Below are 56,113 nucleotides of genomic sequence, written 5' to 3' on the forward strand. Positions count from 1 at the left end.
GCTCGCTCATCCGTCCGCCCCATTCATGGCATGTCCATGCCGGAATCCGTCCCGCCGAGAGTTGGCGGTTATTCCAGGCAGAATACCCGGCTACCTGTTAGTAGCCAGTGTGCGACGCGATTCTGAGGCCCCGCCAGAGGATCGGAAGCGCTGTGCGGCTCGCTGGCGGCCTCCCGAGGCCGCCCGGACCCGATCACTCCGGCCCTCCGGCGAACGGCCGCCCACGGGCCCGTTCTGCGAGTCGCTTTTCTGGCGGCCCGGCGTGAATTTACTCTTTAGGCGTATTGTCGGAGCCCGGTGGTAGCTCACGCAGCACCAGGGTGCGTGACATCGCCGGGGCGGCGCGCCGTGCGAGTTCGCGCCCTTTGCCTGGCGCGTACTCCGCCCGCAGCGCCACTCCGAGCAGCTCCAGCCACCGCGCCTCGGCGGCCCGGGCGGCCAGCACCCCGGCGACCGCCTCCTCCACGGTCGGCGGGTGGTCTACGCCTAGACCACCCGCCGGCGGCACTGCCTCTGACGGGTCCTGGTCCATGCGTGGACCACCTGCCTCGGCGGCGGCCCCTGACGGCCCCTGGTCCACGCGTGGACCATCCTCGCCTTCCTCCGGGGCGCCCCGGCCGGGCGGATCGTAGTCCTTCGACGAGCCGTAGCGGAACGGCCGCTCTCCGGTGAGGAGCTCTTCGTGTGAGTCGACCGCCTTGCGCAGCCGGGTCTCGTACCAGTCCGTGAACTGGTCTTCGACCTCCCAGTCCCGCGCCCGCGGCCACTCCCCCTCCTCCAGGACGGCCATCATCGCCTCGTAGAGCCGGTGCCCCCACTGCCGCGGGCGACTGCCGCAGTCCTGCTCGCACACCGCGCACATCACCGGCCATGGGTCCTTGAAGACCCCTTGCGGGAAGTCGTCCGAGTGGATCGACACGGCCAGCACCCCCGCCTCGGGGCGCGCGGTGTCCACCAGGACGTGCATCGACGGGCCGGGCAGCCACGTCTGCACCAGCGTCGACCCGCACTTCGAGCAGTACGGCACCGAGGTGTCCAGCCCCCGCCGGCGGCGCACCGTGGTGCCCTCGCTCGCCTTCCGCGCCGCCGGCTTCCTCTTCCTCCGAGCGCGCCCGCGCCCAACTGCCTTAGCCACCCCAGTCATTCAACACCACCACCGCACCCCCCGCCGGCGTCCGTGAGACCCGTCCGGCGTGCACGCCAGCGCCTGTGTCAGTGACGGCACGTAGGTTTCCCGTTTATGGACACCAGTACGACCCGTCTCACTGCTGGCGAGATCCGCGAGCGCTTTCCGGAACTCGCCAGGAGCCTTGAACGCCACGAGGAACCTTTGGAGGAGGCCTTCGACAGACTCTTCGGCCCGCCGAGTGACTGGCCCGAACTGCCCGACCAGCCGCATAGAACACAGGAGCTGTTCCCGACGGATCACGGCTACCCGCAGTCCGGGCACATACGCACCGAGAGGGAAGACGACCAGCTGAGGAAGGCACGGCTGGCCCGGCCGCGCCGGCACGTCAGAGACGTGTTCCAGGACGAGGCCAGGAGCTTCACACCCTGGATCGCCCGGAACTTGTGGCGGGTCGAGCGGGCTGCCACAGGCATCGACGAACTGGACAGCCTGTCCCTGGTAGAGACGGAGCATGTCGTCGGCAGGAGCCGCATTGACGTCCTCGCCCGGGTCGAGCGCCCCGGAAGACGCCGCAGCCACGTGGTGATCGAGAACCAGCTCACCCCCTCGGACGCCTCGCACCTCGGCCGTCTCGTCAAGTACGCCCAGCTCGTCGATGCCTACGCGGCGATCTGGATCTGTCCCTCCTTCACCAGCGAGGACCTGGACGCCATCGACGCCCTCCACCGCCACATGCCCGCGCGCTTCGCGGCCGTCCGGTGCGTCGCGACCCAGGCCGAGGACCCGGACACGGCGTACGTCGACCTCCTTCCCGCACGGGAGGACCGCCCGCGCCGGGACATCGACGACTTCCCCTACGACTATCCCGCTTGATCCCTCCACCGCCCGGCGCAGTACGTCAGGTGCCGAAAGCGGCTTCCTCTTGCGCGCGCAGGATCAGCCGGAACTCCGCGTCGTCGACGACGCGGAGGACCTGCCCGAGCTGGACTCCGCAGCGACTCACCAGGGAAGCGGCGACTTCGAGCATGGCCAGCTCGCTGGCGGAGGCCTTGAAGGCCCCGGGGCGTGACAGCATCAGCAGCCCGATGGTGTCCCAGTTCACCGAGGGGTGCACGCCGTCGCGGTCGATGATGGGCTGGTCGGCGGCCGCGCTGATCTCGGCCTCCTCCTCAAGGAAGCGGCGCAGCCAGAATCCGTTGCGGTGCGCGCCCAGCAGACGCGTCGCCGCCCGCATCCACTCGTTGCCCACGCTGTGCAGCAGGCTCTTGGCGAGCTCCGTGCCGGTCATGCCGTCGCTGGTCACTGTCACCGCTGGTCTCCGTCCGTGGTGGGGGCCGGGGGCGGCGGCCCCCGCCCCCTACTGTGCGCGGCGGACGATGCGGGATCTGTCGTACACGCCGGGCCAGTCGCCCACAGGGCGGCTCCGAGCCTATGTGGCGCGACCGCTCGCACTTGACGCCGCAGGTGCCCCTTCCCCTCGTTCGTCACCCGGCGCTGGGCTGGTTGCCCTGCCCGAAGGGCGGGGTGTCGGCGGGGGAGAGGTCAGCACGCAGGCGGACCCACCTCACGGGGTGGCGCCACTTTCCTCGGTCGACCGCGGCGTCGGCGCTGACCTCGGCGACCAGCTCGGGCGCTGCCAGGGCGACGACCAGTGACTCCCGGCTGCCCCACGAGGCGGTGAAGCGGCGGCCTGTCCAGGGGTGTCCGGGTGGTGCCGGCGCGAGAACCTCGGCGAGGGCGCGCACCTGCGGGGCGCTCAGCACGGTCGTACGGCCGACGTAGTGCAGCCGGTCATCGGCATCGAGGCGGCCGAGCAGGACGGTCTGCGGGCGGGCGAGGGACGGCGAGACGCCGCCCACGATCGCCTCGGTCGTCGACCGCACCCGCAGTTTTCTCCACCCCCTCTGCCCCGCCAAGTACGGCTGCTCCACCTTCTTGAGCAACAGGCCCTCGAGCCCGGCGGTGGCCCACTGCTTCCCGAGCCACTGCCGCGCCTGGGCTTCCTCGAGCGTCGACGGGCACAGCGTCCACGGCGGGGCGAGCCCGGCACACAGCCGCTCGAGGGCCGCGCGCCTCTCGCGATAGGGCAGCGGCATCAGGTCGTCATCGCCCAGGCGCAGCAGGTCGAAGGCCACGAAGTGCGCCGGCGCGGTCGCCGCGAGCCGTGTGGCCGTGGCCGCGCCGCTGCGCAGGCGCTGCTGCAGCAGGTCGAAGTCCAGGCGGCCGGCGTTCCACACCACGAGCTCACCGTCCAGCAGGCAGTCGCCAGGCAGGTCCCGCTCGGCGGCCGCCGCAACGTCCGGGAACGCCCGGGCCAGGGGCGTGCCCCGACGGGAGACAATCTCGACCCGGCCGTCCCGCGGCCGCCAGACGAGCGCCCGGAAGCCGTCCCATTTCGGCTCAGCTGCTACCTGTCCGTCGAAGGCGGGCAGCCGGTCCACGGGCGTGGCGAGCATCGGCTCCGGCAACCGCACACCCCACTCAACGAGCCGCTGCCGGTGACGGCACGGTCGCCTCCGTCCCGGGAGCGGGGGGGGTCAGGAGTCGTGTTCTTCGGCGACGGCGAGCGGGGCGAGGGCGGTGTAACAGGCGCGGCAGACCGGCAGGGGTTCGCTCGACTCCCCGGGCGTCTCCACGCGGATCAGGAGGCTCGGTTCGCCGGCCGCGGTGCAACCGCTGGCTGCGGCCGGGCCGGGCGTTTCGCGGTGGTAGAGGCCGCACAGGCACCGGCAGCCGCCGGGCTGGTGCTGCTCCCACTGGAACAGCGCGGCCAGACGCAGCACGAGCACGGGGTCACTCACCGGCCGCCTCCCGCACCAGGACAGACGGCGGCGCCTGCGGGATGGACGGGGGCGCTGTGGTCACGTGGGCAGTCTGCCGTATCCCAGCCGCGCCCGGGCCCTGAGGACGGAACTACATTCGAGGCATGCACGGCATTCCCCGGGACCAGCTTCCCCGCGCGCTCGTCTGCCTCGAGGGCGACCAGATCCTCGAGGTACGGGTTACGGCACGCCGGCATTTCCGGGGAACCTGGTGGTACGACCTCGTCTTGTCCCTTCCGACCAGGCGCGATACCCCTCGTGGCCCCGTCCCGGACGTCATGGAGGTGGAGTTCTCCGCCCCGTACCCCGCTGTCCAGCCGATCGCAGGCGAGGATTACGCGGTCTTGGACCCGCCTCCGGCCGACGAGCGCCGCCGGTGGCGGATCTCCGAAGCCCCGCCGGGGAGCGCCTACGAGGTGGTCGTGCACCGGCTCGACTGCGCCCAGGGCGCCCTGTCGCAGCAGCTCGCCACCGACCGCGAGGCCCTGCGCATGCTGGCCGACCCGGAGGAGGCCGTCACCTGCTCGATCTTCCCTGTTGAATCAGCGTGTTGAAGGCCATCGGGGAAGGGAACGCCATGGTCGGCTGGCGCGTGTTTTGGGTGTCGAAGCGTAGGGCGGCGGACGGAGTCCGTACGTCGCTGCTGGCGGGTTGGGAGGACCTGGCGAGCTCGGAAGAGCGTGTCGGGATCAAAGAAGGTGACCCGATCCTCCTCGCCCCTGATTACCGGGTCGATGAACTGCTTTCGTTGTATTTACGGAGTCGCAGATTTCGGAGATACACGACAGAGACCAAGCGCAACTACGTTACTGACATCTGCCTGTTCCTGAATTTTCTATGGGCGCGTGGATATGCCTGGAACCAGGCACTCGAAGGCGACCTAGAAGACTTCGAAGACTGGAGACGGTGGTCCACTGATAACCCTGAACGGATCGGTGGAGCGAAATGGGACCGAGAACTAGCCGCCCTCACTGGCCTTTACGCCTGGGCTGAGGGGCAGGAATTGATGCCTCGCAGTCCAATCGCGATGAAGCAGGTCATGGGCCGAAATGGCGACGTGTTGATGGTGCCCGTGGCAAAGGCGAAGGACGCGAAGAAGAGCGACGTGAGGTGGCTGACCCCACGAGCCTTTCGACGCTGGGTGGACGTGGGGCTACGCGGCCACACCGTCGCCGGGATACCGGCGGATGGGTGGGTCGGACGGCTGGAGGACCGCAATGCGGCCTTCGCGGATCTGCTGTATTCAACTGGCATGCGGCTGAGTGAGGGCGGATCACTTCTCAACTTTGAAGTTCCGTCCATTCGGCTGGCCGGAGGCCGGTATTACGTGGGCAGGATTGCTGCCGCCGTGACGCGGTCGAAGAAGCCGCGCACCTTCTATGTCGCCATGAATGTGCTGGGTGGAGTGGAAGCCTATCAGCAGGGTTTGCGGGCGGAGGGAGTTCGCAAGGCCAGGGCTGCCGGTCGATACGACACTCTTCCTGAAATGCGTTTGGTAACGCGGGTCACCAGTGGCACGAGGCGAGAAGTGCACTGGCGCGATCGAGACGGGGTACCTGGAAAGGAGAAATTGACAGATCTGACGGTTGAGCGACGCATGACGCTCTACACCGAGGGCCCGGATGGGCCTGAACCGCTGTGGTTGTGGCTGAACGAGCAGGGCCTGCCGTTCGCGCCTTCGTCCTGGGAGGGCGTCTTCCGCACGGCCAACAGACGCTGCCGCGATGTACTGGAGCCCCAGCCCGGCACCCCGGGCTTTGACCCCTACCGCAGCACCGCGCCGCAGGCCACGCCACATTCGGCCCGGCATTCGTTTGCACTCCGCATGCTGGTGATCTTGCACTACCTGATGGACCAGCGCCTGGGGCTGACACCCGAGGAACGGCGGGACTACCGCCTGCTCTACGGCGATCCATGGCGGATGGTGCAGGACTTGCTGGGGCATTCGTCGATTGAGACAACCCGGCAGATCTACTTGGCTCCGGTCGCTGACCTGCAATTGCGGTCGTTGCTGGACACGGCTCCTCTCCTGGGAGGCACGGGCGGAGCGGCTGAAGGGGCGATGGACGATCTCTTCGCACGCGTGGCCCGTGAGACCGAGGGTATTCAGGACCTCGACGAGCGAATGCAGGTGGCCACATGAGCCGCCGGGGACGCAGAGCCTCACTGCCGGAGGTCGTGCACCGCCGTCCCGAAGCGGTGACCGGTGACGGCCTGGTGGTGGAACACCGGGACCGCAACGGGCGTGCCCTCTCCTTCGACTTCTCCACCTTGCCGGCTGCCGAACCGATGCAGCGGTCCTTGGCCAAGTTGTTCGCCGCCCGTTGCCATCCCAACATCTGGGGGACTCACGACAGCAGTCAACAGGTCTGGATGCTCCTCAGGCAATTCACGACCTGGCTTTCGTCACTGCCAGAGCCACCCCGGGACATCGACAGCATCACGGTGGCCGTTTGGGATTCCTGGAGAATCAGCCGTGACACGACCACGGTCAGCGGCTACACGCAGATCCGCCGCGTCGCCGGGATCCTTCAGGACGACCCGCGCGTGGCGGGGCCAGTGGCAGAGGCGATGGCCAGGCGCCTGCCCAAGCCCCAGGTGAAGGAGAGTGCCTACTCGACAGGGGACTTCGACCAGATCAAGGTGGCGGCCCGCCGGACCTTCCGCAGCGCGCATTTGCGCATTCAGGAGAACATGAAGCATCTGGAACGATGGAAGGATGGAGAATTCGAGAAGGGGAGCCGGGACTGGCTGATCGGAGAGGCTCTGGAATGTCTGGCCCGCACGGGGCATGTCCCGTGCTATTCCCGCCCCGGCAACCAGATCCGCGTCGTTCGCGAGTACGCCCAGGCCCTGGGCGGGGAGAGGTCCGAGCTCACCTGGAAGCGGCTGTTCTTGACGCGGCTGGAGGCGGCGGCCCTCGGGGTTCTGCTGATGGCCGAGTTCGGGCTGAACCTGTCGGTCATCGACACCCTGGCCGTCCCTCGCGCGACGCCGGACAGCGGGCCGGACGGTCACCCTACCTACCGCCTCGAGCTGGTGAAGTTCCGGCGGGGGCCTGGACGCCAGCACGAGACGAGAAACGTCACCGACTTCGGTGCCGGGTCCTCGGGCCGGCTGATCACACAGGCACTGGAGGCCACCCAAGCCGCCCGCATGGCGGTGGCGACCTCGGACTCGGGCACCGACCGTTTGATCATCTGGCGGGCCGTCATGACCAACCGCGGTATCGGGGCGGACGAGCTGTTCCGCTTCGGCGTGACCAGGGGGGCGGGGAGGCAATGGGCTGCCGAGCAGGGCATCAAAGGGGCGGTGTTTCGGCGGGGGCGCCGCACCGTCAACGTGGTCGAGCGGCGTGAGCCCGGCCAGAACAGCCAGGACACCCACGACAGCGTCTATGTTCTTCCTGACCAACGGGCGAGGGAGGCCGCGGTCCCGGTCGTCGCGGCAGCGGCAGAGTCCGCCCGGCGGCAGGCAGAACAGGCCGTGCTGGTGGCTGAGCTGCGGGAGGAGCCGACGTCGGGCGATGTTGCGACTGCGACCGCCGACTGCCGGGACTTCGGCAACGGCCCCGTCACCGCCGCCGACGGGGTCTGCGGGGCATCGTTCCTGGCCTGCCTGGGATGCACCAACGCCCGCGTCCATCCCGGCCACCACCCCCGCCTGGCTCACCTGCACCAGGCCCTGACAAACCTTCGCAGTGTCATGCACCCGACGCTCTGGCAGTCAGACTGGGGCGACTCCCACGGACGCCTCGAAGAACTGCGCAGACGCCTCGGACAGTCAGCCTGGGACAAGGCTCTGCACGCGGTCAGCGAGGACGACCAAGAGCTGATCGACGACCTGCTGACGGGAGTGCTCGACTCGTGACCACCGCAACCGGCCTCACCGCCGGGGTTCTACCCGGACCGGCCACTCCCCTGTTCGGCCCACACCTGAACACCGCTGACTGCGACGGCCCGGTCGTTCGCTACGGCGATGACGTCTGGCCCCTGGCGCCGCTGATCGAGAACCCGAGCACGAAGAAGGTCACTGTCTACTTGCGAGCCTTCCCGGAGACCCTGCGGGAGGAGTTCCGGTTGATCGGCTGGACCTTGATCAATGGCGAGCTTCCGGCGAGTTTCTGCCGCGAACGCGCCCGCGCATGGCGGTCCCGCATCAGCCCGGAGGCGATGGGGCAGACGATCTGGCACTGGAGCAGATTCGCCTGGTGGCTGGACCAGCGGGGCATCACCACGCTGAGCTCGTGCGACGACGGGGTGTGGGAGGACTACGGCAGCAATCTGCGCGACGGCGGCTGGGCCCACAACAGTGTCTTGAAGATCCTCATCTCCTTGACTCGCCTTTGGGCCTTCGACGGCCTGACCGCCCGTCCTCTGGCCATCGCGCGCACGCCATGGGACCGGGACGGCTATGACGACTACCTGCCGCCGGCCACCTCGCACGGAGGGGAGAACCTCACCGAGGAGATCGCAGCGGCGACGATGGGACCGCTGCTGGTCTGGGCAGTCCGCATGGTCGAGGACTTCGCCGACGGCATCCTCGGCGCGATGGAGGAACGAGACCGCATCATCGCCGCGGCGCACAGCACTCCGCAGACCCCCGCCGGCCTTGCGGCCATCGATGCCTTCTTCGCCTCCGGCCAGCCGATCCCGACGTTCCTGCACGCCGGCCAGAGGCGGGTGTGTGCGCAATACCTCGCGGGAAGCCTGGGCGTCTCCGTCGACCAGGTTCATGGGAGGACCGTGACACCGGCCTGGGCTCAAGCGGCACGCGAGCGTCCGGGGCCCTGCCCGATGCGGTCCCCGGTTACCGGCGTGATCGGGAGCCGGCCCTGGCGCGAGGTGATGGATTTTGCCGAGGTCGTTCAGTTGTTCAGGCACCTGGGCACCGCGTGCTTCATTGTCATTGCCTACTTGACGGGCATGCGGCCGGGCGAGGTGCTGGGCTTGCGGACCGACTGCTGCCCGGACACTGAGCGGAGCGAGGACGGCAGCATGCCGCAGCACATGATCTACGGACGGGTCTATAAGACCGCGCGGGACGAAGACGGCAACCACCTGTCGGCTGGGGTCCAGCGAGAGGCGCCCTGGGTGGCGATCGCACCCGTCGTCAGGGCCGTTCGGGTCCTCGAACGTATGGTTCCCGAGGACTGTCTGCTGTTTGACAGTGCCAGCCACGACCCCCAGTCACGGTCGCGAGCAGGATCGCTGGGGATGACAACCATCCGGACGCGCGTCGAGGACTTCGTCACCTGGGCCAGCGAGGAAGCCGTCCGCCAGGGACGGTCATACGAGGTCGTCCCTCCCGACCCACAGGGCAAGATCGGTACGGAGCGTTTCCGCAGGACCTTGGCCTGGCACATCGCACGCCGCCCGGGAGGTCTAGTGGCTCTGGCGATTCAGTACGGCCATTTGCGGACCACCGTCTCGGTCGGTTACGCCGCCCGCAGCCGTGACGGCATCCACCATCTGCTGGACGTCGAGACCGCGCGGGCCACCGTCGACACCGTCACCGAGCTGCACGAGGACCTCGAGGACGGCGTTGGCATCTCCGGCCCGGCCGCACGGCGGGCCATCCACGCTTCCACCAAGGCGCCGCAGTTCGAGGGCACCGTCATCACTGAGCGCACGGCCCGCAGGATCCTGAACAACTCCGACTTGGCGGTCTATGACAACCCGAACACGCTGCTGATGTGTGTCTACAACCGCGACCGGGCCCTTTGCCACCGCGGCGACACCAAGGAGACGCCGAGCCTGGACCGCTGCGTGAGTTCCTGCGGGAACATCGCCCGGACCGACCGTCACGCTGACCAGCTCCGCCAGCGCGCGACCGCGCTGGAGATGCGGGCTGGGCGACTGCCGGGGCCGCTCGGCGAGCGTCTGCGGGGCAACGCGGCCCGGCTCCGCGAGATCGCCGACGAACACGAGAAGACCCGCATCACCCTCAAGGAGAGTGCACAGTGACGCCCGCAGCGGACGAGCGCGAACGCATCCGCGCCGCGATGGACCGCATCCTGACCGGCACCCCGCAGCACTCCAACGGCGCCTTGACCATCGTCGCCCTCGCCCAGGAAGCCGGGGTTCCCCGCAACGCGCTCACCCAGCGCCACCTGGATCTGAAGAACGAGTTCTACGACCAGGTCCGGGCCCGCGGGCAGATGCCGGACAGCGAGAAGCGGCTGCGGCAGCAGATCGTCAAGCTCAAGGAACTACGGGCCAAGGACGCCGAGGAACTCGCCCAGCTCCGGGCGGACGTCGAGGGCCTGGTCCGGGTCGTCCACCAGCTGACGGTGGAGAACCGGCAGCTGCGGACGGAACTGACCGCCCCCGACGCCCGAGTGCGGGTCCTGCCCACCCAGCCCCGGCCCCGGTGAGCGACTAGGCGGCGATCTGGAGGTCCTTGCGGGTCCGGTGGAGGAACTCGCGGACCGCCGGCTCGCGCCGCCAGGGGGCCAGGGCGGCGTTGAACTCGCGCACATAGTCCAGCGCGCGGGTGGACTTCACGCGGGCGAGGATGTCGACGGAGCGGTTGCCCAGCTCCAGGCCGTGGTCGAGGTCGCGGGCCTGGAGGTGGGCGGTCCCCACGATCGCCAGCCGCATGCCGACGGAGCGGGTGAAGACCCCGGGCTGCATGGCGGCTGCCTGCTGGTTCCAGGCCAGGGCGGCCTTGGGGTTCTTCAGGTCCCTAAAGACCTCGGCGGCGTCGGCGGACAGCCGCGCGTGGTGATAGAAGTCGATCCATCCCGGCTCGTCGCCGCTGTCCTCGCGGGTCCGCTCGAGGAGGTTTTCGGAGGCGGCCAGGGCCCGGGAGGCGGCCCGCTCGTTGCCGGTCCGCGCGTGAGCGCGGGCCTCGATGAGCTTGGTGAAGGCCAGCACCCGGGGCACCGCATGCTGTTTGGCGCGTTCGAAGGCGCCCTGGGCCATGTCGATGGCTTCCTCGGCGAACCCGCGCATGAGGGCCTGCATGGCCATGGTCGTCAGGACATAGCAGCCGAGCTGGACGTCCCCGCCGGCCCGGGCGAGGCGGAGAGCCTGGATGAAGTGCCGCTGGGCGACCTCGTGCTGCCCGACGTCAAAGGCCGTCCAGCCGGCGAGGCGGGAGAGCTCGGCGGTGACGGAGAACAGCTCGCGGCCGACCTCGTCGGAGAACGAGCCCTGCAGCAGCGGGACGGCCTGTTGCTCCAGGCAGGTGGTGACCGAGTTCGCCCGCCAGTTCCCGCCCCCGTATTTGGAGTCCCAGCGGCGGGCTTCGTCGGCCGCGTCCCGGAGCTCGTCCAGGTCCAGGCGGCCGACCTGCGTCCCGCCACGGTGATGGGCGGTGTCGTCGGCGGGGGTGACGAGCCAGCGGGTGACGGGGGTGGTGAACGCGGAGAGCGCGAAGCTCGATCCGGTCAGGAAGTCGCGGCGGTTCACACTGCTCCAGAACGAAGTGGCGACGCGGACGGCATCGGCGGGTTCCCTGGGGAAATCCAACCCCAGGTCCGCATCCGGTGTCTCGGCCTCGCCCATCCCGATCTCCGCCAACGTGACTGGGCGGCCGAGCCGTTCACCGACAGCCTGGGCCAGGAGCCGGGGGACGGGCCACTTCGGGGTCATGCCCCGGCGGCACCAGTTCGCGATGGAGGTATGCGAGTAGTCGGTCTGGATCCCGGCGGCCTGAGCGAGCTGGTTGACGCGGTGGGCGAGGGCTTTGTGACTCGCGCCGCTGGCTTCGATGAGCCGGGCCAGGTCCGCGTTGGGCGGACGGGTCCGGCGGACGGTCGACGCCACGGGCGTCCCCCTCTGCCGATTCCGGTGACCTTGCCGCGGATTCGCACACCTGGCTGAGCACAGAAAGCCGTACGCGAATCCCGCGCGTCGGGTCACCGAGGGTATTGCCTCCCCGGCCCGGGGTGAACCCGGTCTGCGAGTTGTGAGCCCCCCTGCGAGCCCTCCCCGCGATCTTTCCCGACCGGTGTGATGACGGTCCGGGTCGCGGCCGGGATCCGAGGACAGCTCTTCCGGCCGCGACCGCCGCCAAGGCATCCCAACACTCTCGGGGGTGAACCAGATGTGCGGAATCGCAGGACTGGCCGGACCGGACGCGGCCCGGCACCAGACGACGGTCTGGGCGATGGGCGTGTCCCAGTCGCACCGCGGACCCGACGGCACCTTGCACGCCGCTGCGGCGGACGGGCGGGCGGTGCTGGCCATGAACACCCTGCTGATCGTCGACCCGGCCGCCGAGCCCGGCCCCTATCTCGACGCCGACAGCGGGCTGCTGCTGGCCTTCAACGGCGAGATCTACAACTTCCGGCAGCAGGCCGCCGCCTGGGGCATCCCGCTCGCCGACCGCGAGACCGACGCCCACCTGGTTCTGCGGGCCTGGGCCAAGCTCGGGGCGGCCTGCCTGGACGGGCTGGACGGCATGTTCGCGCTCGCCCTCTACGACCCGCACGCCGGGGAGGCCGGACGGCTCTTCCTGGCCCGGGACCGGCTGGGCGAGAAGCCGCTCTACTGGCGGCTCGACGGCAGCCGGCTCGCGTTCGCCTCCGAGGTCACCACCCTGACCGGCTACGGCATGGCCCCGCTCGTCGTCCGCCCCGAGATGCTGGCCATCGAAACCCCCGTCGGCGTCGAGACCCCCTTCCAGGGCGTCCAGCTAATGGCCCCGGCGAGCCTGCTGTCCTTCGACCTCGCCTCCGGGTCGCTGGAGCACACTATCTGGTGGCGCCTGGAGGACCGCGAGCCCTGGCAGAGCGACTACGAGCCGGCGCTTGCCCGCTTCTCCGTCGTCCTGGCCGAGCAGGTCCCGCTGCGAGCCCCCTCGGGAGACTTCGCGCTGCTGCTGTCCGGCGGCCTGGACTCCTCCGTCCTGGCCTACCTGATGCGGCCGCCGGTCTGCGTCACCGTCCGCTACCGGGGCCAGGACCGGCTGGACGAGTCCCGGATCGCCACCGCCATCGCCCAGGACATCGGCGCCGAGCTGGTGGTCGTCGAGCCGGACACGGCCGACTTCACCACCGTCCTGCCCCACATGATCAACGCGCTGGACTACCCGATGGGCAACGCGGCCACCTTCTCCGAATACATGGCCTACCGGGCCGTCGCCGACCAGGGCGTCAAGGTCGTGGTCGGCGGGCTGGGTCCGGACGAGTTCCTGATGGGCTACGTCCGTCACGCCCTGGTCCTCTTCGGACCCGACGCCGTCCTGGACGCCGGGCTGGAGGCTTACCGGCCGCTCGCGGGCAAGCTCCTGCACCCCGCCGGGGAGCCCCTGGCCCCGGCGGAGGCCGCCGCCCGGCTGATCCTTCGCGGCCCCGATCCTGACGGCAGGGTCCGCGAGCTGGTGACCGACGCCTTCACCCGGTCGGGCGGCGACACCGCCCGCGCGCTGACGCTCGCCGAGCTGGCGACGGCCTGGCGGCCGCTGGTGATGACCAGCGACAAACTCGCCTCCGCTTTCGCCCTGGAGCGACGCTCGCCCTTCCTCGCCCGCGACCTCGTCGAACTGTCCTACCGGCTCCCGGCCGAACACAAGATCACCGCCCCGGCGGCGGGGAAGCGCATCCTGCGGGACGCCGCCAAGGCTCTGGGCCTGCCGCGCGAGGTCTGGGCCAGCAGGGACAAGCTCGGCTTCGCCTCCCCGGTCCCCGCCTGGCTGACCGGCCCGCTCGCCCAGTGGGCCGATGCCCAGATCCGCACCGCCCTCGACGACGCCCCGGCGACGCTGCGGCCGCTGCTGGAGCGCGGGCTGGAGCCGGGCGGGCGGTTCGACCGCTCCCGCATGCAGGCCCTGATGGCAGCGGCCTGGTTTTCTGACCAGACGGTGAAGGCTGCCGCATGACGAACCCTCACGTCACTACGGTGTCGGGATGCACTCCGACACCACCACCGCCAAGGGCCCGTCCACCGCCCGCGGGGCCGTCGCGATCATCACCAACCGCAGGGGCGACGTCCTGATGCACCTCCGCGACGACATCGACGGCATCGCCTGGCCCGCCCACTGGAGCCTCCTCGGAGGGGGCACCGACCCCGGCGAGACCCAGGCCGAGGCGATCGTCCGCGAACTCGACGAAGAAGCCGGCCTCACGGCCCGGGACCTGACCGAGTTGTTCGAGGTCCGCGATGAGGACGGCTCCGGCCAGCTCATCACCTTCTTCGCCGCCACCTGGGACGGCGACGAGAAGACCCTCCCCCTGGCCGAGGGCGTCAAGCTCCAGTTCTTCGCCCCCGAACACCTGCCGGTCCTGACGATCCCGCCGTTCATCCGGGACGGGATCACCCGCTATCTGGCCGCCCGGCCCGCCTGACACCCCGCCCTTCCGGACGGGGCAAGGGGGTGGGGCCGGGCGGCCCCACCCCTCCCTTTCGGAAGGACGAGCTCATGAAGCTCACCGTCATTGGCTGCGGCTACCTCGGCGCCACCCATGCCGCCTGCATGGCCGAACTCGGGCACGAAGTCCTCGGCATGGACACCGACCGCGACAAGATCCTCGCCCTCGGCGCCGGGAAGGCCCCGTTCTTCGAGCGCGGCCTGGACGAGCTGCTGGCCAAGCACACCGCCAGCGGACGGCTGAAGTTCACCGCCTCCTACGCCGAGGCCGCCTCCTACGCCGACCTGCACTTCCTCGGCGTCGGCACCCCCCAGCGAAGCGGGGACAATGCCTACGACCTCAGCGACCTCTTCGCCGCCGTCCGCCGCCTCGCCCCCCACATCCACCGCCCCGCCGTCGTGGTCGGCAAGTCCACCGTCCCCGTCGGCACCGCCCCGCGCGTCGCCGACATCCTTCGCGACAAGGCCCCGGCGGGCGAGCAGGTCGAGGTCGCCTGGAACCCCGAGTTCCTGCGCGAGTCCTTCGCCGTCGAGGACACCCTCCACCCCGACCGCCTCGTCCTCGGCTTCGCCGGCGAGAACACCCACGCCGAGACCGTGCTGCGGCAGTGCTTCGGCAAGATCATCGAGGCCGGGACGCCGACGATCACGACCAGCCTGGCCACCGCCGAACTGGTCAAGGGCTCGGCGAACGCCTTCCTCGCCACGAAGATCTCCTTCATCAACGCCATCGCCGAGGTCTGCGAAGCCGCCGGCGCCGACGTCCACCAGCTCGCCGAAGCCCTCGGCCACGACGCCCGCATCGGCCCGAGGGGCCTGCGTCCCGGGCTCGGCTTCGGAGGCGGATGCCTGCCCAAGGACCTCCGCGGCTTCATGGCCCGCGCCGACGAACTCGGCGCCGACCAGGCCCTCGGCATCCTCCGCGAAGTCGACGCGATCAACAACCGCCGCCGCGAACGCATGGTCGACCTCGCCCGCGAACAGCTCGGAGGCACCTTCAAAGGCAAGCGCATCGCCGTCTGGGGAGCGGCCTTCAAACCCGACACCGACGACATCCGCGACTCACCCGCCCTCGCCGTCGCCGCGAAGCTGCACCGGCTCGACGCCGAGGTCACCGTCTATGACCCCAAGGCCCTCGACAACGCCCGCAAGGCCCACCCCGAGCTCGACTACGCGGACAACTCCTTCGACGCCGCCGAACGCGCCGACCTCCTGCTGCACCTGACCGAATGGCCCGAGTTCACCGGCATCAGCCCCGAGCGACTCGCCGCCCGCGTCGCCCAGCCCAAGGTCATCGACGGACGCGGCACCCTCGACCCCACCCGCTGGCGCCAAGCCGGGTGGACCCACCGAGCCCTCGGCCGCCCCTGAACGCCCTAATGCACAACCTCGGCCCTGGTCACACTGACCGGGGCCGAGCCCGTCTTCCGAAGGGCGAGTAGATGCCATTTCGATAAGGTTCGCCGTCGCCCACCGCCCAGCCGCTCGGGAGACCCCGCCGCGTCCAGTCGAACCTCAACACGCAGGACTTGACAGGGAATCGATCTGCCGCCCCGAGGCGGTCCTCGGGCACCTCTTCGACTGACCAGGGTCCGGTTCGAGGTGTGGATCAGCCGCTGCAGGGTGCCCCCGCAGGCGGAGAGCCCTGCGGGGGCACGTGTGGTGCTGAACCGGTCAGGCGGTGGACAGCCCGGGAACGCCCTCGTCGATAGACCCGGGGGCGAGATACTCCGCCAGGGCCCGGCGCATGTACGCCTGCGCCCCGGCCGAGAAATGCGCATCCGGGTCGGTGGCCAGGTAGGCGTCGACGATGTCGATGACCCCCTCGGCAACCTCGTTACGGCGCTCCAGGGCATCCAGGGCCTCACGCAGCCGCAACCGCCCCTCCCCTTCGGCCGCACGGCGCGCAGTGTTCAGGGCGCGGGCGATGCAGGCGGAACCCGTCTCAAGGAATCCCCGGTACTCCTCGCCGCCGGCCCGGAGCCGCTCGGCCGCCTGCTCGACGGTCAGCGCTCCCCGGCTGCGCGCGGCGAGCGAGGCGACGAGGTGGTCCTCCTTCTCCTGGCGGCGGGCGTCGAACCAGGCGTCCCGTTCCGCATACGGCATGTCCGGGTGGTGATCAGTCAGCACGCGGCCTTCCTGCGTCCAATCGTGCGCCCAGGCATCCGGGTGCCGCGGGCCCCAGGTCTCGGCGAACGCGTACGGGCCGCCCGTGCCGACCCGCAGCCGCGCCGCTGCGAGGCTCGCGCCCGAGCGGCCCCCGGTGACCCAGGCGAATGACACCCATCCGGTGTCCTCGCGCCATACCTTCAGCTCGTAGGTCGGCGGGTGCTTCTCCCCGGGGTACCACGAGGGCTCGGGCGTAGGCGTGGCGGACTTCGGCCGCCCAGCCGGCCATGTGTCGAACGGAAGCTGCGGCGCCACCGGGCGGTCCGGTGCGGCGTCAGCACGGTGAACCCGGGCCGGCAAGGTGACGAGATTGGTGGTGGAGTGCCTCCACACCTCGGCCCGCAGGCACCCGAAGTCGCCGCCGGCGGGGCGTTCGCTCGCGCCGAGCCGGTAGGCGGTGAAGGCGTCGGCCAGCTCCCGGGCCTTGTCGAGGTCGGTGCACCAGGCCCGGGTCCACCAGCCGGGGGCACCACCCGAGTGGTCCTCTCCCAGGACGCCGTCCGGGACGTCGTATGTGCGCACCTCGTACGGCAGGTCGCGGCTCGGGCACATGGGGTCGAGCCCCGCCGGGAAGTCCCCCGGCCGCTCGACATCCCAGCCGTTGTGCACGAACCGCCAGAACGGCTCACTGTTGGACTGCCACACCACCGGCCACACCGCGGCCACCGCTACGCGTCCATCGGGTAGCCGGTGCGGCACCGGCACCCGCGTGCCCTTCTCCACCGCCATGTGGCAGTCGGGCACCTCCCGGATGACGTAGCCGTCGACGGCGGGCTCAGCCACACCCCACCGAACGCCGCTGTCCCGCTGGACCATCGTCCGGCGCGCCTCCTCGTCCCAGATCACCGTCACGGGGACGACACCGTGCTCGGCGACGATCTCGGACAGGGCGTCCACGGTGACTTCCGCCCACCCGTAGCGGGCCGCCTCCGTCGGTGCGGTGGCCGGCGCGGCCGCGTTCCGCAGGCGCCAGCAGGCATCGGTGTAGGAGATGCCCTCTCGGGCGGCGAGTTCGCGGGCGTCCTTCTTGAACTGCTTGTTACTGGTCACGGAATTCCCCTTCGGCCGGCGGAGATCCCACGCATCCCCACCGTGGGCGTCGTGACCACGGACAGACGAATGCGGTGCAGCACGTGAGTCGGAGCCCCTTCGTCCTCTGTCGCTTGGTCCCCCGCGTGGGTGGGGATCAGGCTCGGAGTCAGGCCGACGTGTGGCGGCCAACTGTCAACGGTAGCGGGAGCCACCGACAACGGTCGGGGTAAAACCCGAGTCCTCTACTTCGCGTGCCTGTCGCATCCTGGCAATTTCGTGACGTCTGTGACTCCGGTGTCGACGTGAGGACGGTGTCGGTGGAGGCCGCTACGCTGTACCGCAGCGGCAGGACGCGCGCGCCGCACGCCAGATCCGCCCGGTGCCCACGCCGCCCGGGGCGGAGGCCAAGGGCCCCCGGGAACACGAACTTTCCGGCGCGGCACCCGCGGAGTCACACACGACCGCCTTGACCGCCGTCATGCTGACGCACCCCGGCGGGATGCGTGGGGTCCTGCCCGGAGGACGACATGACGAAGAACGGCCCGAGCGGCCCGAAGAAGCGCGCCCGCGCCCGCCAGGAGCGCGACGGCAGCAAGTACACCCAGGCCCGCCGCGGAGAAGCCGCCGCAGAGCAGCCCACGCTGACGGTCTACCGGATCGAGTTCAACAACGGTGAGCCGGTCCCGTGGGAGGCGCCGCGCTCCTGGAGCTGCCACCACTGCGGCGCCACCGGCACGGACCTGGCCGGCACCGACGACGCGAAGTTCGTCCGCGCCGACGGCGTCACCTACCTGCGGCCCCACTGCCCCCAGTGCCTGCCCGAGCCGGAGACCAAGCGCTTCCCCGACGGCTACAAGTACGGCGACCCCAAGCCGGAGGAGTGGAAGATCTACGACGCCGAGGAGTGGCAGCGCTCCCGGACCCTGATCGATGCCGTACGCGCGGGCACCGTCACCGCCCAGTGGCTCGACATGTACCGCTGTTCGGTGCACGGCGGAATCTGGAACATCGGCCCCCGGGTGCAGCTCCCCTGCGGAGTGCTCTACGACTCCAGCACCGACCTGTACGAGCACCCGTGCTCGACATGCTGGGACAGCAAGGGCCGTGAAGAACTCGGCCGTGCCCACTACGAGCGATCACGCCAGATCTAGGACAGCACCGGGCGGCCCCTCGGCCCGCGCCCAGGGGCCCGCTTCCGACCACCGTGCCGGTCGTTGGGCACGTGTGACGATCTTGCCCGTACGCGACGCCGAACTGCTGCTGGACGAGTACCACGTCGGCGCCTGGACGCCCACCGACGCCGAGCGCGAGCTCGCCGAGTCCCTGGCCTTCAGCAGCCTGTCCCCCTCCAGCCTCCGGGCCGGACTACGCCACGCCCCGCCCGGCCGCCTATCGGACGTCCTGGCCCCGGTGACCACCGTCATGGAGACAACCGCCGAGATCCCCTCCGCGGAGCTGCTCCCCCTGCGGAAGCTCCTGGACGCCCTAGCGCCGCTGCCGTGAACGGCCACTGCCCGGGTACGTGACTTCGTGCCCCGTGGCCTTCACGGTGGTGGGCATGACGCCAAGGAGGACTAGTCCCACTTCGCGCATCACCTGGGAAAACGTGATGCGGCTCGCCCGCCACATCGTGGGCGAATACCCCCCGAGAAGCGTCACCCTTCGACAGGTCCACTATCGCTGTGCAACGGCCGGAGCGATCCCCAACACGACGTCCGCCTACAAACGGCTGTCGTCACTGATCGCCCAGGCACGCCGGGACGGCACCTTCCCGGACCTGATCGACTCCACCCGCGAAGTGCACCGCCCGCAGGCCTTCGCCGACGTCGGCGACATGCTGCGCTGCATGCCGGACTTCTTCCGTCTCGACCGCCGGCGCGGGCAGCGGGTGAACCTGTACGTGGCGGCGGAGAAGGACACGCTGCGGGTGCAGTTCACCGGCTGGCTGGAGGACTACGGCATCCCGGTGGTCATCGCCCGCGGCTTCTCCTCCCAGAGCTACGTCCAGGACGTCGCCGACGCCGTCCGGGCCGACGGCCGCGATTCCGTGCTCCTCTATGTCGGGGACCTGGACGCCTCCGGCGAGGACATTGAGCGGGACTGGCTGGAGCGGACCGCGTGCTGGGACCGCGTCGAGCGCGTTGCCCTGAACATGGCCCAGGTCCGCGAACGCGATATCCCGGCCGCGGTGGGCAAGCGCACGGATTCCCGATGGCCGGCCTTCGCCGCCCGGCACGGGCTCGACGTCAGGTATCCGGTGCAGTGGGAGGTCGAGGCGCTGCCGCCGGAAGAGCTGAAGCAGCTGGTGATGGCCGCGGTGCACCGGTACTTCGACCGGGCCGTGTGGGAGTCCGTCCTGGCGGACGAGGAGGAACAGCGCGAGCAGCTGCGCCGCTTCGTCGGCCGCTGGCGCCCCGCCGGGTGACCCCGGCGTCCTCGTTGCTGCCCACGCGTAGCGTGGGTACGGGCAGGCCGCTGGCGCAAGGCGCGAGCGGGCAAGGTCCCTCGAACGGGCTACCAGTCGTCCCCGGCAGGGGGCTTAGGCCTGAGCACCTTGCCAGCCGGGCCCGAGCCGGCGCCGCTCTCGCCGTACACCGCCGCCCGCTGGTGGAGGTGGCGGTTGCTCTCCCCGCTGCTGCTGGGTCTCCTCGAGGTTCTTCAGCAGGATCGCGGTCGCGGTCGGGACGTCGGCGAGGATCCGGGCGGTGCGGGGGCCCAGGGCGGAGAGCGCCTCGACGAGGTAGTCGATCGCGTCGACGGCATCCTCCACCGCGGTGACGCTCCAGCCTCCGTCGCGCGTGGAGTCGGCGAGGCGGCACGCGGCCTCGGCAGCAGCGTCAGCGTGCTCTTCCACGCCGGGGGCCGCGCTGGTGGTGAGGTCCATGGTCGGTTCGCCGGCGGCCGGTTCGGGGCCGGGCGATATGAGGGTGTGGAGGCCTCGGCCGAGGGCGCGGCCGCGCGGGTGCGCTGTGGTCACCCGGGCAGTCTGCCGTACCGTCCGCCCGCTGGTAGAGGCAGTTCCAGCGGCGGCGTCCTCAGCACAGAATGTGCCGACCCGCCTTCGCCAGCTCCGGCGCCAAGGCCCGCCCGCACACCGCGCACCGCAGTCCGCCCGCCGGCACCGGGGCAGGCGGCGGCGCTGGGCGGCGAGCGGCTTGTGCCCGCCGCTGCTCCGCGGCGCGCACCTGACGGGCGTACCGGGCCTCGCTCTCCCGCCACGTGGCCGCCTCCTCCCGGGCCTGCCGCTGTGACGCCTGCAGCTTGCTGTGCAGGGCCTCGGGGAGCTCCGCGCCGCGCGGGCCCAGGCCGAGCTCACCGAGCGGGATCGCCTGCCGCGCCAGATCATCGAGCGGGCACGGCGGATGGTGCAGCCCGAACACCGCCAGGTCCTGCGTCTCCCACCACCGGCGCCTGCGCGGGTGCGGCCGGCCGAAGGCGGTCCACACGCTGCTCTTCGAGGCGACGTAGAACCACACGGGCAGACGCTCGTCGAGGACCACGTGCGGGAAGTGCACGCCCGGCCGCCAGAACCACACGTCGACGATCCCCTCCCGGGCGTAGTCGCGGTGCCGGGCCCGCCAGGCGTCATCGGTCATCAGCATCCGCTGCGCCTCGAGGGCCAGGCGCGTGCCGTCTTCCAGCCGTACTGCGACGTCCGCGCGCCGGTCATGGTCCGGCGTCCACTGCTCCAGCCGTACCGCGGCCACGCCGGGCCGGGTGCGCGCCCAGTGGGCGAGGGCGTGCTTGGTGGTGATGTGCCAGACCGTTTCGGGGTGGTGGCCGCCGTCGGGGGCTGTCCCGGAAGGGTGTGCGAAGTGTCGGCGGACCTTGCCGCCGAGTCGGCCGCGGGTGACCAGCGGGACGCGTGTGCCGGGGGCGGCCTCGAATCCGTGGAAGCAGTAGAAGCACACCAGCTGTTCGGTGCCGCCGTATCCGCGCTGTTTCCAGTGCTCCGGCGGTTGTTCGGCGACGTGCACTTCACGTCGGGTCTCGAGGTCGAACCCGACCACCAGTAAGTCGTCCTGCACTTGCTGCGCCCTCCCCGTTGCTGCCCCCGGTGACCGTCTCGAGTCTGCCGCAGGTGCGCGTCGCGCTACAGGGTGGTGGCGGTGCCGGTGGGGGAGGTGCCGTGGTTGCGGGCGCTGTTGGCGATGGCGTCGGGGAGGAGGGTGGGGGCGAAGTCGGCGAGGAGGGGGTGCTGGCCGGCGACCGTGCGGAGGACGGTGCGGGGGGTGACGTGGGCGTCGAGGCGGCCGCCGGTGCGGGTGGTGAGGAGGGGGCCGGGGGTGGGGCCGAGGCGGTGGGGGAGGTAGGCGTCGATGGCGAGGACGAGGAGCGGGGGCAGGACCATCAGGCGGGTGCCGCCGCCTTTCTGCCAGACCTTGGCGGTGGTGTCGGTGCCACGGGGGCGGAGGTCGTCGGTGTCGAGGCGGACGATGGCGCCCGGGCGGAGGCCGGCGAGCATGGCGTAGATGAGGGCCCTGTTGCGGGGGGTGACGGGGGCGTAGAGGCCGTCGGCGGCTTGCATGAGGGCGGTCATGTGGGTGGCGTCGACGACGGGGAGCCCGGGTTCGTCGCGGACGCTCGGGCGGAGGCGCTCGTCGAACGGGTTGTTCCGGCACAAGCCGGTCTGGACGGCCCAGATGTAGAAGGTATGCAGGGCGTTGAAGTAGCGGTTGCGGGATCGTGCGGCGCCGCCGCGGTGGTCGAGCCAGGCCGTGGCGTGGGTGTGGTCGGCCTGCCAGGGGTTGACGCCGGCGGTGTGGATCCAGCGGAGCCAGTCGGCGATGTCCTCGCCGTAGTGCTCCGGCGTCGTTCCCTGGAGGGCGCGGGCGGTGCCGTCGCGGAGGGGGCGGCCGTATCCGCGGGCGAGCCAGTGGTGGAGTTCGTCGAGGCCGGGGACGGTGGTCACAGCACAACCCTTGATCTTTAGATAACAGCCCTACCCGAGCCACCCTAGTCGGCGCGGGTTGCGGTGGTACCGGAATGTGAGGGAGGGGGAGGGGCGCGCGCGTGCGGGTTGGAGGGTGGCGGGCTGGGGCTGTTATCTAAAGATCGCGGGTTGCCGGAAGGGGCCGGCTGTCAGTGGCGGGTGCGATCCTGTGCAAACCCGCGAACCCGCAGCTCAGCGGGGACACCCCCAACACCAGGAGAACGATCATGCGGACCAACTACAAAGTCCACTGGACCCCCGCCGACAGCACAGAACGCCGCACCTCCGTGGTCTCCTACGACCTCCCCTCCGCACAGCATCGCCAGACAGAGCTCGAGCACCAGGGCGCCCTCGACGTGGAGATCGAGAAGATCACACTCAGATGACCGACCCGCACGACCAGGCACCCCTCCCCGACGCCGAGCAGTACCACCTCGTCATCCGCTTCCACGGCCCCGACGGGCCAGCCGTCACCGGCACGTGGACCAGCGGCACCACCGCGCTCGAGAAATACCGCCGGTGGATCGGCACCCACGGAAGCACCCCCGGCGTGACCATCACCCTCGAGGCCGAAACCGCCGGCGTACGGACAACCGTCAAACAGTGGACCGTCGAGCACCCGCAGCACTGACCGCCACCGCCCCTCCCAGCCAGGACGTCAGGCCGACGGGTTCTTGGCGGCGCTAGCACGACGGTCCTCTCGCACCAAGGGTGAGCGAGTTGGCGAGTCACCTCTTAAGAGGTGAACTCTAGAAGCGAAGTGACGGCAGTGCTGAAACGGCCGTTTTGGCACTGCGGGCAGGAAAAACGGCCGGGCATCACCCGGCCGCCGCTCTCGTCTACCTGTGGTCGTCTGCGCGTCGGACAGGCAGGTGGCTGACCGTCGCCAGTGGCTGGTGGTCCGGCTCCATCAGCTCTTCGGCGATCTGGAATACCTTCGGGCCGGCCTTGTAGAAGTTCACGATGCCGATGGAGAAGGCCGTGGCCAGCCAGCCGTCGGCGGAGAGCTTCTTGACCCCCTTGGAGACGGTGCCCTCGGCGATGCCGATGGCCGCCGCGATGTCGCGGGCGGTCTCACGCAGGGTGTTCCCCAGCGGGACGGAGGTCAGGACGTACTGGAGGATCCGGTAGTGAGAGCCCGCATACCCGGCTGTCCTCAGAAGGATCTCCTTGCCGAGGTCGGACGTGTACGGCAGGGCGGCCGCTTCTTCTGCTGGAACCGTCATGATGCCCTGGCCTCCTTGTATGCCGTCACTGCCTGCTTCCTCGTCCGGGCCGGTGCCTTCTGGGGGGCGGGCACCACGGGGAAGCGTGCGTCCTTCACCGCTTCAACTTGCGCTACCGCAGGCCCGTCGAATGCGGCCCGGGGGTTGAGGCGGAAGAACTTGATCCTGGCGACCTGCTCGGCCATCAGGAGCAGGCCCCCGCCGTTCAGCCGTCCCACGCTCTTGCTGACCTTCGGTTGGCTCACCCCGAGCTTGGTGGCGATCTCCTTGAAGGTCATCCGCAGCGGCTCAGTCCCCTCGGGGGAGTGTGCAATGTAGAAACCCAGGATGTCACGATCGTTCTGGTCGTAACCGGAGTCCTTGTCCCATACCTTCTGCATCAGCACTTTTGCCAGGTTGGTGTGCCGACCGGGGTTGGGGTTCCAGTCATAGCGGACGACGACCTGCTTCTTCTTGGACCCGTCACCCTCGAACGTATCGTCCTCGCTGAAGATCTCCAGCTGCACGATCTCGCCCGTCGCCATGTCTGCGGCTCTCCGGGATCGGCGTTGCGGCGGCATACCCCTCCTCACCTCGCCGTTTTCCTATAGGCAAGTCGAATGCGGCACAGACTATCGCCACCTTGCCTATAGGCAAGCACCCGGACCAACCGGCGCGCCGAAAGCGGGGCATGCGAACAGGAGACCTTTCCTGTAGGAAAGGTCAATGCGGCTGAGGCGCATTGGAATGTCGCCGGAGACACCTGCAAAAGCCTCTGACCTGCGAAAACGCCAAGCCCTTCTATATACGTCATAGACGCACGTCCCGGCCCAGCAGCACGACTCACTCGGGGACCACGGCAGTCCCCCCGGGGTATCGCCCGCTTCCCCCTCCTCAGCTCTCTCAGTTCCTCTGCGACACATCAGCCACAGAACGGAAGCCCCGGCTTGGGGATGCCGGGGTTCCGGCGTGCGGAGGTACGGGAGCCGTCCGGCCGGCGTCAGCCCCCACCGGCATCAGCCACAAGTCCGGCCAGGCGAACCACCCACCGGCACCAGCCACGCCTTACCGGTTCCGCGTCACGGCCGGTCCCACCACTCCTCAGCACCGGTGCCAGCCTGCTCAGCTCGCGCGAGGGTAGCCGCAGCTGGACTAAGCGCTGAGGCTGAGAAACTGTCGGACGGCCCGCACGTGACGGTGCGGCATGAGCTGCGAGCGAATGCCGTCCAGGGCGTCGGAGGGACGGGAAGAGTCCACGCCGTCGGTCTGGGTGAGCGCCTTGGTGGCGGTGGCACAGGCGGCGTCGAGATCGCCGAGGTCGAGGTGGGCCTGGGCGGCGCGGGTGAGGTAGAGGGCGTGGTCGCGGACGTAGCCGTCGGTGGCGTAGGCGGCCTTGTACGCGGCCTCGAAGTAGTGGAGAGCGGTCCGAGGGTCGCCGAGGTCGAGGGCAGAGGAGCCGGAGAGCATTTCGATCTCGCCCGCGTCCAGCCAGTACGACCAGGGGGGATCGTCGTCGTGGGTGCCGTGGGCGTAGGCGTCGCGGGCGGCATCGAGCTCGCGCGCGCAGGCTTTGCGGTCACCGGTCTTCGACAGGGCCCGAGCGGCACGGGCGTGGAGCATGGCGCGTACGCGGGGTGTGCTGTGGCCTGCGGCCTGTTCCTGGGCGGTGCGGACGAGGTTGACAGCGTCCTGGGGGTTGCCGGTGGAGTAGGTCTGGATGGCCATGAAGGCCAGGATGTTGGCGCCGGTGGCGCGGTCGCCGGCGGTGGCGGAGGCGCGCAGGGCGGTGATGTAGAAGCTCTGGGCGCCTGCGTGGCGGCCGGCGTCGAAGTGGAGCCAGCCGCACATGCGGCTGGCCTCGGCGAGAGCGGCCAGGAGTCGGCGGCCGACGTCCTCGGTGTAGGTGGCGTCGTTGGCCAAGGCGCTGAGGAGCTGGAACTCGGCGGCGGCCGCGGGCCGGAGCTCGCCGCCGCCGAGGACGTCGTCGAGGCGGCGTAGGTCGTCGAGGCGCTGTTCGAGTCGGGTGATGGTGTCGGCGGTCAGCCGTCGGCGGCCGCGGGTGGCGGCGACGGCGTGGGTGGTGCTGAGCGCGTCGGTCCAGCCGGCGGTGACGGCGGTGAGGGTCGTCCCGCTGGCTATCAGGAATCCTCGTCGGTCCACGGAGCCTCCCCTGGCGGCGGCCGCTACTGACCTGACCGTACCCATGGGGGTCCAGGGGCTATCCAGGATCGGCCGGTCGTCGGGGAAGGCGATCAGTAGCCAGTGGGGCCAGCCCATGTCGTCGACGGCTTCGCGCGGAACGTTGTGGAAGGCGGCCATGGCGTACTGGGTGACCGTCTCCGGTGCGTGGATACCCGACTCCCACCGGGTGACCTTCTCCCGGCGCGTGGAGAGGTGGCCGTAGCCGAGGGCGGCGTGGACCGGGGAGAGCCGGTCCAGGTACTCCTCGGCGGTCAGGTCCAGCTCGTGCCGCAGGGCGGCCAGCGGGTGCCGGAAGGGCTTGTCGCGCACCGGGCTCTCCTCTCGCGCAACGGCCTGATGCCGCGTCACCGTAGCGCCCCCCTCACGCACCGTGCAGGCGCTCGCGGAAAGGTCCGCAACAGGTCCGCAACAGCCCGGCTCTATCCCCGGCGGTGCCGGTGGCGGTGACATGTGCGGCGTCCCGCTCGTACCGCCCGAGGAGGAGCCGATGCAGGACCCTGCCCCGCTGGTGTCGGTGGTGGTCAGCGCCCGCGGCAACACCGCATCGCTGCTGATGTTGCTGGAGGCCCTGGGCCAGCAGACGCTGACCGATTTCGAGGCCGTGATCGTCGACAACGACCCGCCGGGGCCGGTGCGCCCGATCGGCCGGGCGCTGGACGGCAGCGGCCCGTGGCCGTTCCCGCTGCGGGTGCTCTACGAGCCGTTGCCCGGGTTGAGCGCCGGCCGCAACAGGGGGATCTGTGCCGCCCGTGGCCGCTTCGTCGCCATCACGGACCCCGACATCGTCCCGGCCCCCGGCTGGCTTCAGGCCCTGGTGGCGTGCGCCGAGCAGGAGGGCGTGTTCGCCGTCGGCGGCCGCACCATCGTGGAGTACCCCCAGGGGGAGGTCGTGCCGCTGACGACGGCACTGCGGGAGTGCCACGGCGCCGTCGACTGGCCCGCCGACCGCACGTCGGCCGCGTGGCCGTACTGGGTCACCGGCTGCAACCTGCTCTTCGACCGCAAGGCCGCCATGGAGCTGGGGCTCTTCCGCACCGACCTGGGGCGTACGGGCCGGTGGCGGCTGGACTGCGAGGACCTGGAATTCGTGGACCGGGCCCGTCAGCACGGCCTGGAGACCCTCATCGAGCCCGCCGCGGTGGTCACCCACCCGATCTACCGGCGCGAGACCACCGCCCGGTACTACGTCGCCCAAGGCATCGGTCACGGCATCTGCGTGGCCCGGATGCACCTGAGCGTGCGCGTGGAGCCCGCCGCGATCCGCGCCGGCCGCGCCGCCGTGAAGGACGCCGTCACCGGCCTCGTGCAGGCGTGGACATTCCTGGACCGCGCCCGCGCCGTCGAGTCGGTCCGCGATCTGACCCGCATCGGCGCGTACCACGCCGAGCGCGGCCGCCTGCGCCTACTGGGCCGCCGTCCCATCGCCCTGGCCGACCTGTCCGAAGTCACCAAGAAGGAGAAGGAGCGCACCGTCTGATGGACATCATCACCACCACCGGCCTGTCATCAGCCCCCGTGGAGCTGGTCGAGCGCAAGGGCGCCGGCCACCCCGACACCCTGGCCGACGGCGTCGCGGAGGCCATCTCCCGCGCCTACAGCCACTACTGCCGCGACTACTTCGGCGCGATCTTGCACCACAACACCGATAAGACCGCGTTGCTCGGCGGCAGCGCGAACGTGCGGTTCGGGCACGGCGAGATGACCACCCCCATCATCGTGATGGTCAACGGCCGCATGACGCCCCGCCTCGGGGACGAGCGCATTCCCGTCGAGGACATCGTCACCCGGGCCGCCCGCGAATACCTCGCCGACGCGCTGCCGCTGCTGGACGCCGGGATGTGGGTGGACGTCCGGCCCCGGCTCACCCAGGCGTCCAGCCCGGGAGCCGTGGACGGCACGTCCGCCCAGGCAGACGCCGCCCGGCAACGCTGGTTCGCCCCGCGCAGCCTCGACGACCTGGCCGAGCGGCACCGCGCGTTCGCCAACGACACCTCCGCCGGGGTCGGATACGCACCGCTCGGAGTCGCCGAGGAACTCGCCCTCGGGATCGAGAACCACCTGTGCGGTGAAGCGTTCCGCAGCGACCACCGGTACTACGGCACGGACATCAAGCTCATGGTGGCCCGCAACGGCCGCCGCGTGCACCTGACCGCGTGCGTGCCGCAGATCGCCCGGCACACCCCGGACCTGGACACCTACGTCGCCCGCCGCACGCAGGTGCGGCAGATCATCGAGGAGCAGGCCGCCCGGATCGCGCCCAACCACCAGATCACGGTCTCGGTCAACACACGGGACGTCGACGAGCGGCCGGAGCTCTACCTGACGGCCACCGGGTCGAGCATCGAGTCCGGCGACGAGGGCGTGGTCGGCCGCGGTAACCGGGCCAACGGCGTGATCAGCATGCTGCGGCCCTGGTCGGCCGAAGGCGTCTCCGGCAAGAACCCCGTCTACCACGTCGGCAAGCTCTACAACCTCGCGGCCACCGAGGTCGCCAAGCGCCTGCACGCGAGCACCAACCGGGCGGTCGCCGTCGCGCTGGTCTCCCAGTCCGGCCGTGATCTGCACGACCCGTGGCAGGTCATCGTGCAGAGCAGCAGCCGCCAGCCCCTGCCGCAGGCCCTCGTGCAGAGCACGGTCGACGAGGTCATGGGCGACCTGGACGAGCTGCGCGAGGCCCTGCTCGCCGGAAAGGTGGCCACCGCATGAACGCCCCCGTGCCCACCGCCGTGCCGCAGTTCACCGCCTGCCTGAACCCGGCCACCCTCAGCGGCATCCCGCTGCCGCGCTTCCTCACCCTCGCCGCCCAGGCCGGCTTCACCGCGGTCGAGGTGTCCATCCAGCAGGTGGTCGCGCACGGCCCGCAGCAGATCCGCGACATGCTCGACCGCCACGGCCTGCGCGCGGTCGCGGCCTCCGGCATCCTGCCCGCCGGGCCCGTCCTGCCCGCCCCGCTGCTGATCCCCGACGAGCAGTACGCCGAGCTCCTGGACGACCTGCCCCACCGGCTCGCCGCCTTCCAGACCCTCGGCTGCCCGACAGCAACGATCGTGCTCAACCCCTTCTCCAGCTGGCCCCGGCCCGACGCGCTCGCCCGCGCCCGCTCCCGGATCACCCAGCTCGCCGACGCCGCCGCCCCCTACGGCGTCCGCCTCGCCCTGGAGGCCGTCAGCGTCACCCGCGGCCTGCCGCCCGAGCTCACCGGCGAGCACCTCGTCCTGGGGGACCTGCCCAGCCTCGCCCGCCTCATCCAGGAGACGGGCCGCACCGACGTCGGTGTCCTCGTCGACTCCTTCCACTGGGCGGCGGCCGGCGCCCACCGCGGCCACATCACCGGCCTCGGCGACGGCGCCGTCGGCCACGTCCAGATCGCCGACCTCCCCACCGGCGTCACCCCTCAGGACGCAACCGACGAGATGCGGCTCTTCCCCGGCGACGGCTCCCTCCCCTGGCGCACCTTCGGCCAGGCCCTGGCCACGGTCGGCTACACCGGGGCGGTCTCCGTCGAGCTGTTCAACCCGGCGCTGCGGGCGCTGCCCGTCGGCGAGATCGCCGAGCGCGCCCAGCACAGCGCCGTAAGCCGCTGGAGCCTTGCGGAGGTCACCTCATGACGCACCCCACCCGGCAGTGGCGGGTAGCCGTGGCCGGCTGCGGCGCGGCCGCCTTCGGCCTCCACCTGCCCACCCTCGCCGACCACCCCGCCTTCGACATCGTCACCGTCCACGACCGCGAGCCCGAGCGCGCCCGCCTCGCGGCCCGCCGCTTCGCCGTCCCCCGCATCGCCCACAGCACCGAGCAACTGCTGGAGGGGGCCGACATGCTGGCGGTCCTCACCGGCGTGCACGACACCCTCATCGACCAAGCCCTCGACGCCGGCCTGCACGTCTTCACCGAAAAGCCCGTCAGCCTGGACGTAGAGCGCACCCGCGCCCTGATCAGCAAGGCACGCCGTGCCGGGCGGCTGCTGGAGGTGGGGGCGATGCGCGCCCACGACCCCGCCCTACACGCCCTGCTGGCCGCCGTCCCCGACCCGGCCGGGGGATGGCTGATCAAGGCAGACGGGGCGGACGAGGCCGCCCGCCGCGCGGTGCTCCCGCCCGGGCTGGCGCCGTACACCTTCGCCGCCGACCCGCCCCAGCCCACCCCGGCGCACCTGTCCGACGACCAACTGGCCGCGCTGCGGATCCTGCTGTGGCAGGGCTACCACCTACTCACCGCCCTCGTCCTGGCCGTCCCCGACGCCCGCCCCGGCGCGTGCACGCTCGCCGCGCACGGCCAAGGGCTAACCGCCACCGCCCACGGCCGCGCCGGCGCCCTGTTCACCCTCGCCATCGTGCCCGCGACCCCCGGGGACTTCCGCGAGCAGATCCACCTCGCGGGCGGCGACTTCACCGCCACGCTCGACTTCGCCCGCCCCTACGAACCCGCCGCGGGCACCCGCCTGACCACCCGCCCCAGCCTCGATAGGAACGCCGGGTTCGGCGACCCGTTCACCGCCATGTGGAACGCCGTCGGCCAGCGGCTGTCCGGCCAGCACCCCGCCGACCTCCCCACCAGCGCCGCCCTAGCCCTGCGCGTCGAAGAGCTCGCCCTCGCCCTGGCCGCCACCACCACCGCCCCTGAGCCCCACCACCAGGAGGAGCAGCATGCCCGCCGTTGATGTGCCCGTGCTCGCCGTGGACGGCCCGCCCGGTGCCGGAAAGACGTCCGTCCTCGCGCACCTGATCCCGCACTTCGGCAGCGCCGCCGCCTGGTTCACCGAGCCGAACGCGCGCCTCGCCCAAGGGCTCGACGCCCCCACCCACCCCTCGCCCGCCGGACACTCCCTGTGGTTCCTGCGGCACGAGCAGGCCAAGGCCCGCGCCATGCCGCGCCTGGCCGCCGACCCCGCCACCCGCCTCATCCTGTGCGACCGCAACCACCTGGGGGCCCTGGCCTACTGCTACGCCACCCACGCCGAGGACTCCCTGCCCTACCGCACCGCACGCGACTTCTACGCCCGCCACGTCGCCCCCGCCCTGCCCGAGCGCGTGCTGACCGTCATCCTCCTGGTCAGCCCCGCCGAAAGCCTCCGCCGCCGCGGCGGCGCCGCCGAGCTCCCCCGCTGGCGCCAGTGGTTCGATGCGGACCTCCTGGAGCGCCTGCACCACTTCTACACACACATCGCCCCCAGCCTGTGCCCGTCCCCGCCCCTGATCATCGACACCGACCACGCCAGCATCCGCGACGTCCTCGGCGAGGTCGCCGAGCACCTGCGCGCCGCAGGCGTCACCGTGCCGGGCGACCCCACCGACGTCACCGTCGCCCGCAACCCCGAGCAGGACCCGCTCTTCGCCCGCGCCTACGAGCAGCTGGGCGGGCTGGAAGCCTTCGGCCACCCCGCCAGCGAACCCTTCGACTACCGGCACGGCACCGTGCAGCTCTACCAGCTCGGCGCCCTCCACCGCACCCCAGACGCCCGCACCATCCTGTGGAACCCCCTGACCGACAGCCCGACCCTGCGAGCCGCGTCATGAGCACCCGCAACCCCTGCGTCGTCGGCCTCAACCTCGGCCACGACGGCGGCGCCGCCCTGATCACCGAACACACCACCATCGCCATCGGCGAGGAACGCCTCAACCGCACCCGCTACAGCCCCGGCTGGCAGGCCGCCCTCCTGTACTGCCTGCACACCGCCGGCCTCCAGCTCGACGACGTGGACCTGATCGCCGTCAGCGGCATCGGCCACGAACCACCCGCCTGGGAGGAGACCCACCTGGGCCACTTCGGGATCTGGCCGGACCGCACCGTCCCCGTCGACCACCACCTCAGCCACGCCTACACCGCCTACTGCCTCTCCCCCTTCGAGCAGGCCACCGTCCTCGTCGTCGACGGCGGCGGCAACGGGGGTGACACCGAGACCCACTACACCGCCACCCCCAAGGGCATCGAGCGCATCGGCGGCAACGCACCCACCCGGCGGCGGGCCGGCGGGATCGGCGCGACCTACGAGGCCGTCACCAACTACCTCGGCTGGCACGAGCAGGAGGCCGGGAAGACCATGGCCCTCGCCGCCTACGGCAACCCGAACGCCTTCCCCGACCCGCTCTTCGACCTCGACGGCACGCACGTCCACGGCCGGCTCCGCCACACCCACGCCCGCGGCATCGCCGACCTCGCCACCCGCACCGGCTGGCAGGTCGGCCCGCCCGACACCCGCGGCGACCAGCTGCACGGCGCGGACCTGGCCGCCTACCTCCAGGCCCAGACCGAGCAGATCCTCCTCGCGCTCACCGAGCAGGTCATCACCACCACCGGATCGCAAAACCTGTGCTTCGCCGGCGGCGTCGCCCTCAACTGCGTCGCCGCCGACAAACTCCGCCGCCACCCCGCCGTCACCGGCTACTTCGCACCCCCGGCCGCCTCCGACCGCGGCCAGGCCCTCGGCTGCGCCCTGTACGGGTGGCACCGACTCACCGGCGAACTCCCCCGCCGCCCCCTGACCCACGACTACTTCGGCCGTACGTACACCGACGCCGAGATCGAGCAGGCCCTCCGCCGTGACCCGCGCTCCGGACTCGTCGAACGCCGCCGCACGCCGTTCCAGTGGCGCCGAGAGTCCGACATCGCGGCCACCGCCGCGCAGCTGCTCGCCGACAGCAAGCTCATCGGCTGGTTCCAGGGCGGCGCCGAACTCGGACCCCGGGCGCTCGGCCACCGCAGCATCCTCGCCGACCCCCGCACCCCCGACAGCTCCACCGCCCTCAACAGCCGGGTCAAGCAGCGCGAGCCGTTCCGGCCCTTCGCCCCCGCCATCCTGGAGCAGCACGCCGACCAGTGGTTCGACCTCGACGGCGGCACGTCCCCGTTCATGCTGCTCGCCTCACCTGTACACCCCGAGCAGACCGACGCGATCCCGGCCGTCGTCCACGCCGACGGCACCGCGCGCGTCCAGACCGTCAACCCCGACCACGCGCCGGCGTTCGCCGGAGTGATCGAGCAGTTCCACCGGATCACCGGTGTCCCCGTCGTGCTGAACACCAGCTACAACCAGCAAGAACCCATCGTCGAGACGCCCGCGCACGCCCTGGCCACGTTCCAGGCGTCCGGGCTCGACGCCGCATGCATCGGTGACTACCTCGTCGAACGGGCCACACTGACCCCATGACCCCACCCATTCGCCAAGCGGCTCGCGTCATCGCGCTCGACGACCAGGACCGCGTTCTTCTCCTCCGTTACGACGAGGGCGGGGGGTTCTGGGCGACGCCCGGCGGGTCACTGGACGAGGGCGAGGACCACCAGACCGCCCTCCGGCGGGAGCTGCACGAGGAGCTCGGCGTCGATGACGCCGAGCTCGGCACGCAGGTCGCCGAGCGCAGCCAAGAGCATGAGGTCGGAGGGCAGACCGTCCGCCAGGTCGAGCGGTACTACCTCGCTCGCCTCGCTACCGGCGCCGCGAACCTCGCCCGAGCCACTCTGCCCGACACGATCCGCTCCCTGCGCTGGTGGACCGTCAACGAGCTCCGCACGACCAGCGAGACCGTCTACCCCGGCGAGCTCGGCGACCTCGTCGCCAGGCTGCTGTCCAACGGAACCCCGGCAAACCCCATCACTCTCGGCAGCTAGCCCGCACAGGCAGCCTCCGAATCGAGTACAGCGAAGGGGCCTCCCAGATCTGGGAGGCCCCTTCGTCATGCCAACCCTAAGGGGGCTTGCGATCACCCCGGGTGGCCTTGCACTGTGGGCACCACCAGTAGCCCTTGAACGTCTTGTCGCCGGGCACGGTGATGGTCGCGCACATCTGGCAGACCGGGGCGGGCCCGTAGACCTTGAGGGCGTGAAGGCCCTTCTTCTGGAACGCGGTGGCCTGCTTGAGGAAGTCGGCCGCGGCCGCGGCGTAGTCCTCCTGGCCGGGTACACCGACCTCCAGCCGTTGCCCGACCAGCTTCCCGCGTGGACCGCCGCGGCGGGCATCCACATCGCCGCCTGGCGGCAGGGCGTACTTCCCTGGCCCCCCGCCCTCGAACAGGCACAGCACTGGGCTGGCGTCTCCATGATCTGACCCTCCCCGACCGACCCAGCCACTACTGTCCCCTTCGTGCATGCACCGAGGGGACAGCAAGCCGCCCACCCAGCCAGCACCGGACCGACGCCGCCCCTGGCGCTCTTCGACCTGGACGGAACCCTGCTTGACCGCGCCGAGGGCCTGCGGCACTGGGCGGAGGAATTCGCCCGGGACCGAGGACTCGGCCCGGGCACCGTCGACTGGCTCGTCGGAGCCGACGCCGACGGCCTCAAACCCAAAGACCAGTTCTTCGCCGAGGTCCGAGAGTACTTCGCCCTCGACGAAAGCCCCGACGCCCTGCACGACGAGTACCAGCAGCGCTACCCGTCCTTCCTCCGCTGCCCCCAACACGTCCTCGACCAGCTCGCGCGCCTGCGCGCCGCCGGATGGCGAGTCGGCGTCGTCACCAACGGCCTGACCCGCACACAGACGGCCGCCCTGGAGCACACCGGGCTGACGAAGTACCTCGACGGCTGGGTCATCTCGGAAGAGGCAGGCGTCCGGAAACCGGCTCCCCGGATCTTCGCCCTAGCCGCCGAGCGCTGCGGGACCGACCTGACCGCCGGCTGGTTCTGTGGTGACTCCCCCGAGGCTGACGCCATCGGCGGCCAGCGCGCCGGACTGCGGACCATCTGGATCCGACGCGGACGCACCTGGCCCGCCTCCATGCCGCCACCCGACCGAATTGCCGACGACATCACCCAGGCCCTCCAGTATCTGCTCACCCCGGCCCCGGCCGTACGCCCCGCCGCCCGGGCCAAACGGTGACACCAGTACCCGTCCGTAGACCCGCCCCGTACACGAATCCGGCTCGCGCGGCAACGTCCTTCGACTGCAAGCCCGAGTTCCATGCCCGGCTGGGAAGGCTTCTGGGTGTCTGTCTTCGTCCTCTACTGACCAGCATGAAAGAGTGTGTCTTCGTCGTCCGCAGTAGGTGCTCCCGATGAGCAACGAACCAAGCTGACGACACTCCGCAGTACCCAATCGCTTTGGCGTGCGGGGAAACATACGGAAGGAACAAACGTGGCAGAAGTCCGCGTGCAATTCGCCCAGAAGGGCGGGGTCGGCAAGACCCTCATCGGAATGAACCTCGCCGCCGTCAACGCCCAAGCGTATGGCCGCGACGAGAACGGTGATGCGCAGGTAGCCGTGGCGGTCTGGGATCCGCAGTCCGATGCGCTCTGGTGGGCAAACCGCATGGCTGACCAGCCCTTCGACGTCATCAACATCGCTCACGATATGGATGCGATCAACGACCTCAAGGACTGGCCGTACCGATACGTCTACGTCGACACGCCGGGTTTCATCCCCTTGAAGCCGGAGCAGGTCGAGGCCGGAATGGACCCGCTGTCCGAAGAACCGCTGGGCGACATGCTCCGCGCGATCCTCGATCAGGCCACTCACGTCATCGTGCCGATGGTCACAGAGCCGCAGTCCTTCAACGCCACCTGGCGGACGATCGAGCTGGTGCTCAAGCCCTATGGCAAGGACTTCACCGTGGTCATCAACAACTGGCCCCCCGCAGAGGGCGAGGTCTACGTCGATGACACACGCAGCTTCTGTGCCGACAACGGCTGGGAAGTGGCAAACACTGTGATTCGGCGCTACCGCGTCCATACAAACGCGTCGGCCAACGGCCAGGTCTGCACCCAGTACAAAGCCAACCAGGTAGCTCTCCAGGCTCGCGCTGACTTCCTGGCCCTGGCGAACGAACTGTCGCTGCACAGCACCGATCGGCTGCAGGACGAACTCACGAAGCTGCGTGCGCAACTTGCTGCCAAGACGCCAAAGCAGAAGCAGAAGGCAGCGAAGGCGGGGGTGACGGCGTAGTGGCTTTGAAGGTAAGCGCCAACGACGTCGGTAACCACAGCACGAAGCAAGGCCCTGCGAAGCGTCCTGACGAGAAGACGCCAGCACCCAAGCCGGACAAGGTGCTCTTCCAGCTCCCCGAGCAGGTCCGCACGAATCTTGATGCAAAGCTGCCAGACGAGAGCGCGGACCCGGCCGCCATCATTCAGGCATGTGCGCTTCGCATCGACGCGGCCCTCACGGTCCATAAGGCCATTGAGCACTATGGCAACGAAACCCTGTTCCGGTACGCCGGGCCGGCCATACGGCTGGCTCACCGCACGAAGGCGTGGCAGGACGATGTGAACCCGGAGACCAACAAGCCGTTCCGTGGGTTCAATCCTTGGTGCCGCCATATGGGGATCTCCAAGAGCCAGGCCTACCGGATGGTCAACGAGGAGCCTGTCGCAGACGCCCTGCGCCCACTGAACCCCGGGCAGCTGAGTACCAAGCAGGTGGATGTCCTCGCCCCTGTATTGCGTCAGCATGACGCAGCGCGTTGCCGTCGCGTGTGGGAGGTGGCAACCAAGATGGGTGCAACGGACCACAAGACACTCTTGAAAGCCCGCGATTCCCTGGACCTGGCCATCGCGGCAGAGCAGGAGGAAGACGACCGCCAGTCGCTTTCCACTCCTGTACCTGTTGTTCGGTTCCAGGCCGGTCGCTACGACCGCGATTCGGTGCGCACCGCAGTGCGCTCGGATCCCGAGCTCGCTCGCCTGCTGGCTCGCGACATCCTGGACGAGCTGAAGCAGCTAGAGGGGGACGAAGGCGCTGGCGACTGACCCGCAGCTACTAGCGGCAGCGGATCAAAGTGTCCCGCGCGGGACACTTTGAGCTGAGCTAGGTGTCCCGCGCGGGACACTTCTGCCCCCGCAGCCCCCAGAACGCAAACAAGGTCCTGCCCCGGTTGAAGTCAACCAGGGCAGGACCTTTGTGGTCGCTCCCTCGTGCGGAGTCCGGCGTCCGGCGGTGAGCCGAGTTGGGATGCCTGCATCTACTGCCCCGAAGGGCTCACCGACAGCAGGGTGGAGACGAGGAAGGATCCGGGGGATGCCGTAAGGGTGGCCTGGCTACTGCCAGCGGCCGGCCTCGTTGCCAAGAAGGGCGGCGATCTTCGGGCCGACGTGGGTGTTGATGAGCTCCGCCAGGCGCTTCATGGCGTTCTTGGCATCGTCGGTCAGAGCCTCGCCCTCCAGTTCGCCGGACGGCTCCCACAGGGCCCACTGGGCGGCGGAGACGCGCAGGGTCGCGGTGAGCAGCAGCGCGGTCTTCGATTCGTTCTCCGGCTCGATGCGTGCAGGGTAGTCGTCGGCGCCTAGGACGTGGGCGGTCTCCCACGTGGCGACCCGATAGGGGGGCCGGTGCTCCTTGGTGAGAGCGTCATGGTGGAGGCGCACGTCGACGAGGACGAGGAGCGAGCCGTCTTCCTCTGCGCGGGTCAGGCGGATGTCGAGGTCCGGGCGGACAACGGCGTAGGCCGGGCTCATGACGGGGCCGGTGCCGGCCGCCCAGGCGAACCGGCTGAAGACGCCAGGGTCGCGGGCCTCATCGTCGTCCAGGAACCACTTCTTCGGCTCCTGCTGGCGGAGGTAGACGCCGTAGCGGGAGTGGCCGTCGCTGGCGCGGTCGCGGTCGGTAGCCTCGTCGATCTGCACGAGCGTGGTCGGGGTCCAGTGCACGGGGTGCTCCTATCGGATGGGTGGCGGAGGCCAGGTGTGATGGTCCTGGCCGAGGTGACCGCGAGGCCTGGGCCGGTGTCGGCGGCTCCGGGCTTCATCCTGCCGTCCCGTACGGTCAGCGGGGGCAGGAATACCGGTAGAGGCTGCGGCTACAGGAGAGCGGCGAGGAGGGCCAGGTCGAGGGCGACGAGCGCGGCCACGGTGGTGTTGATGGCCAGGCGGGTCCTGCGGTGCTTCTCGCGGGCAAGTTTGGCGAGCCGGATGACGTCCTCGGCACGGTGGTCGTCGAGTAGGTCGTCGATCAGGTCCTGGGGCCGGGACGGGTCGAGGGTGGCCCAGTAGAGGAACGTCCCGCGGGGGGCTCCGGTGATGCGGGGCCGGATGGTGAGCAGGACCGCGATCATGGCAGCAGCCAGCCCGAGGGCGCCGATGGCGACGAGCACGGCGGCAGCCGGCGGGAGGTGGTGTCCGGGGATGGTGGCGACGAGGACGGCCAGGGGGAGGCTGAAGGCGCTCAAGATGGCGCTGGCCTTGGGCTCGCTGCGCTCGATCTCCTTGTGCACGGTGCCGTCGGCTTCGGCGAGGCGGGCGTCGAGGCGGGGGTCGGTAGTCGTCACGTGGCGCTCCCCGAGGTGATCTCGAACAGGGGCCACTGTGCCTTCGCAAGCTGCAGTTGACGTGATTCCGCGGCGCGCTTGCGGGCACGGTCCCGGGCGTGGTTCCAGCAGGGGCCGCACCAGGGGCGGAGGTCCGTCTGCGGGACGTTCGCGTTCTGGAAGTCGGTGGCGCGGGCGGGGTACGGGGCGGCGGTCAGTTCGCGGGCGGAGTTACAGGTGCCGGCCGGGTGAGTCCGGCCGCAAGCTCCTTCACATCCGCAGCGTCGGCCGCAGCGGTTGAGGACGTCTTGTAAGAGGGTCACGGGCTTCCCTTCGCGAGGGGTGCGGGTGGGTTAGCTGAGGCGGTCGGGGTACCAAGTGGCGTACTCCTGGCGGACGTAGCCGCGGCCGCCGTGGTGGGTCCACACCGGGTGGTCGTGGCCGTAGAGGCCCGCGGTGACGTCGTGCTGGCGGTCGTGTCCGAGCAGCTGCTCGGCGGTGCGCTCGGCCTCCTCGATGTCGTGCTGGTCGCCGGTCTTCTCGGCCTGCCGGTCGGCGAGCGCGGCGTAGCGCAGCAGGTATTCGCGGAGCTCGTCCGGCGTGTTGCCGGCGTCGCCGACGAGGGCCTGGAGCCGGGTGACCGCGGCGGCCTCGTCGAGGAGCCGGGGGGCGCTGCTGTAGGCATCGCGGAAGGTGAAGGGCAGGGGCAGGACGGGTGCGAGCGCGGGCTCGCCGTTGTGCGGTTCGCCGGTCAGGACGGCGCGCAGGGCGTGGTTCTGGGGGATGTCGAGTTCGTCGAGCAGCTGCAGGGTCTGCTGGATGCGGTGTTCGGCGGTGATCGCGCGGTTCTTCTCGGAGACGGATCGGTCGTGCAGCTCCCCGATCGTGCTGAGGAGCTGCCGCTTGGTGCTGCTGCGGATGAGGTGGAGCATCTGGTGTTCCTCCGTCGTGTGGTGGGTCTGGCCGGGCGTTGGAAGGTGGTGGGTTAGTTGTGCAGTTCGGTGCGGTTGCGGAAGAGGAGCCCGCGGGTGTGGGTGGTGACCTCGTTGTTGTTGATGACGGTCCCCTGGTAGATGTGCTGGGAGGTGCTGGCCTTCGCTATGGCGATGGCGGCGCCGATGGCGGTGGCGACCATGGCGATGCCGGCGAACGGCGCGACGACGGCGAGGACGCCCCAGAGGGTGACCGCGGCGAGGCCTTTGAGGAGGAGCCAGGCGCCGCAGCCGAGTCCGGTGATGCCGGCGCCGACGCCGATGGAGGCGACGGCGACGCCGGCCGCCCAGGCGGGCACGATGCGCTGGTCGGGCTGGGCGACGGGCGGGGTGGGGCCGATGGCCGGGGTCGGGGTGGGGTCGCGGTAGGAGGTGGCCATGGACGAGGGCTCCCGGTATGCCTCGGCGATGATCCGGCGTGCTTCGGCGGCGGCTTCCGATTCGCTGAGCGGCGGGCGGTGGGTGGCCGGGGTGGGCTGGTCGTGCTCCATGGGTTGAGCTCCTTGTCGAGGAGGCGGCCGGGCCCGGAAGTGTTCTCCGGGCCCGGCGGGGCGCGTGTGGTGTTCAGGGGCGCGGGGTGAGGGCCCAGTAGCCGTGGCGGGGCTGGATGACGTCGCCGGCCGCGGCGAGCTTGGAGAGCCAGTTGTCGACCGTTCCGGCGGCGGGCCCGTCGGGGGTGCCGACGCCGACGGCGGCGCGGATCTCGCGGGTGCGGTGGGGCTGTTCGTCGGCGAGGGCCTCGAGGATCTGGTCCTTGATCGACTTCGGCGCAGTCGGGACGGACGGCGGCGGGGTGGCCAGACCGGGGTTCTTGCTCTTCCGCCGGCGCTTGCCGCCCTCACCGTCTTCGTCGTCGCTGTCGCCGTCGGGGTCCTCGCCGGCGAGGAAGCGTTCGCCGGCGAGGAGGGCTTCGGCGTACGCGTGCCGGAAGACGGCGTCTTCCTCCGGGCTGAAGCCGGGGATGCTGGGGGCGCGTTCGAAGAGGGTGATCAGGTGGGGGTAGGTCTTGTCCTTCTTGAGGGCCTTGAAGACGCGCATGAGGGTGGCGCGGCCGCCCTGGAGGCCCCAGGCCATGCCCGCGGTGATCGGGCCGGGCGGAACGTCCTTGCCGTCCCAGGCGGCTTCGAGCTCTTCGGAGACGGAGCCGAAGAAGCGGCGGATGGGGGTGATCTCGGTGCCGTCGTTGACCATGTCGGTGGCCATCGACTGCGTCATCGTGGAGTTCACCCGGCCCATCCAGACCGTGCCTTGTTTCGCGTTGGCGCGGATCTTTTCGGCGTCGCCGAGGTCGGCGACGTGAATGGACTGGCCGGCGAAGCGGATCCCGAACCCGAACTTGCGGCCGGTCTGCTGGAGGCGCGCGATCATCATCACGAGCCACTTGGAGAACTCCTTGGGGCAGATGGCGTGCTCGCCGATCGCGAGGTTGATCTCGTCGAGGGTGACGTTCGCCAGCCGCCACGGGTCGCCCAGGACGAAGGAGCCCCAGCCGTTGGCGGCGCTGATCTTCTCGCGGTAGTCGGCGACCGCGCAGGCCCCGGCGAGGGTGGCGCCCATGGCGGCCAGGCCGGCGCCGAAGTGCCGCACCCGTCCGTTCGCCTCCGGCAGGGACATGCCCGACTGCGCGTCGGCGACGAGCGAGATGACGCCGCTGAGGCGTTCGGCGATCAGCACGGTGAGCAGGAAGACGCTCTTGCCGGAGCCCATGGCGCCGACGGCGAGGTCGGTGAGCGCGCCCATCTCCGGGTCGTACAGCGGCATCCGGAAGGGCCGTCCGTCGTGGCGCAGTCCGATGGTGATCCGTCCGTCCGGGCCCATCGTCAGGTCTTCGGCGGTGGCCTCGCGGATGTTGATCAGCGGGTGCTCGCGGTAGACGGTGACCACGCCGCGGGCCAGGCCGTCGGTCTCGACCATGAGCAGCTCGGGGTCGTCCATGTCGAGGACGCGGGCGAGCTTGAGGCGGGGCAGGCTGATCAGCTGGTCCTTGCCGGCCTCGATGAGGATACGGACGCGGTCCTCGCTGATGCGGTAGTCGACCAGGTGCATGCCCGGCGCTGCGCCGCCCGGGTTGGAGACGCGTTCCTCCCACAGCCCGGGCAGGCCCTCTTTGCGGGTGGCCTGCTGGGGCTGGGTGGGGGTGACGTGGAGGATGAGGCGGCCGGGGCCGTATCCGTCGGCGTCGAGGAGCATCACGGCGGGCGGTGGCACGTCGAAGGCGGCCCCGACCGAGGCGGGGGTCACGGTGGAGGGGACGGCTTGCCCGGCAGGGGCGAGGATCAGCGCGGTGAAGTCCGCCTGGCCCGGGGTGTGCTGGCGGATCGCTTCGAGGGTGGTCTCGCCGGTCGCCGGGGAGCGCTGCCACATCTGCCGCACGTGGTCCTCGAACGTGGTGGGCGCGGCCACCACGGTGGCGGGTTCGGCGGTCTGCTGGGGGAGTTGCTCGATGGCGCGGGCCAGGCCCCGTGAGCGTGTCCAGGGCATCATCGGGACCATCACGAGCGTCCAGGCCGCCGAGGCGAGCAGCGGCCAGCCCTCGGCGTAGCCGGCCACGGGGGCGAGGAGGCCGGAGGTGTAGGCGCCGGACCAGCCCAGCACGGGCAGGGCGCGCAGGGTGGACAGCAGCAGCCCGGGCCCGTTGTCGTCGGCGGTGCGCTTCCACAGGCGCCGGCCGGACAGGCCACCGACGGCTATCACGGGGGCGTGGGCCCACCACGGCAGGTCCAGCTGCGGGCCGAGTGCGGCCCACGTTCCGGCCGCGCCGTACAGGACGCGTTCCGCGGTTGCCAGGCGGCGGGCGGTCTTCGGTGTAAGCCCCCGTTTCCCGGGGGTGGGGGCGGCCTCGTCGGCCTTCACGATCTCGGTGGTCATAGGTGCTCCCGGGCACGGGGTGAACAAGGGGGAGTGAGGGGAGGGGCCCGGCGAGGTTCGCCGGGCCCCTCAGGGGTGCGTGAGCCGTGATGCGGACTCAGCGTTTGCGGTAGAAGCCCGGCTTCGCCTGCTGTACGTCGGAGGCCTGCACGCGCTCGTAGATGCCCCGGTATTCGCGTTCGTGCGCCTCGTCGAAGCCCTGGGCGTGAGCGGCCATCGCGTCGGCTGCGCCGGCCAGCGAGCCGGAGGCTTTCGCGATGTTGCGCAGCGCCTTGGCCGCTTCGTGGATCAGTGCGGTGAAGCGGGGCTCGACTTCGGCCTCGGCGCACATCTCGGCGATCCGGTCGGCGTCGGCGGCGTCCTTCTCCATGCGGCGCTGAAGGAGGTGCAAACGCTCCTTGAGAGCGAGCGCCGAGGCGGTCAGGGTCGTCACCTTCGCGGCGAGGGTCATGAAGGAGAGTTTCTCGCCGCGCGCAGGGAGTTGGGGGGCGGTGTAGGGGATCAGGTCGGTCATCGTCAGTCCTCGTTGTGGATGCGGGCGGAGGGCATGACCAGCCCGGCGTCGAGGGTGGCCTGCTGCACAGGCCGGTAGGCGTCGTGCATCTCGTCGTGCGCGACCTCGACGGCCTCGGAGGCGGCCAGCGACTCGGTGCGCATCTCTTCCGCTTTGGCCTTGACCAGGTCCATGGACTCCGCCAGCCGGTCCATCGCGGCCGAGGTGAGCCTGCCGATGATGTTGTTGCGCTGCGCCAGCTCCACGGCGAGCTCGCGCAGCGCGTCGCGCAGCTTGGACGCCCGGTCGGCGAGGACGGCGCACTCGTCGTACGTCGTCAGGCACTCGTCCTTGGAGTCGACCAGGGCGTCCAGGACGTCGTCGAGGGTCACCTCCGTCAGGTGCTCGGCGGACGCCATCGTCCGCAGCGCGGGAGTGCCGGATGGTGCTGCGCTCACGCGCGCCCCCTTCACGGTGGTTGTGGTGGTGTGGGTGCTGCCGGTGCTCCGGGGAAGGGCCGGGGTGCCCGCGGTCACCGCGGCGGGCTCCCACCGGCGGGCCTGCGTGCCCGGGTAGTCCGTCCGCTCGACGGTCCACACGGTCTCCGCGTCGTCGGCGGCGGTCCGCATCGAGTCCCAGGCGCTGCGCCGCTCTCCGCGGGGCGGGGGTTCCCAGAACCCCCAGTCGGCGCCTGTGCCGCCGGGATCGGTGGTGCTCTCCTCGGCCGTCGCCCGGGCTTTGGCCTTCTCCTGCATCCGGCGGGCGCGTTCCTTGCGGCGGGCCTTGCGACGGGCAGACGGCCCGCCCGCCCCGGGGGGCGTCTTCGGGTTCACCCGGGCCTTCTTCCTGCCGCTCCCGCCCGCCTTGGGCTTCTTCTTGGTCAGGTCGACCTTGGGCGCTGCTGCGCTGCGGTCCGGCTTGGCCTTCTTGGTGAGATCGACCTTCGGGGCGGTCTCGTCGGCCGCGCCGCCGCCGTCGTTGTCGCCGTCGCCCTTGGCCTTGCGGTCCTTCTTCTTCGGCTTCTTAACCTTGCTCACCACGGGCGGGGCCAGGTTCCTGCGCCGCTTGGCCAGCCGGCGCTGGGCTTCCTCCCCGACGGCCTGGCCCAGCGTGGTGCGGTCCGTCTCGCCCGCGGCCTCTTTCTTCTCCCTCTTGGCCTTGGCCTGGGTCTCCTTGGCCGCGCGCCGGGCCTCCTTCGCGGCCTGCTGACGCTCCCGGGCCTGCCCGCGGGCCTGCGAGCGGTCGGCGAGGGCGACGGCCTGCCGGGCACCGCGCCGTTCCTGACGGGCGGCCTGCCGCGCCGCGGCCCGTTCGTTGCGGCCCTTGGCCCGCTCGAGCGCCGGACTGGAAGCGTGCGAGCTCTGCGCCTTGCCGCCGGTCGGTGACTTGATGCCCTTGCCCTTGCCGTCCGTGGACGGCGACTTCGCCCCCGCGCCCTTCCTTCCAGCCGCGCCGTGGCCGCCGGTGCGGGCCCCCGTCGAGGCCGAAGACGGCTTCGACGAGCCCTTGGAGCCGCCAGAGCCAACCGGGCCCGACTTCGAGGCCCGGCCCGGCCCGGCGCCGGACCCCTTGCTGCCGCCGCTGGAACCGTGTCCGCCGGAGCGGCCGGCGCCCGAGCCCCGGCCCCCGCCGCCAGCGCCGGCGAGGGACTTGCGGCCGTACTCGTGGCTGCCAGGGACCTTGGCGGAGCGCTTGGCGGCCTTGTCGCCGAGGCCCTGCATCGCCAGACCGTGCTTGGCGCGCGCCTCTTCGGCGGCGAGCTGGTGTTTGAGGCGGGCCTCGCGCAGCGGCGCCGTCTCCGCGGCGCGTTCCAGGCGCTGCTGGCGCCAGTCCTGCACGACGGTGAAGGTGCCGCGCAGCGCCGCCAGCGCCACGGCGAGGGCCGCGGAGAGCCCCAGGGCTCCCAGCCCGGGCCCCTCCGGGTCTTCGTCTGCCGCGTCGCCAGTTCCCTCGGACCGCAGGGCGGCGGGCGCCGCGGGGGCGGGGAGGGGCGGTAGGCCCGGGGGTTCGGCCACCAGAGTCGCCAGGGAGTCGGCCGCCGACCGGCGGGTGCGCGCCGGAAGAAGAGCCGCCCCGTCATCGTCCGGCTCATCGTCCGGAGGCGGCGGGGCGGCAGGCGCCGCCGGAGAAGCGGCGCCGGGAAGCGGGGGGAGCCCCGGTGGAGCCCCGTCCCGAGAACGGAAAGTGATCACTGTCCCGTCGTTGTCGTCATCCACGGGTTTCTCCAGAGGTGTTGACAGACAGTCACCGGACCGGGCATCCTCGCGCGCCCGCGCGCCCATGCGCCCGCGCGCCCGCCTTGGGAGGCCCGATCCGGCTCGTCCGCCGTGATGATGATGAGAGTGATGACTACTGCGGGTAGCGGGCGCAGAAGTTCTGGAGGAAGCGCGTCAGCTCGTGCCACGCCTCCTCGTCGCCCGCCGCGGCCCGCTTCACGCAGATCGACCGGGCGGTGTCCCACCAGGCCGCCGCGACCCCCTTGGGGCCGCGGGCGGCCTGTTCGGCCTGGCGCTGCTGCGCGTGCCGCAGCCGGTTCTCTGCCCGGGCTTCCTTGATCGTCGCCATGGCGTCAGGCTCCCTTCCGGCCGCCGCCGAAGAGGTCGTTGATGCCCCTCAGCTCCCCGCCCGGCGGCGCGGCCGGCTGCGGCTGACCAGGGGCTTCGCCGTCCTGGCCGTCCTCGGGGGTGTGCGGGGCCATGGCGAGCGTCGTCTTGTGCAAGGACTTCGCGGCCAGTGCGCCGACCGCCTGCCGGCGGTGTGCCTTCTTCGCGGCCTTCTCCGCATCCTTCTTCGCGCGCTCCCCCGGCAGGGCCTCGACGAGGGCAACGTGGGTGGCGTAGGTGGTGCGCAGGGACTCCGCGGCCGCAGAAGCCTGCCGGGACGCCTTGACCAGGGCCTTGAGGTGCTTTTCGACCTTCCGGGCCCGCAGGACGGGCGACCACCGGCCGTCGCCGTCGACCCGCTGCTTGCGCAGGGCGGTCTGAAAGGCCGCCAGGGCCGCCTCGTAGTGCGCCGTGTCGGTGTTGTGCTCGCGCTGCCGGTCCAGCGTCCACCGGCTCAGCTGGTCCACGTCGAGCAGCGGCCGGAAGTCCGGGGTCACGGAGTTGACGATGTCGATGTCGGTCATGGGGATGGACTCCTTGTCGGGAAGGGGCCCGCCGTCTTTCGGGGGCAGATGGCGGGCCCGGCCCGCGGCTTGCTACGCCGCTTCGGCGGCGGTACGGACGGCGCGGATCTGGTTGCGGACCCACTCGGGATCCACGCCGCCGAACTCGGCGGCGAGAGCGGTAGGCGAGGGCGTCTCGCCCGCCGCGAGGAGAGCGGCGGCGCGGGCCCGTACGGCGGCGCGCTGCTCGCCCGTGGGCTTGTCGCCACCGGCACTACCGGGGCGCGGGCGGCGACCGGTACCCGGTCGCTTACCGCCCCGGTTACCGCTACCGGTAGGAGGCGGGTTACCGGTGCCGGTGCCGCCACCGGTAGAAGCCGGTTTACCGCTACCGGTAGGCGGCGAGTCACCGGTACCGGTAGAACGCGGGTTACCGGTCTCGCTACCGCCACCGGTAGACGCGGGCTTACCGCCACCGGGGGAGGGCGGGATACCGGTCTGCTCCTCCGGCTTACCGGGCTCGTCGACGGGGGCCTCGGGCGCGACCTCGGGCGCCTCCGGCTTGTCGTGGTCGATGAGGTTGTGCACTCGCCAAACCACGGTGACGAAGACCAGGACGACGCCGACGATCAGCTGCTGCGGACCGCGGGCGTTCGGGTCGGCGAGGTGAGCGGCGATGTTGGCGGCCGCCATGATGCCCAGCGCCCACGGCACGTCCGTGCGGCGGCGGAAGGCGGTGACGGCGTAGATGTCGATCGCCGCCGGCAGCAGCGGCGCCGCGTACGGGTGGATGCCGACCAGGCGGGCGAGGTGGTACTCGCCCTGGGCGGTCAGCCCGACCGCGGACACCAGCCCCAGCCAGGGCAGCTGATTCCAGAACTGGCGGACCACCGTCCGCCGCCACGACGACCGCGACGCCTTCCGCCTCTTGGCAGCAAGAGCCTTGCGGTACGTCTCCTCGGCGGCGCGCTGCTGGTGTTGGGCGCGGTTCATGGCCTCAACCGCGTCCGCCATCAGCTCGCTCTTCTGATCCTCGGCACCGGCCAAGATCGCCTCCGCACCGCGGCGAGCCTCCGCCTCGGCGCTCCGCTGCATCTGTTCCAGCTCTCCGGCGAGCTTGCGCACCTTCTGCTGATGCTCACTCTCGCGGCGCTCGACCCGCGCCCGGAAGTCGGCCTCCAGGGCATCGCGGCGCCGTTCGAGCTCGCCGTCAATCTCGCCGCGACGAGCGACGAGTTCCTCTTCCAGCTCGAGGCGCGCCCGCCGGCGGATCATCTCCACCTCGGAGTCGGCCGCCGCCCGCATCGCTTGGGCCTCGGCCGCCTGCGCCTGGGCCTCCGCCACGATCTTCGCGGCATCGGCCAGAGCCGTGCGGTAAGCGGCCTCCGCCGCCTCCCGGCGCAGCGCCGCCAGTTCAGCGGCTTGCTGCGTGGCTTCAGCGAGCAGTTGCTTGGCCTGTTCCTCGGCCTTGGCCTGGATGGCTCGCGCCGCGAGGGTTGCCTCGGCACGGTGCCGGGCCGCCGTCGCCCGCGCGGAGGTGACCGTGTTCTTCGCCGTCTGCCGGGCGTCGTCAAGGACTTCGTTGGCCTGGTGCTCGGCCGCGCGCCGCACCTGTTCAGCGTCGACGGTGGCCCGGCGCAGCCGGTCCCCGGCTTCCTCGCCCGCCTCGACCAGCACCTGGCGAGCGCTCGCGGCCGCCGCGCGCTGGGTCCGGTCGGCCAGGTCCTCGGCGGCCGTCGTGATGTTCTGTGCGGCCCAGGCCGCGTCGGCCCGGGCCTCTTCCAGGGTGTGCTGCGCGTCCAGGCCGGCGGCGGCGCGCATTTGGTGCGCGTCGGCAGTAGCCCGGCGCAGTCGGTTCCCGGCCTCGTCGGCCGCCTCGGCCAGCACCCGGCGGACGTCGGTGGCCGCGGCCTGGCGGATGAGCTCGGCCTGTTCCCCGGCGCGCCGGGTGAGCTCCGCTGCCTCCGTGAAGGCCGCCATTCTGGCGGCGTCCAGGATGTCCGCGGCACGGTCGACCATGTCGGCGGCCCGGTCGCGACTGTCCGCGAGCAGGGCGTCCGCCTCCGTTCGCTGCGCCGAACGCGGCTCCGGATCCGGCGGTGTCGCCTGGGGGCGGGGGAGGGGTGTCTTCGCAGCCGGCTTGCGGGTGGCCGGCTTGCGGGGCTTGTTGCGGGTGGCTGTACGGGCCGCCACGCGACAACTCCTTTCGTGCAGACGGTGGCCGCCGTCGGCGGCCACCGTGGGGGCGTGGGGTGCCCGTCATTCCTTGGCGAGGCGAGCCGTCATCCGGTCCACGGCGTCTTCCAGGGGTTCGAGCGCGTCGGCCACCCGCGCCGCGAACTCCTGGTCGCCGGACCTCTTGCAGGCGTGCTCGGCGTCGTCGAGCCGGTCGTCCACCCAGTCGAGGTGGCGCTCGAGCCAGTTCCACGTCCGGCCGCGGGCGCTGAGCACCTCGCACAGGACGTACCCGGGGGTGGCGTAGGCGACGATCGCCACGACCATCAAGCGCCGCTTGACGACGCCCAGCCGGCTGGCGTCCCTCGCGGCGAGCGCGATCAGGGCGAGGTTCTGGTGCACCTCGTAGTCGACGGCGTTCCAGGTCGCCACGTCGCCGTGGGCTTTACGGAACGTCCGAACGGCCTTGCTGCTGCGCAGAGACACGGTCATGGGGTCGCCTCTCCAGTGCTGGTCAGGGCGTCGAGGGTGACGCTGATCTGCTCGGCTACCGCGGGCTGCTCGCGCTGGAGCTGCTGCAACAGCTCGACGACGAGGGCCTCGCGCGGCATCGGCTCCGGACGGTCGTCCGGCGGCAGGACGCGGTGCGAAACGAAGAACCCGTCGGGCTCGGAGGCCAGCCGCGTCGACGGCACCCAGCGAGCGGGGTCCGCCGGCACGGCCGGATCGATCGCGTGCGCCCGGCGCGTCGCCGCCCGGTAGGTGCGCTCGACGCTGAGAATCTTGGAGCCGCGCTGCAGGACATGGACGGTGGTCTCCCCGTGGCGCACCACCGCCAGCTCCGCGGACAACTCCCGCGCCAGCTTCTGAGCGCCCGCCAGGTCGTCGAGCAGCTGTCCGCGCTGAGTGCGGTGGAGGCGCGCGTCCTCTTCAGCGGTCTTCAACTCCGACTGCGCATCCGCCAGGAGTGCGCGGAGCCGGTCGATTTCGGCGCGGCGGGCCCGGCTGGCGCCCAGCGCCGTACCGAGCCGACCGGCGAGCACCTTCCGGTCCGCGGCAACGCCCTCCAGCTGGGCGGCCGCAGCGTCGACGGCGTCGAGCAGTTCGCGGTATCGCTTGCGGCTGATCAGCTTCACCGACGGCCTCCCACTCCGGAGACGGCCCGGCCGTGGCGCTGAAGGTCTTCCTGCGACTGGCGGCGGGCCTCTTCAGCCCGCCGCGCGGCGTCAGCCGCCGCTTTGGCGGCCGCGGCCTGCTCCTGCCGGGTCACAGCAGGCGGGAGGGGTCGGCGGACACCGTGCCGGTCAGCACCGCGAGCTCCTCGGGGGTCACCCAGCCCTGGGGGATGACCACCTTCAGCAGGACAACGCCCTCGCACATGGAGCCGGTGACGACCATCTGACCGTTGGGCAGCGAACCGGGGCGGGCGTCGTCGATCTCGGCGAGCAGCGCGGGCAACACGCTCACGGCGGCGGGCGTGACGGTGATGGTGACGATGATCGTGGACGGGGCAACCTCGAAGGCCACGCGGACGCCGAGACGGGCCAGGCCCTGGACGTCCTCGAAGAGCGGGAAGACGGTGGCAACGGCGTCGAGGACGTCGTTGGTGATGCCGGTGGCGTGCAGCGGCATGTCGGACGGCATGATGGACATGCGGATCAGCTCCCTGTGAGATCGGGCTTGGTCCGTGCAGACCCCCGGCACACATGGCGCTCCAACGCCGTGCCGGGGGTCGCGCCGTCTGTGCGGCGCGGTGGGCGAGTAGGGAGTCGAACCCCTCCTCCGCAGAGCCCCGCCTGGGCTCGCCCGTGGATCTGCCTCCGCCTCGCCCCCATCACCTCCTCCGGAGGGGCTCTCGGCGGGATCCCGTACATCGCACTCTGTTGAGTTCTCAAGGCCGCGGACGCTCCGCTCGCCCGGCCTGCCGCAACCTGTGCGGCGGTCCCGTTGGGTGGATCACGAGGGGCGTTTAGGCATGGCTGTGCCGACAAACAGGTGGCACTCGCTCCCATCAACTTCGTGTCCGAAGTGGGAACGGGGACGACCGTAGCCCCGTCGAAGCGAGATCGTCAACCACTTCAGACACGAAGTCGAGAAAAGGCATCCGGCCTGGAAAATTGGGTCACATCTGCGATTTTTAGCCGGTGACGTGCGGCCATTGCCGACTTCCGACCTGAAGAATGACGGCTCTGCCGACCCTTCGGACACGAAGATGGGCTATGGTGCGGCCCATGCCACCGAAGAAGTCAGAGCCGCCGCCGACACGCGGGATCACCGAGGATCTGCACCGCCAGATCTCCTCAGGTGAACTCCAGCCGGGCGACCAGTTGCCGAGCACCCGGGAACTGGCCGCGCACTACGGCGTGGCAGAGAAGACCGTCTACCGGGCCATCGCCCTGATGAAGGCCGCTGGCGAACTGGAGGCCAGGCAGGGCAAGGGAGTGTTCGTCCGGGGGAACCACCCCCTCGAATGGCACCTCCACCGCTTCGAGCGCGGCGACCGCCGCGACAGCCCGGAGATCGGCCGCGACGACTGGCAGGCCGCAGCCATCGAACAAGGCCGCACCCCCTCCCAGGACACCCCACAGGTGTCCGTCGAGGCCGCGCCGGCCGACATCGCAGGCTGGCTCAAGCTCCGCCCCGGGACGTTCGTCGTCGCCCGACGCCGCATCCGCCGGGTGGACGGCGAGCCCTTCCAACTCGCCGACTCTTGGTTCCCGACCCAGATCGCGCTGGACTCGCCGCTGATGGAGCAGCGGGACGTCACCATGCCCGGCGGCATCCTCGCCGCGATAGGACACCCCCAGCGGTACCTGCGCGACGAGATCAGCTCCTGGCCCCCCACCAGTCCCTCCGAGGCCGAGCGTCTGGAACTCCCGGACGGCGTGGGCACTCCCATCACCCGCCACGTCCGCATCGGCTACGACCAGGACCGCCAGCCGATCCGCGTCATGGTCACTGTGGCTCCCGGGCACCTCAACCGGCTCATCTACGAGATGGAGGTCTGATGCCCGACCTGATCATGCGCGAGGCCACTCCCTCCGATATGCCCGCGCTGATGGGCCTGCGCATCGAGGCCGAGCAGTGGCTCGCGGCCGCGGGAGTCGACCAGTGGCGCGACGCTCGCACGCGCGGGCCCGCCCTCAAGAAGTGGATGGCGGACATCGAGGCCGGACGCACGTGGATCGCGGTCACCAAGGCCGACGACGTGCTGGGCACCGTCACCCTCGCCCGCCCCGACATGGACTTCTGGACCACCGAGGACCAGCCCGACTCGGCCGCCTACGTCGGCAAGCTCATCACCGCCCGCGCGGCTGCCGGCCTCGACCTCGGCGACCGCATCCTCGACTGGGTCGGTGCCACCGCTCGCCAACGCGGACTTCCCTGGGTCCGGCTGGACTGCTGGCGCGACAACACCCGCCTCCAGAACTACTACCTGCGCAGAGGCTTCCGCCACGTACGGACCGAGGCCCCCGCCCACCGCCTGAGCGGGTGGCTGGCACAGCGCCCCGCCTCGACCATCACCCGGCCGGGCCGCCCGCTCGTCTCCGCCCGCGCTTCAGCGGAGGCGCAGGGGGCGGGGGAAGCTCCAGCGCAGGTGAAGGCCGAGGTCACGTCAGGCGCGCCCGGCTGAGCTGGTATTGATGCGGCGGCTGACACGCCGGGCGATACGATGCGCAACGTCCCTTCGTACTGACGGGACGCAGAAAGCAGAAGGCCCGGACCAAAAGGTCCGGGCCAACCAAAGCCGAAGACTCGTCTCTCTCGCCAAAGTTTGATCGAGTCGGCGGCCAACGTCGCGGTAGCGGCTCAGGAGCATCCCCTCGCTCGCGTGAACCGCGTGCGGTCCCACGATAGCGGGCCCGGCGCCGGTTCGTGCAGTAGGTCTGACTTCCTGTTTCGCTGATCGCGGGAAGGCGAACACGGTGCACGGCCTGAAGGCTCGGTTTGACCAGGCGATTTCCTTCGCCGGAGGTCCCCCTATCATCACCACCCCCTTGGGTGAAGCACCAGGGCGTGGTGTTACTCACATCACTTTCTCCGGTCGGGGCAGTGCCCGCGTCCTGCCCGGGGGTGTCCGGTGACGAACAAGCGCCCCCGCGAGACGTGGGCACGGGCCATCGAGCCGGAGCCGAGCGTCACGATCACCGAGGAGACGTTCTTCGGGCACGGCTGGCAGCCGCTCACGATCGCCGTTCTTCAGGCTCTGTGGTTCATGCCGCCCGGCGAGGAGTTCGACGTCCCAGAGCTCGTCGGCTGGTTCCGCGCGATGGGCTGGAAGTCGGGAAACGGTAAGCCACTCGGGGAGGACGCTGTCCGCCGCGAGCTCGCGCTGATCCGCAAGGCCGGCTACATCCGCACGTACCGCGTCCGTCTGGAGGGCGGGACGCTCGGAGGCGCCCGGTACGAGATCTCGAAGCGGCCGAAGGCGCCCCAGGAGCAGATCGAGTACATCACCAGCGAAGCAACAAAACCGCAGGTCACACCTGATGCCTCCAATGGAGGAGTCAGGCCCGGACCTGATGCCTCCAATGAGGAAAATCGCAGGTCAGACCTGATGCCTTCATTCACCGGGTCAGGTGGATTGCCTGGTCAGGTGGATGCGGCAAAACCGCAGGTGGCACCTGTTGCCTCCAATGGCGGTTCCCCCCCCACACCCCCCCTGGAGGTGGTGGTAACCACCTCCCCCAACCCCCTCACGCCTCACGGCGTCCCCGCGGAGCACACCAATCCCGCTGCGCGGGAGGAGGCGGAGGAAGCGTTCGACGCGGAGGCCGTTGCCACCGCTGAGGAGTTCCTTCAGGAGATGCCCGCTCCGTGGGCGGTCGGACGCCCGACCGCGCGCCGGTATGCCCCGTTGTTGGTGGAGAGCATCACGGCCCAGGGCTGGGAGTTGGATGACGCCCTGATTGCTGAGCTGACCAAGGGCCCCTTGCCCCACAACCCGCAGGGCGCGCTGAAGTCCCGGATCGAGAACCTGGTCCGGCGGCACCGTGCCGCGGCGACCGCACGCGCCGTGCCCAACCAGGCCCGTCCCTCCGCGCAGCCCGCTGCCAGCCTGCCCGGGTACTGCGGGGACCTGGACTGCGACGAAATCACTCGGATGCGGACCATCGAGGATGAATCCGGCATGCGCACCGTCGTGCGCTGTCCGGACTGCTTCCCGCACTTGCGCCCGGCTGTCGCGAGCGTCTGACCCCAAGATCGCGAACGGCCGTCTGGCGGCCTGAGTGGTCACCGAAGGGTCGGATGGGCCCGAGGACCCCTCTCGGTGCGCTGAGGGGCGCTCAGGTCCCTTCGCGGCCTATCTGATCAAGCATGACGGCGGCCGGAAATCCTCGCCAGGCTCCGGCCGCCGCTCGAAGACTCCCAGAACAGGAGCTCTACCTATGAGCATCGCAGAACTTCCGGGAACCACCGACCCCGACCTTTTCCCGGCCGAGGGCCCCCGCCCCGCGGACGGCGGGTTCGACCGCACGCCGCCGCACGACAATGACGCCGAACAAGCGGTGCTCGGCGCGATGATGCTGGCCACCCAGAGCAGTACCGCCCGCGTCATCGACGAGATTGACTCGGAGCTGCGCGACCCGGCGGACTTCTACAAGCCCGCCCACGAGACGATCTACCGCGCGATCCTCGACATGTACGGCTCGAGCACGGGCGCTACGCCGAGGATCGACCCGATCACCGTGGCCGCCGAGCTCACCAAGCGAGGTGAGCTTGCCAAGATCGGCGGTGCCCCCTACCTCCACACCCTCGTCCAGACCGTGCCCACGACGGCGAACGGCCCGCACTACGCCGCGATCATCCGCGAGCGTGCGGCGCTGCGACAGATCATCCAAGCCGGCACCCGCATGGTGCAGATGGGATACGCCGCCACCGACGACGCCGACCGGATCGCCGCGGACGCCATGGCCGAGGTTCAGGCCGCCGCGACCGGGACCACCGAAGCTACGCCGCCCCTGTCGGTCGCCGACCGGTGGGAGACTTTCCTCGACGAGCTTCAGGCCGGCGAGGACCCCAGCGCGCTGGATACCCCGTGGCGGGACCTCAACGACGTCATCCAGCTCAAGCCCGGCCAGCTGATCACGGTCGGCGCGGCCACCGCCGGTGGCAAGAGCTTGTTCGGCATGAACCTTGCTGCCCACGTCGCCCTCAAGCGCAACCGGCCCGCCCTGGTCATCAGCCTGGAGATGGGGGGCGGTGAACTCATGGCTCGGCTCACCGCCGCAGAGGCGAACATCAACGTCGACCGACTGATTCGCCGCCAGTGCACCGAGCAGGACTGGGAACGCATCGCCAAGGTCTCCGACCGCATGGCCAACGCGCACAACTTCGTCCTCGACGACTCCGCGCATCTGACCCTGTCGAAGATCCGGGCCCGTATCCGGTGGATGACGGCCCGCGGGCACGCACCTGCGATCGTCGTCGCCGACTACCTCCAGCTCATGACCCCCGAGGGCACCAGCAAGAACTCCAGCCGTGCCCAGGAGGTTGCTGACATCAGCCGGGGCCTCAAGGTGATGGCGATGGAGTTCGGCATCCCCGTCGTCGCCCTCGCCCAGTTCAACCGGGGCGCTGTCGGCCGGCGCCCCCTCGTCTCCGACTTCAAGGACTCCAGTGCCATTGAGCAGGACTCCAACATCATCGTCCTGCTCCACCGCGAGCTTGCTGAAGACGGCACCGACACCGGCCCCAAGGCGGGCACCGTCGAGGCCATCATCGCCAAGAATCGAAATGGGGCATCTGGGCGAATTGTCGAACTGGCATTCCAGGGGCATATGGGGCGTCTGGCCTCTATGGCACGCTGACTGACCTGCGCGTTTCCCGTTTCCCGGGGGCGGCTCGACCGGCCGCCCCCGGCACCTGAGACCGGAGAACACAGATGCTCACCATCGAGACCGTCCGTACGAACCGACACCTCGACGAGGACCAGGCTGCCCGCGTCGTCGACCTGTGGAACGCCGCCTACCCGGGCATGCGCGAGATCCTCGACACCGTGATCCGCGCTTGGCGTGAGGTCGGCGACGACCGCGTCGAGAGCCTGGAACGGGTACGACGCGAGCTCGGGCAGATGGACCGGGGTACGTACCGGGACTGCAAGCGCAGTGCACCCGTCTTCATCCCGTCCCACTCCCGGAGCCACCTCCTCGCCGTCCTCAACGTGACGTCCATCGGCAACCCGCACGCCGGCAGCATCCACCGCCTGGCCGCCGAGCTCGCCGACCTCACCGTCGCCCGGCACGAGCGCCTCGGTGCCGAGACCGCCGCCCGCCAGCAGACCAGTGCCTCGGCACCGGCCGGTGCCGCATGACGAACAGCAGGCCCAGCAAGACGACGGCCGGGAGAGCCCAACCCGCCCCTCCCGGACGCCGGGATCGAGCACACTGGACACCGACAGCAGGAGGAGGCTCCCGATGAGTGCACAGCCGGCCGAGGCGCCGTACCCGACTCGCTCGCCGTACCGGATCGAGGCCGACGAGGGCCCGCAGAATCTGGCGGAGCTCAAGGCCGCGCTCGCGCCGTGGCCGGAGCACCTGATGGCGTTCACAGCGCGCTTCGAGGCTGCCGAGTTCGGGAAGCTGAAGGACCTGATCGCCGAGTACCGCATGGTGTGGCTGTCACTGGTCCACCCCGTCCTTCGCGCAGCCTCAGCCGACGTGCAGGGGGCCAGCGCCGGGGCCGTGCCGTGGGATGAGGTCATGGCCGACTACGACCCCGAGACGTTCGAGCTGCTCCCGGGGGCGCGTCCGTGACCTACAAGGTGATGGTGGGCCCCGATGCCCGCCGGGGCATGGCCAGTCTGGCCCCAGAGCAGCGGCGAGCCGTCAACGACGCGGTGCGCGGCCCGCTCGCGGACAGGCCGCTCGACGTCGGGCAGGAGCACGAAGGGCGTGGGCCGGGCGCGCTGAGGATGCTCGTCCTGGAGCGCGCGAGAGTCTCCGTCGGCTACCGGGTGTACGTCGACCGCGTCGAAGTCGAGATCGTGTGGCTCATCGGTCACCCTTGACCTTGGCCCCGTCGCATGAAGCCCTCGGACACCGCGGAAGAAGCGGTCTTCGAGGGCTTCATGCCGTCGTCGACCGGGGGAGGGGCCGCGGACCGTGCCCCGGTGGGCTGATTGTGACAACGACAGATAGGTCCGTCAGATCGATGGGTGGCCCGACTACGCGAGCCCTGCTTCCCGAGCGATCCAGCAGGCGGCGGTGATCCGGTGATGGACCTCCGCGCCGGTGCGGTCCTGGAGGCCCTCTGGCAGGTCATCCATGCTGCCGGTCAGGATTTGATCGGCGCGTGCCATCACGTGGACGTACAAGGTCAGCGCGGGCAGCGTCACCTCGCCGAAGGCGGCCGTGACTGTGTCCCGAACGTCCTGGGCGTAGAACTCCAGTAGCTGCTCGCCCCGGTGTCCGAGCGAGCGGAAGTCGTCGATGTTCTGCCCAGCGGCGTTGTCCAACCAGTCCCGGAGAGTCGGCCACGTGTCGTTCATGTCTTCAGTGTT

The 56,113-nt window shown here is 70.6% G+C and carries 58 protein-coding genes; 31 read left to right on the top strand and 27 right to left on the bottom strand.

Annotated features, from left to right (window positions below; all coding sequences use genetic code 11):
• Positions 1–268 precede the first annotated feature (268 nt).
• Positions 269–1,135: a hypothetical protein gene (locus ACIG36_RS32570; protein WP_399935973.1), complete on the bottom strand. Its 867-nt coding sequence runs from the start codon at positions 1,133–1,135 to the stop codon at positions 269–271.
• 105 nt (positions 1,136–1,240) lie between these two features.
• Here ACIG36_RS32570 and ACIG36_RS32575 point away from each other — a divergent pair, with 105 nt between their 5' ends.
• Positions 1,241–2,002: a hypothetical protein gene (locus ACIG36_RS32575; protein WP_399935976.1), complete on the top strand. Its 762-nt coding sequence runs from the start codon at positions 1,241–1,243 to the stop codon at positions 2,000–2,002.
• Positions 2,003–2,027: 25 nt separating this feature from the next.
• Here the strand turns inward: ACIG36_RS32575 and ACIG36_RS32580 are convergent, their stop codons facing one another.
• The 3 genes from ACIG36_RS32580 to ACIG36_RS32590 all read right to left on the bottom strand — a co-directional run bounded on the left by ACIG36_RS32580 (position 2,028) and on the right by ACIG36_RS32590 (position 3,930).
• Positions 2,028–2,438 carry a hypothetical protein gene (locus ACIG36_RS32580; protein WP_399935979.1) on the bottom strand — a complete coding sequence of 137 codons (411 nt, stop codon included), beginning with the start codon at positions 2,436–2,438 and terminating at the stop codon, positions 2,028–2,030.
• A 175-nt stretch (positions 2,439–2,613) separates the two neighbouring features.
• Positions 2,614–3,597: an ATP-dependent DNA ligase gene (locus ACIG36_RS32585; RefSeq protein WP_399935982.1), complete on the bottom strand. Its 984-nt coding sequence runs from the start codon at positions 3,595–3,597 to the stop codon at positions 2,614–2,616.
• Positions 3,598–3,666: 69 nt separating this feature from the next.
• Positions 3,667–3,930 (bottom strand): DUF6372 family protein, encoded by a 264-nt coding sequence (locus tag ACIG36_RS32590; RefSeq protein ID WP_399935985.1) that lies wholly within the window; start codon positions 3,928–3,930, stop codon positions 3,667–3,669.
• 125 nt (positions 3,931–4,055) lie between these two features.
• Between ACIG36_RS32590 and ACIG36_RS32595 the strand changes: the two genes are divergently transcribed.
• The 5 genes from ACIG36_RS32595 to ACIG36_RS32615 are packed head-to-tail and all read left to right on the top strand — an operon-like array spanning position 4,056 to position 10,327.
• Positions 4,056–4,505 carry a hypothetical protein gene (locus ACIG36_RS32595; RefSeq protein WP_399935988.1) on the top strand — a complete coding sequence of 150 codons (450 nt, stop codon included), beginning with the start codon at positions 4,056–4,058 and terminating at the stop codon, positions 4,503–4,505.
• Positions 4,499–6,094, top strand: a complete 1,596-nt coding sequence (locus tag ACIG36_RS32600) for a tyrosine-type recombinase/integrase (RefSeq protein WP_399935991.1) — start codon at positions 4,499–4,501, stop codon at positions 6,092–6,094. Before ACIG36_RS32595 ends, ACIG36_RS32600 begins: the two co-directional genes overlap by 7 nt.
• A complete protein-coding gene (locus tag ACIG36_RS32605; RefSeq protein WP_399935993.1) occupies positions 6,091–7,821 on the top strand; it encodes a hypothetical protein in 1,731 nt (576 codons plus the stop codon). The genes ACIG36_RS32600 and ACIG36_RS32605 overlap by 4 nt, the downstream gene beginning before the upstream one ends.
• The gene (locus tag ACIG36_RS32610) at positions 7,818–9,917 is read left to right on the top strand and encodes an integrase (RefSeq protein WP_399935996.1); all 2,100 of its coding nucleotides are present in this window, start codon (positions 7,818–7,820) and stop codon (positions 9,915–9,917) included. The genes ACIG36_RS32605 and ACIG36_RS32610 overlap by 4 nt, the downstream gene beginning before the upstream one ends.
• On the top strand, positions 9,914–10,327 hold the full coding sequence (locus ACIG36_RS32615; RefSeq protein WP_391472602.1) for a hypothetical protein: 414 nt from the start codon (positions 9,914–9,916) through the stop codon (positions 10,325–10,327). Before ACIG36_RS32610 ends, ACIG36_RS32615 begins: the two co-directional genes overlap by 4 nt.
• Positions 10,328–10,331: 4 nt before the next feature.
• Here ACIG36_RS32615 and ACIG36_RS32620 read toward each other — a convergent pair whose 3' ends face one another.
• Positions 10,332–11,723, bottom strand: coding sequence for a sporulation protein (locus ACIG36_RS32620; protein WP_399935999.1), 1,392 nt, complete (start codon positions 11,721–11,723; stop codon positions 10,332–10,334).
• 280 nt (positions 11,724–12,003) lie between these two features.
• On the opposite strand from ACIG36_RS32620, the gene ACIG36_RS32625 reads away from it, so the two are divergent.
• The 3 genes from ACIG36_RS32625 (at position 12,004) to ACIG36_RS32635 (ending at position 15,639) form a co-directional block, all read left to right on the top strand.
• On the top strand, positions 12,004–13,779 hold the full coding sequence (locus ACIG36_RS32625; protein ID WP_399936002.1) for an asparagine synthetase B family protein: 1,776 nt from the start codon (positions 12,004–12,006) through the stop codon (positions 13,777–13,779).
• A gap of 28 nt (positions 13,780–13,807) precedes the next feature.
• Positions 13,808–14,245, top strand: coding sequence for an NUDIX domain-containing protein (locus ACIG36_RS32630; protein ID WP_399936005.1), 438 nt, complete (start codon positions 13,808–13,810; stop codon positions 14,243–14,245).
• A gap of 74 nt (positions 14,246–14,319) precedes the next feature.
• Complete coding sequence (locus ACIG36_RS32635) at positions 14,320–15,639, top strand: UDP-glucose dehydrogenase family protein (protein WP_399936007.1); 1,320 nt, start codon at positions 14,320–14,322, stop codon at positions 15,637–15,639.
• 303 nt (positions 15,640–15,942) lie between these two features.
• Here the strand turns inward: ACIG36_RS32635 and ACIG36_RS32640 are convergent, their stop codons facing one another.
• Positions 15,943–17,487 (bottom strand): hypothetical protein, encoded by a 1,545-nt coding sequence (locus ACIG36_RS32640; protein ID WP_399936010.1) that lies wholly within the window; start codon positions 17,485–17,487, stop codon positions 15,943–15,945.
• 509 nt (positions 17,488–17,996) lie between these two features.
• Here ACIG36_RS32640 and ACIG36_RS32645 point away from each other — a divergent pair.
• The 3 genes from ACIG36_RS32645 (at position 17,997) to ACIG36_RS32655 (ending at position 19,894) form a co-directional block, all read left to right on the top strand.
• Positions 17,997–18,620: a hypothetical protein gene (locus tag ACIG36_RS32645; RefSeq protein WP_399936012.1), complete on the top strand. Its 624-nt coding sequence runs from the start codon at positions 17,997–17,999 to the stop codon at positions 18,618–18,620.
• 73 nt (positions 18,621–18,693) lie between these two features.
• Entirely contained in the window at positions 18,694–18,972 is a 279-nt protein-coding gene (locus tag ACIG36_RS32650) for a hypothetical protein (RefSeq protein WP_399936015.1), read from the top strand.
• Positions 18,973–19,078: 106 nt separating this feature from the next.
• Positions 19,079–19,894 (top strand): hypothetical protein, encoded by an 816-nt coding sequence (locus ACIG36_RS32655; RefSeq protein ID WP_399936017.1) that lies wholly within the window; start codon positions 19,079–19,081, stop codon positions 19,892–19,894.
• Positions 19,895–20,008: 114 nt separating this feature from the next.
• Here the strand turns inward: ACIG36_RS32655 and ACIG36_RS32660 are convergent, their stop codons facing one another.
• From ACIG36_RS32660 to ACIG36_RS32670, 3 genes are all read right to left on the bottom strand, one after another.
• A complete protein-coding gene (locus ACIG36_RS32660; protein ID WP_399936019.1) occupies positions 20,009–20,446 on the bottom strand; it encodes a hypothetical protein in 438 nt (145 codons plus the stop codon).
• A 58-nt stretch (positions 20,447–20,504) separates the two neighbouring features.
• Complete coding sequence (locus tag ACIG36_RS32665; protein WP_399936022.1) at positions 20,505–21,497, bottom strand: competence protein CoiA family protein; 993 nt, start codon at positions 21,495–21,497, stop codon at positions 20,505–20,507.
• Between the two features lie 65 nt (positions 21,498–21,562).
• Positions 21,563–22,381: a tyrosine-type recombinase/integrase gene (locus ACIG36_RS32670; RefSeq protein ID WP_399936025.1), complete on the bottom strand. Its 819-nt coding sequence runs from the start codon at positions 22,379–22,381 to the stop codon at positions 21,563–21,565.
• Between the two features lie 248 nt (positions 22,382–22,629).
• Here ACIG36_RS32670 and ACIG36_RS32675 point away from each other — a divergent pair, with 248 nt between their 5' ends.
• Both ACIG36_RS32675 and ACIG36_RS32680 read left to right on the top strand, forming a co-directional pair.
• Positions 22,630–22,788 (top strand): hypothetical protein, encoded by a 159-nt coding sequence (locus ACIG36_RS32675; RefSeq protein WP_399936027.1) that lies wholly within the window; start codon positions 22,630–22,632, stop codon positions 22,786–22,788.
• Positions 22,785–23,033, top strand: coding sequence for a hypothetical protein (locus ACIG36_RS32680; protein ID WP_399936030.1), 249 nt, complete (start codon positions 22,785–22,787; stop codon positions 23,031–23,033). The genes ACIG36_RS32675 and ACIG36_RS32680 overlap by 4 nt, the downstream gene beginning before the upstream one ends.
• A gap of 208 nt (positions 23,034–23,241) precedes the next feature.
• Here the strand turns inward: ACIG36_RS32680 and ACIG36_RS32685 are convergent, their stop codons facing one another.
• The 3 genes from ACIG36_RS32685 to ACIG36_RS32695 form a co-directional block, all read right to left on the bottom strand.
• Complete coding sequence (locus ACIG36_RS32685; RefSeq protein ID WP_399936033.1) at positions 23,242–23,628, bottom strand: hypothetical protein; 387 nt, start codon at positions 23,626–23,628, stop codon at positions 23,242–23,244.
• Positions 23,625–24,152: a transcriptional regulator gene (locus ACIG36_RS32690; protein ID WP_399936036.1), complete on the bottom strand. Its 528-nt coding sequence runs from the start codon at positions 24,150–24,152 to the stop codon at positions 23,625–23,627. Before ACIG36_RS32690 ends, ACIG36_RS32685 begins: the two co-directional genes overlap by 4 nt.
• Positions 24,153–24,759: 607 nt before the next feature.
• Positions 24,760–26,118 (bottom strand): tol-pal system YbgF family protein, encoded by a 1,359-nt coding sequence (locus ACIG36_RS32695; RefSeq protein ID WP_399936038.1) that lies wholly within the window; start codon positions 26,116–26,118, stop codon positions 24,760–24,762.
• Between the two features lie 178 nt (positions 26,119–26,296).
• On the opposite strand from ACIG36_RS32695, the gene ACIG36_RS32700 reads away from it, so the two are divergent.
• The 7 genes from ACIG36_RS32700 to ACIG36_RS32730 are packed head-to-tail and all read left to right on the top strand — an operon-like array spanning position 26,297 to position 33,411.
• Positions 26,297–27,286 (top strand): glycosyltransferase family 2 protein, encoded by a 990-nt coding sequence (locus tag ACIG36_RS32700; protein WP_399936041.1) that lies wholly within the window; start codon positions 26,297–26,299, stop codon positions 27,284–27,286.
• On the top strand, positions 27,286–28,515 hold the full coding sequence (locus tag ACIG36_RS32705) for a methionine adenosyltransferase (RefSeq protein WP_399936043.1): 1,230 nt from the start codon (positions 27,286–27,288) through the stop codon (positions 28,513–28,515). The genes ACIG36_RS32700 and ACIG36_RS32705 overlap by 1 nt, the downstream gene beginning before the upstream one ends.
• Complete coding sequence (locus ACIG36_RS32710; RefSeq protein WP_399936046.1) at positions 28,512–29,417, top strand: sugar phosphate isomerase/epimerase family protein; 906 nt, start codon at positions 28,512–28,514, stop codon at positions 29,415–29,417. The genes ACIG36_RS32705 and ACIG36_RS32710 overlap by 4 nt, the downstream gene beginning before the upstream one ends.
• Positions 29,414–30,466 carry a Gfo/Idh/MocA family protein gene (locus tag ACIG36_RS32715; RefSeq protein WP_399936048.1) on the top strand — a complete coding sequence of 351 codons (1,053 nt, stop codon included), beginning with the start codon at positions 29,414–29,416 and terminating at the stop codon, positions 30,464–30,466. Before ACIG36_RS32710 ends, ACIG36_RS32715 begins: the two co-directional genes overlap by 4 nt.
• Positions 30,453–31,322 (top strand): AAA family ATPase, encoded by an 870-nt coding sequence (locus ACIG36_RS32720; RefSeq protein ID WP_399936051.1) that lies wholly within the window; start codon positions 30,453–30,455, stop codon positions 31,320–31,322. The genes ACIG36_RS32715 and ACIG36_RS32720 overlap by 14 nt, the downstream gene beginning before the upstream one ends.
• Positions 31,319–32,953 (top strand): carbamoyltransferase, encoded by a 1,635-nt coding sequence (locus ACIG36_RS32725; RefSeq protein ID WP_399936053.1) that lies wholly within the window; start codon positions 31,319–31,321, stop codon positions 32,951–32,953. The genes ACIG36_RS32720 and ACIG36_RS32725 overlap by 4 nt, the downstream gene beginning before the upstream one ends.
• The gene (locus tag ACIG36_RS32730) at positions 32,950–33,411 is read left to right on the top strand and encodes an NUDIX hydrolase (protein WP_399936056.1); all 462 of its coding nucleotides are present in this window, start codon (positions 32,950–32,952) and stop codon (positions 33,409–33,411) included. The genes ACIG36_RS32725 and ACIG36_RS32730 overlap by 4 nt, the downstream gene beginning before the upstream one ends.
• Before the next feature lie 76 nt (positions 33,412–33,487).
• Here the strand turns inward: ACIG36_RS32730 and ACIG36_RS32735 are convergent, their stop codons facing one another.
• On the bottom strand, positions 33,488–33,763 hold the full coding sequence (locus tag ACIG36_RS32735; RefSeq protein WP_399936059.1) for a hypothetical protein: 276 nt from the start codon (positions 33,761–33,763) through the stop codon (positions 33,488–33,490).
• Positions 33,764–33,883: 120 nt separating this feature from the next.
• On the opposite strand from ACIG36_RS32735, the gene ACIG36_RS32740 reads away from it, so the two are divergent.
• The 3 genes from ACIG36_RS32740 (at position 33,884) to ACIG36_RS32750 (ending at position 36,483) form a co-directional block, all read left to right on the top strand.
• Entirely contained in the window at positions 33,884–34,618 is a 735-nt protein-coding gene (locus ACIG36_RS32740; protein ID WP_399936062.1) for an HAD family hydrolase, read from the top strand.
• A gap of 255 nt (positions 34,619–34,873) precedes the next feature.
• Complete coding sequence (locus ACIG36_RS32745; protein WP_399936065.1) at positions 34,874–35,680, top strand: ParA family protein; 807 nt, start codon at positions 34,874–34,876, stop codon at positions 35,678–35,680.
• Complete coding sequence (locus ACIG36_RS32750) at positions 35,680–36,483, top strand: hypothetical protein (RefSeq protein WP_399936068.1); 804 nt, start codon at positions 35,680–35,682, stop codon at positions 36,481–36,483. The genes ACIG36_RS32745 and ACIG36_RS32750 overlap by 1 nt, the downstream gene beginning before the upstream one ends.
• Before the next feature lie 288 nt (positions 36,484–36,771).
• On the opposite strand, the gene ACIG36_RS32755 is transcribed toward ACIG36_RS32750, so the two are convergent.
• The 13 genes from ACIG36_RS32755 to ACIG36_RS32815 form a co-directional block, all read right to left on the bottom strand.
• Entirely contained in the window at positions 36,772–37,380 is a 609-nt protein-coding gene (locus ACIG36_RS32755; protein WP_399936071.1) for a hypothetical protein, read from the bottom strand.
• Between the two features lie 149 nt (positions 37,381–37,529).
• Positions 37,530–37,997, bottom strand: a complete 468-nt coding sequence (locus tag ACIG36_RS32760; protein WP_399936074.1) for a Pycsar system effector family protein — start codon at positions 37,995–37,997, stop codon at positions 37,530–37,532.
• A gap of 332 nt (positions 37,998–38,329) precedes the next feature.
• Entirely contained in the window at positions 38,330–38,908 is a 579-nt protein-coding gene (locus tag ACIG36_RS32765) for a hypothetical protein (RefSeq protein WP_399936075.1), read from the bottom strand.
• A gap of 53 nt (positions 38,909–38,961) precedes the next feature.
• Complete coding sequence (locus ACIG36_RS32770; RefSeq protein ID WP_399936077.1) at positions 38,962–39,459, bottom strand: hypothetical protein; 498 nt, start codon at positions 39,457–39,459, stop codon at positions 38,962–38,964.
• Between the two features lie 73 nt (positions 39,460–39,532).
• Positions 39,533–41,836: a hypothetical protein gene (locus tag ACIG36_RS32775; protein ID WP_399936078.1), complete on the bottom strand. Its 2,304-nt coding sequence runs from the start codon at positions 41,834–41,836 to the stop codon at positions 39,533–39,535.
• Positions 41,837–41,933: 97 nt separating this feature from the next.
• Positions 41,934–42,350, bottom strand: coding sequence for a conjugal transfer protein TraB (locus tag ACIG36_RS32780; protein ID WP_399936080.1), 417 nt, complete (start codon positions 42,348–42,350; stop codon positions 41,934–41,936).
• 2 nt (positions 42,351–42,352) lie between these two features.
• Positions 42,353–44,344 (bottom strand): hypothetical protein, encoded by a 1,992-nt coding sequence (locus ACIG36_RS32785; protein ID WP_399936081.1) that lies wholly within the window; start codon positions 44,342–44,344, stop codon positions 42,353–42,355.
• Positions 44,345–44,678: 334 nt separating this feature from the next.
• Positions 44,679–44,894 carry a hypothetical protein gene (locus ACIG36_RS32790; RefSeq protein ID WP_399936083.1) on the bottom strand — a complete coding sequence of 72 codons (216 nt, stop codon included), beginning with the start codon at positions 44,892–44,894 and terminating at the stop codon, positions 44,679–44,681.
• Positions 44,895–44,898: 4 nt separating this feature from the next.
• Positions 44,899–45,456, bottom strand: coding sequence for a hypothetical protein (locus ACIG36_RS32795; RefSeq protein WP_399936085.1), 558 nt, complete (start codon positions 45,454–45,456; stop codon positions 44,899–44,901).
• Between the two features lie 72 nt (positions 45,457–45,528).
• Complete coding sequence (locus ACIG36_RS32800) at positions 45,529–47,628, bottom strand: hypothetical protein (protein ID WP_399936086.1); 2,100 nt, start codon at positions 47,626–47,628, stop codon at positions 45,529–45,531.
• A 66-nt stretch (positions 47,629–47,694) separates the two neighbouring features.
• Positions 47,695–48,102, bottom strand: a complete 408-nt coding sequence (locus ACIG36_RS32805) for a hypothetical protein (RefSeq protein ID WP_399936087.1) — start codon at positions 48,100–48,102, stop codon at positions 47,695–47,697.
• Positions 48,099–48,746 carry a hypothetical protein gene (locus ACIG36_RS32810; protein ID WP_399936089.1) on the bottom strand — a complete coding sequence of 216 codons (648 nt, stop codon included), beginning with the start codon at positions 48,744–48,746 and terminating at the stop codon, positions 48,099–48,101. The genes ACIG36_RS32805 and ACIG36_RS32810 overlap by 4 nt, the downstream gene beginning before the upstream one ends.
• A 130-nt stretch (positions 48,747–48,876) precedes the next feature.
• The gene (locus tag ACIG36_RS32815; RefSeq protein ID WP_399936091.1) at positions 48,877–49,263 is read right to left on the bottom strand and encodes a hypothetical protein; all 387 of its coding nucleotides are present in this window, start codon (positions 49,261–49,263) and stop codon (positions 48,877–48,879) included.
• 578 nt (positions 49,264–49,841) lie between these two features.
• Between ACIG36_RS32815 and ACIG36_RS32820 the strand changes: the two genes are divergently transcribed.
• The 7 genes from ACIG36_RS32820 (at position 49,842) to ACIG36_RS32850 (ending at position 55,621) form a co-directional block, all read left to right on the top strand.
• On the top strand, positions 49,842–50,618 hold the full coding sequence (locus ACIG36_RS32820; RefSeq protein ID WP_399936092.1) for a GntR family transcriptional regulator: 777 nt from the start codon (positions 49,842–49,844) through the stop codon (positions 50,616–50,618).
• Positions 50,618–51,244, top strand: coding sequence for a GNAT family N-acetyltransferase (locus tag ACIG36_RS32825; protein ID WP_399936094.1), 627 nt, complete (start codon positions 50,618–50,620; stop codon positions 51,242–51,244). The genes ACIG36_RS32820 and ACIG36_RS32825 overlap by 1 nt, the downstream gene beginning before the upstream one ends.
• Positions 51,245–51,691: 447 nt before the next feature.
• The gene (locus ACIG36_RS32830; protein ID WP_399936095.1) at positions 51,692–52,807 is read left to right on the top strand and encodes a hypothetical protein; all 1,116 of its coding nucleotides are present in this window, start codon (positions 51,692–51,694) and stop codon (positions 52,805–52,807) included.
• Between the two features lie 193 nt (positions 52,808–53,000).
• Positions 53,001–54,422, top strand: coding sequence for a replicative DNA helicase (locus tag ACIG36_RS32835; protein WP_399936097.1), 1,422 nt, complete (start codon positions 53,001–53,003; stop codon positions 54,420–54,422).
• Between the two features lie 74 nt (positions 54,423–54,496).
• A complete protein-coding gene (locus ACIG36_RS32840) occupies positions 54,497–54,925 on the top strand; it encodes a hypothetical protein (RefSeq protein ID WP_399936099.1) in 429 nt (142 codons plus the stop codon).
• A gap of 103 nt (positions 54,926–55,028) precedes the next feature.
• Positions 55,029–55,367 (top strand): hypothetical protein, encoded by a 339-nt coding sequence (locus ACIG36_RS32845; protein WP_399936100.1) that lies wholly within the window; start codon positions 55,029–55,031, stop codon positions 55,365–55,367.
• Positions 55,364–55,621: a hypothetical protein gene (locus ACIG36_RS32850; protein ID WP_399936101.1), complete on the top strand. Its 258-nt coding sequence runs from the start codon at positions 55,364–55,366 to the stop codon at positions 55,619–55,621. The genes ACIG36_RS32845 and ACIG36_RS32850 overlap by 4 nt, the downstream gene beginning before the upstream one ends.
• A gap of 156 nt (positions 55,622–55,777) precedes the next feature.
• Here the strand turns inward: ACIG36_RS32850 and ACIG36_RS32855 are convergent, their stop codons facing one another.
• Entirely contained in the window at positions 55,778–56,101 is a 324-nt protein-coding gene (locus tag ACIG36_RS32855; RefSeq protein WP_399936103.1) for a hypothetical protein, read from the bottom strand.
• Between the last annotated feature and the right edge of the window lie 12 nt (positions 56,102–56,113).

Origin of the sequence: Streptomyces sp. NPDC053048, from assembly GCF_044547045.1 — a bacterium.
Lineage (GTDB): Bacteria > Actinomycetota > Actinomycetes > Streptomycetales > Streptomycetaceae > Streptomyces.

Excerpts from the sequence above, each read along its gene's own strand:
- ACIG36_RS32690 (WP_399936036.1), bottom strand. The coding sequence starts at position 24,152 with ATGGCGACGGGCGAGATCGTGCAGCTGGAGATCTTCAGCGAGGACGAT.
- ACIG36_RS32705 (WP_399936043.1), top strand. The coding sequence starts at position 27,286 with ATGGACATCATCACCACCACCGGCCTGTCATCAGCCCCCGTGGAGCTG.
- ACIG36_RS32700 (WP_399936041.1), top strand. The coding sequence starts at position 26,297 with ATGCAGGACCCTGCCCCGCTGGTGTCGGTGGTGGTCAGCGCCCGCGGC.
- ACIG36_RS32605 (WP_399935993.1), top strand. The coding sequence starts at position 6,091 with ATGAGCCGCCGGGGACGCAGAGCCTCACTGCCGGAGGTCGTGCACCGC.
- ACIG36_RS32635 (WP_399936007.1), top strand. The coding sequence starts at position 14,320 with ATGAAGCTCACCGTCATTGGCTGCGGCTACCTCGGCGCCACCCATGCC.
- ACIG36_RS32840 (WP_399936099.1), top strand. The coding sequence starts at position 54,497 with ATGCTCACCATCGAGACCGTCCGTACGAACCGACACCTCGACGAGGAC.
- ACIG36_RS32595 (WP_399935988.1), top strand. The coding sequence starts at position 4,056 with ATGCACGGCATTCCCCGGGACCAGCTTCCCCGCGCGCTCGTCTGCCTC.
- ACIG36_RS32680 (WP_399936030.1), top strand. The coding sequence starts at position 22,785 with ATGACCGACCCGCACGACCAGGCACCCCTCCCCGACGCCGAGCAGTAC.
- ACIG36_RS32775 (WP_399936078.1), bottom strand. The coding sequence starts at position 41,836 with ATGACCACCGAGATCGTGAAGGCCGACGAGGCCGCCCCCACCCCCGGG.
- ACIG36_RS32805 (WP_399936087.1), bottom strand. The coding sequence starts at position 48,102 with ATGACCGTGTCTCTGCGCAGCAGCAAGGCCGTTCGGACGTTCCGTAAA.
- ACIG36_RS32625 (WP_399936002.1), top strand. The coding sequence starts at position 12,004 with ATGTGCGGAATCGCAGGACTGGCCGGACCGGACGCGGCCCGGCACCAG.
- ACIG36_RS32855 (WP_399936103.1), bottom strand. The coding sequence starts at position 56,101 with ATGAACGACACGTGGCCGACTCTCCGGGACTGGTTGGACAACGCCGCT.
- ACIG36_RS32645 (WP_399936012.1), top strand. The coding sequence starts at position 17,997 with ATGACGAAGAACGGCCCGAGCGGCCCGAAGAAGCGCGCCCGCGCCCGC.
- ACIG36_RS32710 (WP_399936046.1), top strand. The coding sequence starts at position 28,512 with ATGAACGCCCCCGTGCCCACCGCCGTGCCGCAGTTCACCGCCTGCCTG.
- ACIG36_RS32820 (WP_399936092.1), top strand. The coding sequence starts at position 49,842 with ATGCCACCGAAGAAGTCAGAGCCGCCGCCGACACGCGGGATCACCGAG.
- ACIG36_RS32790 (WP_399936083.1), bottom strand. The coding sequence starts at position 44,894 with ATGGCGACGATCAAGGAAGCCCGGGCAGAGAACCGGCTGCGGCACGCG.
- ACIG36_RS32715 (WP_399936048.1), top strand. The coding sequence starts at position 29,414 with ATGACGCACCCCACCCGGCAGTGGCGGGTAGCCGTGGCCGGCTGCGGC.
- ACIG36_RS32730 (WP_399936056.1), top strand. The coding sequence starts at position 32,950 with ATGACCCCACCCATTCGCCAAGCGGCTCGCGTCATCGCGCTCGACGAC.
- ACIG36_RS32770 (WP_399936077.1), bottom strand. The coding sequence starts at position 39,459 with ATGGAGCACGACCAGCCCACCCCGGCCACCCACCGCCCGCCGCTCAGC.
- ACIG36_RS32725 (WP_399936053.1), top strand. The coding sequence starts at position 31,319 with ATGAGCACCCGCAACCCCTGCGTCGTCGGCCTCAACCTCGGCCACGAC.
- ACIG36_RS32655 (WP_399936017.1), top strand. The coding sequence starts at position 19,079 with ATGCGGCTCGCCCGCCACATCGTGGGCGAATACCCCCCGAGAAGCGTC.
- ACIG36_RS32780 (WP_399936080.1), bottom strand. The coding sequence starts at position 42,350 with ATGACCGACCTGATCCCCTACACCGCCCCCCAACTCCCTGCGCGCGGC.
- ACIG36_RS32795 (WP_399936085.1), bottom strand. The coding sequence starts at position 45,456 with ATGACCGACATCGACATCGTCAACTCCGTGACCCCGGACTTCCGGCCG.
- ACIG36_RS32720 (WP_399936051.1), top strand. The coding sequence starts at position 30,453 with ATGCCCGCCGTTGATGTGCCCGTGCTCGCCGTGGACGGCCCGCCCGGT.
- ACIG36_RS32825 (WP_399936094.1), top strand. The coding sequence starts at position 50,618 with ATGCCCGACCTGATCATGCGCGAGGCCACTCCCTCCGATATGCCCGCG.
- ACIG36_RS32765 (WP_399936075.1), bottom strand. The coding sequence starts at position 38,908 with ATGCTCCACCTCATCCGCAGCAGCACCAAGCGGCAGCTCCTCAGCACG.
- ACIG36_RS32835 (WP_399936097.1), top strand. The coding sequence starts at position 53,001 with ATGAGCATCGCAGAACTTCCGGGAACCACCGACCCCGACCTTTTCCCG.
- ACIG36_RS32685 (WP_399936033.1), bottom strand. The coding sequence starts at position 23,628 with ATGACGGTTCCAGCAGAAGAAGCGGCCGCCCTGCCGTACACGTCCGAC.
- ACIG36_RS32630 (WP_399936005.1), top strand. The coding sequence starts at position 13,808 with ATGCACTCCGACACCACCACCGCCAAGGGCCCGTCCACCGCCCGCGGG.
- ACIG36_RS32845 (WP_399936100.1), top strand. The coding sequence starts at position 55,029 with ATGAGTGCACAGCCGGCCGAGGCGCCGTACCCGACTCGCTCGCCGTAC.
- ACIG36_RS32575 (WP_399935976.1), top strand. The coding sequence starts at position 1,241 with ATGGACACCAGTACGACCCGTCTCACTGCTGGCGAGATCCGCGAGCGC.
- ACIG36_RS32815 (WP_399936091.1), bottom strand. The coding sequence starts at position 49,263 with ATGTCCATCATGCCGTCCGACATGCCGCTGCACGCCACCGGCATCACC.
- ACIG36_RS32675 (WP_399936027.1), top strand. The coding sequence starts at position 22,630 with ATGCGGACCAACTACAAAGTCCACTGGACCCCCGCCGACAGCACAGAA.